We start from the raw sequence: 57671 nt of genomic DNA on the forward strand, positions 1-57671 counted from the left end.
TTAAAGTTTTCATAAAACTCTAGAAAGGAGGTGTTCCAGCCGCACCTTCCGGTACGGCTACCTTGTTACGACTTAGCCCTAGTTACCAGTTTTACCCTAGGCGGCTCCTTGCGGTGGCCGACTTCAGGTACTCCCGGCTTCCATGGCTTGACGGGCGGTGTGTACAAGGCCCGGGAACGTATTCACCGGATCATGGCTGATATCCGATTACTAGCGATTCCAGCTTCACGGAGTCGAGTTGCAGACTCCGATCCGAACTGTGACCGGCTTTATAGATTCGCGCCTACTCGCGTAGTGGCTGCTCGCTGTACCGGCCATTGTAGCACGTGTGTAGCCCAGGACGTAAGGGCCGTGATGATTTGACGTCATCCCCACCTTCCTCTCGGTTTGCACCGGCAGTCTCGTTAGAGTCCCCAACTTTACTTGATGGCAACTAACGACAAGGGTTGCGCTCGTTATAGGACTTAACCTGACACCTCACGGCACGAGCTGACGACAACCATGCAGCACCTTGTGATATGCCCGAAGGAAGATTTATCTCTAAACCGGTCATATCACATTTAAGCCCTGGTAAGGTTCCTCGCGTATCATCGAATTAAACCACATGCTCCACCGCTTGTGCGGGCCCCCGTCAATTCCTTTGAGTTTCAATCTTGCGACCGTACTCCCCAGGTGGGACACTTATCACTTTCGCTTAGTCACTGAATAACTCCAACAACTAGTGTCCATCGTTTACGGCGTGGACTACCAGGGTATCTAATCCTGTTCGCTACCCACGCTTTCGTCCATCAGCGTCAGTATATACCTAGTAGATTGCCTTCGCAATCGGTATTCTATGTAATATCTATGCATTTCACCGCTACACTACATATTCTATCTACTTCGATATAACTCAAGTCAATCAGTATCAAAGGCAGTTCCATAGTTAAGCTATGGGATTTCACCTCTGACTTAATTGACCGCCTGCGGACCCTTTAAACCCAATGATTCCGGATAACGCTTGCACCCTCCGTATTACCGCGGCTGCTGGCACGGAGTTAGCCGGTGCTTATTCTTACGGTACCGTCAACTATCTACGCGTAGATAGGTTTCTTCCCGTATAAAAGCAGTTTACAACCCATAAGGCTGTCTTCCTGCACGCGGCATGGCTGGATCAGGCTCGCGCCCATTGTCCAATATTCCTCACTGCTGCCTCCCGTAGGAGTCTGGTCCGTGTCTCAGTACCAGTGTGGGGGATCCCCCTCTCAGGGCCCCTACCTATCGTAGCCATGGTAAGCCGTTACCTTACCATCCAGCTAATAGGACACATAGCCATCTTTTACCAATAAATCTTTAATTATCAATCGATGCCAATCAATAATACTATGGGGTATTAATCTTCATTTCTAAAGCCTATCCCCCTGTAAAAGGTAGGTTCTATACGCGTTACGCACCCGTGCGCCGGTCGCCATCTATCTGCAAGCAGATAATGATGCCCCTCGACTTGCATGTGTTAAGCCTGCCGCTAGCGTTCATCCTGAGCCAGGATCAAACTCTTCATCGTAGTGCTTTAATACTATCATTATGAAAAATTCTCTAAAGAAATTGAACTATATAAAAGGAGAAAACCTATTATATAATAACAATCAATATCTTACTCTTTATACGCTGTCAATCTCAATACTGTCAATGAACTCTTACTAATTTGAAAATTAACCAATCTACCAATTAACCAATCTACCAATCTACCAATTAATTCTCAAATCATAATCCTAGCCGAAAAACGGGAATCGAACCCGATAATTTTAACTAACTCAATAACTACTAGCCAGCCAAAAACCCTTCCAAAGTCTCACCTCTAACACTTTCCTACTTTCTAAGCGGTTGCAAATGTATAAACTATTTTCTTCCTAACAATAAAAATTCTAATATTTTTACCTGTTTATTTTTAACTTGTTTAAAAGCAATGAAATATACTCTAAAAACGATAAAAATAAAAAATGTTCTTTTAAAAAAAGAAGTCTTTTATAGTTATTTTTTAGATTTTTTCTTCTTTTTCATCTCAGCAAACATTTTCTTATATTCTTCAACATCTACCTTTCCTTTATTTTGTGCAGCAATCTTAGGAAAATCAAAGTCCAGCTTACTTTTTTGTGCCTCTAATGTTTCGTTTTGAAAGGCCCTGTATAATACATCTTCTATTAAATAATCTTCATTTACGGATTCCGGGTGGTATTCGGCTTTTAAAGATAGTTTAAATATGTTTGCCGTAACATTATACCAAAAGGCTTTCCACCCACTTCTCAGTTCTTTTATATTTTTAAATGCAGTTTTGCCTGTTTGCCTGTGAATCAGTTTGATTAAAATTCGGCCTTCTGTCCTTGTCATTTTTTTTAGCTGATCCGTAAACTCTCCTTCCAAATATTTTTGCGCCCTTTTTACATATTTTCTTCTTTTTCTTTTGGATGTTATTCTTTTTAACCGGCTATTTAAGCTATCTAATCTTTGTGAAGCCAGTTTTGCATACGGGTATGCCTTATGCACTTTACTTCTAAACCAATAATAATACCCGGCATCTTCGGGAGATTGGAACTTATGCTTAGGTAGTATTGAAAATTCATCTAAATTAATAGTTAATGTATCTCCTCTTTTAATGAGTATGTAGTCTTCTATATTTAATGGGATGGTATCTCTTTTTTGTGAATACACAAAAACAGAAAATAGTACCGTGAATATAAAAAGTATTCTTTTCAAAATCGTAGCTATAGGTCTGTAAATATACTTATTTTGAATATTGAAATACATCCAAACCAATAGCTAATTTTTCTACAGAATAAAAATTGATAGTATCACAGCTTCCTTCTATTATCTCCGGATTGTGTATCTATTAGCTTGTTATATGGATCTATACCTACTTCCGTTGGTTTTTTATCTACGATTATAGAAACCTTATTATTGATCTTTGTAATATGAATCTTTTTAAAATATAACGCTACCTCTTTCTTTTTGCCTTCTGTATCTTCTTCCGTAAATATACCCAAATCTATATAATCATTTAATTTTACGGACAGTATCGGTTTTTTCATCTTATCTGTTTTATAAGAAATAGTGTCTCCAACTTGTTCTACGTAATATCTTTTTCCTCTGTCATCATTTCTGTATTTACTTACATTGAACTCTATATCTACCTGGTATTTTCCGTTTTCAAGTTGTTTGTAAGAGGCTTCTGTTATTCTATTTTTATATAGCGTAATTGTTTCAAACATATCTTTGATTATATATTGTAAAGAATCCGGAGTCGCTTCTTTTATATAATTTACCATATCTATGGAGGTTGTATAAGGAGGTTCTTGAAACTGAACTTTTTCTACGTATTTTTTCAGAGCTTTATTCAAGTTTTCTTCTCCTATATAATCACTTAAGGCATAAAATACTAATGAGCCTTTTTGATAACGGATATATCCCTGTCCGTCATTATACATCAATGGTTTTTCTCTTTTGCGTTCGAATGTTCTTTGTTGCAGGTATCCGTCCAGTGCTTTTTTTAAAAATGTTCGCATTTTATTTTTTCCGTGTTCGTGCTCCAAGACTTTTAAAGATACATATTCCGACAGGCTTTCGGAAAGCATAGTAGCTCCCAAGACATCTGCTCCTATTACCTGATGCGCCCACCATTGATGTGCTACTTCATGTACTGTAATTGCAAACGGATAATCTACTCCATCTTCGTTTGTGTCATCTACGTCGGCAATAAAACCTACCCCTTCGGAAAATGGTATGGTATTTGGAAAAGATTGTGCAAAGCTTCCTGTAGTTCTCGGAAACTCAATAATCCTTGCTTGCCTGTGCTGATATGGACTAAAATTAGCGGCATTATATTCCAGTGAAGCTTTCATCCCTTTTATCATTCTGTCCAGATTGTATTCATGCCCTTTGTGATAATAAATCTCCAGACTAATCCCATTCCACAATTCTTTTTTTACTTCATACCTAGCTGAATTGAATGCGTAAAAGTTTAGTATTTTGCTATCCATTTTGTAATGAAAATATCTCCTTTTACTTTCTTTCCATTCCTTTATCAAATATCCGGGTGCTATGGCAATTTGATCTTCGGAAGTGCTAACAGTAGCTTCAAAATCTATCCAATCCGCATCTTTGGAAATGTAAGTATTGCCTAATGCTGTTGAGTCTGACGGGTGAGGCTGTAAATCATTTTTAGGCAATCCGTATTTTTCTCTAGTTTTATCATCTGTTAATTCTCTTCCGGGAGCATAACCAAGAGAAGGGAATAATTGAAAGTTATTGATAAAAGTTCCATTATTAATCACCGGGGAATTGTTGTTGAGTAATGTATTAGGATTGTTTTTTACTGTAAAGTTTAGCAACAGCGTATCTCCGGGCTTCAAACTTAATTCTAATTTATAAATGTCAAAATCATAAATCGTGTCTTCTGAAACCAAGGCCGCTTTCTGGTCGAATTGAAAAGTAGACGGGTAATCATTATGATTTACAAAAAGACTATCTATTTCAACAGCTGTTTTATTAACCATTGTATAACTCCCTCGGGCATCAAAATCTCTTTTTTCGGGAAAAATATCCATTTCAACATTTACCGATACGATTCTTGGTTGCTTATATTTTTCGTATTTTTTATACTTTTTCTCCCATTCCACCCGTAGTTTTTCCTGCTTTTTAGATGAGATGTTTTCTCCGTCCGAATCTTCTTCTTTTTGGATGGTTATCCCAAGTGATATAAAACCGATAAAGAAAAGTAAGGACCCAACTATTGTTATTCCGTGAAATCTCGACTTTGCTATTTTAATTCTTTCTTTAAAAGAATTTGGGATGCCTCTTACCCGGAATAATCCCGCCATAACGAGTAATATAAATCCACAGAACAGCCAATATGTTTTATATGCCATATATGGGTTAAATGATGTTCCATAACCATTCATGTCCGAGTACTCAAAGCCGGGGCCTTCATTATACTTATACAAATCATTTTCTATTCCTGCAAAATCCAAGAATCCAACCCCTATTGAAATTACTAACAATACAAATAATCCAAGATACGGGTTCCTGAATAGTGTTTGAACCCAAAGTGCTAACAAAGCCCAAATTACATAATTGATAAACCCGAGCCCATAAATTTCGTAAAAGTAATGACCTGTTTCAAAATCATAATATCCTTTATATGTTTGAAACAGGATGCCGGATACTATAATTACAAGTAATAGTACCATTTGCATTTTCAACAAGGCCAATAACTTAGACAACAACAGCACCCAATTGGGAATGGGAGTAACATCTATCAGGTGATTGACTCTAGCTATATTGGCTCTGTGTACTAACATTCCTGCATACAAGAAAGTGCATAGGTTAATGGATAATTTGAAAAAATTCCCTCCTAATAACATTTGCCATGTAACCGGTAATGTAGGAGTTCCAAAAAGATTCCCAACGGTAAATAAAACCGTTATTGTCAAGAGCAGTCCAACCAATACAATACATATAAAAGGTAAACTTTTAAAAATATATTTGAAATCAATTACCGATAATTTCCATATTGCTTTTAGGTTTTGAATAAAAGAATAATGGTGCCTGACCTTAGGCAGGTTAATTGTTACAATGCCTCCAAAGTTTCTTTTTGTACTTCTTTCCGCTTTGCTTTTTTTGAAATGGAAGCTAAAGGCATTTTGACTAAATGAAAAATACTTAAATACAAATCCAAAAACCAGTACAGATATGGTTAGCCATAGTAATAGATTGTAAATAATTACTTCTTTTACCGGCAATAGCATTTCGTTTTGTTCGGAAACAGTCCAGTATCTTGTATAATAATTAGCTGCTGATGCTCCAAAAGGATCTAGCAGTGCTGCCAGGTATCTTGTATCTTCTTCATTCAAAAGGCCTTCTGTTAATGCCTGAATAAAAAGCAATATGATTACGGTAATAAAACCTGCCGCTATATTTCTGGAAAAAGTAACTACCACAAAAACAATGGTTCCAAATAAAATGATATTTGGCAAAATATATACTAAATAAGAATGCACATATGCTTTGATATTGAATGCCCCGACAATATCCGGGTTGGTTCCCGGAAACCGAAACCCGATAAACATAAAAACCCCGATGGTTAATACAACACAGGAAACTACGAATATTGAACTTGAAAATTTAGCAAATAAATAATTGGCTTTGGTAAAAGGATAGGAATACAAGATGGTGTGCATTTCACTTTTAAAATCCCTGTATATGGAAACCCCGACAATAGACGGAAACAGGAAAAATATAAAGATAGACAGGGCATTAAACAAATTATTTACAGCCAAAGGAGAATTTACTATTCTCGACGAGCCCGTTGTAACAGTTAAGGAATCAAAAATTCCGGCAGCCGAAGCCGACAGAAGAATCGAAAGCAACGCAAAAATGCCTAGATAAACATAAAAAGCTGGTTTCTTAAACCAATACTTTATTTCTTGTCTGAATATAGTTAAAAACATACGTATATTTTTTAAGCCGGAATAGCTTTCATTGATTCATCTTTCTTCAATGCTATAAAATAGACATCATCTAACTGCGGATTAGCACTTTTAAAATGCTCTCCCGATTTATCCGTACTATGTACTCTAACATTCAATGAATTATCTTGGTTATAATTAGATGACAATACATTATATGCCAATTCTACTGCTTCCAGTTCTTCTCTTTGAATTGTTTTTGTCCATATTTGTCCTTTAATTTCTGCTGTCGCTTCCTGAGGAGTTGTATGTTGTAATATCCTGCCTCCGTTTAAAATAGCCATTTCGTTGCACAGCTCTTTTACATCATCTACAATATGTGTAGAAAAAATAACCGTAGAATTTGTACCTACTTCCCGTAAAACGTTTAAAAAACGATGGCGTTCGGAAGGGTCTAAGCCGGCAGTGGGTTCATCTACAATAATAAGCTTGGGATTATTTAATAATAATTGCGCGATGCCAAAACGTTGTTTCATCCCACCTGAATATCCTGCCACATTTTTTCTTCTCACATTGTATAAATTGGTAATTTCCAGAACTTCTTTTATTAATGCCTGTCTTTCGGATTTGATACTTACTCCTTTTAATGTGGCAAAGTAATCTAATAGTGCTTCCGCAGACATTTTAGGATATACACCAAAAGACTGTGGCAGGTAGCCCAATACTTTTCTTAAGGACATCTTATCTTTTAATACGTCGATGTCACCAAAAGTAACAGACCCCGAATCCGGACTTTGTAGTGTGGCGATGGTTCTCATTAATGATGATTTACCCGCTCCGTTCGGCCCTAAGAGGCCAAGCATCCCTGTTCCGATTTCAATACTCAGATCATCAATTGCCTTTACACCGTTTTTATATGTTTTTGTTAAATTCCGAATGACTAATTTCATTGTCGTACTGTTTTATCTTAATTTAATTATATGAGCCCTTTTTAACTTTGAGGCCTTCAAACTTTCAAACGTTGAGCCAAATATATCAAAATATACTATTTTAAATTAGCCATGAGTATCAAAGTAACCCTATTTGTTATAAATTTTAAATTTATTTGAACAAGTATTCTAAAAATCGTTTTATTTTTACGAAAATAAGTGTACAGTACTTCCGTATCATGAACAAAGTTTGGTGCACTAGACCTAACGATTAAATTTTTTTACTTTATATACTTAAAAAATGGCCAAAAAATCAATACTGAATAAAAAGTCGATACATTTTCTAGAAAACTATTTGAACAATGCCGCTCCTACAGGATACGAATGGAAAGGGCAGAAAATATGGATGGAATACCTGAAACCTTATGTAGATGAGTTTATTACTGATACTTACGGTAGCGCCGTTGGGGTAATCAATCCAAAAGCGGACTATAAAGTAGTAATTGAAGGACATGCTGATGAAATTTCCTGGTATGTAAACTATATTTCTGACAACGGACTAATTTATGTTATCCGCAATGGAGGCAGCGATCATCAGATTGCACCTAGCAAAGTGGTACATATCCATACTAAAAAAGGCATTGTTAAAGGGGTGTTTGGCTGGCCGGCAATTCACACAAGAAACAGGGCTAAAGAAGAAGCTCCCAAGGTCGAAAATATTTTTATTGACTGTGGTTGTACTACCAGGAAAGAAGTTGAAAAGTTAGGTGTTCACACAGGCTGTGTTATTACGTATCCCGATGCGTTTCATATTTTAAACAAAAAAAACTTTGTATGCAGGGCACTGGACAATAGAATGGGTGGTTTTATGATTGCGGAAGTAGCCAGGCTTTTACACGAAAATAAAAAAGAGCTTCCTTTCGGGTTGTATATTACTAATTCCGTACAGGAAGAAATAGGATTGCGAGGTGCCGAGATGATTACACAAACCATTAAGCCTCATGTAGCAATTGTAACGGACGTTACTCATGATACGACCACGCCTATGATCGATCAAAAGAAAGAAGGAGCTGTTGTAAACGGAAAAGGCCCCGTCATTGCATATGCTCCGGCAGTACAACAAAAATTAAGAGACTTGATTACAGAGACTGCTTTGGAAAAGAAAATTCCTTTTCAACGTGCTGCTTTATCCAGAGCAACAGGAACGGATACCGATGCTTTTGCATATAGTAATGGCGGTGTGGCTTCCGCATTGATATCGTTACCATTAAGATATATGCATACTACCGTAGAGATGGTACATAGAGATGATGTAGAGCATGTCATTCAATTAATTTACGAAACCTTATTAAAAATCGAAAACAGAGCATCGTTCTCTTATTTTAACTAATGAACCTAAGTACATGACAAAAATTTAGTCAAGTTCATATTGTTTTGATTTACAGGGTTTAATAGCACAGAAGCGATATAATCTAATCCATATTTGAATATGCTTTTAGCCATTCTTCCATGCTTTTTTATTTTGATAGGCTTAATCTGATGTAAATATATACCAACTTTGTAACACCATACGAAAGCCATCATTACAAGCAGTACTAATTTTTCAATACGCTTAATATCTTGCAGGTGTGTGTTTTCAATATCAAAGCCACTGGCTTTCATTGCTTTAAAACACATCTCTATCTGCCATCGTTCTTTGTATTGTTCAAAGGCCTTATCAGGAGCGTTGAACGATACAATGATTAAGAAATCAGGCTTTCCATTTTTTGGGTACAACTTGCATCCGGAAAGGAAACAAAGCTGACCATTAACACGTACAATTTTAGGATAATACACAAACTCATTGATCTTATGTGGATTAAACTGTCTCGTCCTAAAATAGGGCTACAGTTAATTATTAAAATTTATGCTACATTTTTGTGCACGTAATTAGGTGTTTTATAATCTAAAGATAAATGTAATCTTTTATTATTATATAATTTGATTGCATTTTTTGTTGCTTTTTTGGCGTGATTGATATTTGTAAATGTTTGGTCGAGGAAGAATTCATCTTTTAAAATTCCGTTAACTCTTTCGGCCATTGCGTTTTCGTAGCAATGATTTTCTTGGGTCATACTGATTTGTATCTTTTTTCTTTTCAAAATTTGAGTATAAACATTGCTACAATATTGTATTCCTCTATCAGAATGATGTATGATTTCTTCGGTATTTTTAGTTTGATAAATAGCTTTATTTAAAGCTCTAACACAGCCTTTAAGTTCTAAACTATCACTAATATCATAGCCTACTATTTTTCTTGAATACATATCAGTAATAAGTGCTAAATAACAAAATCCATTTATAGTTCTTATATAGGTAATATCCGAAGCCCAAACTTGGTTAGGTCTATTAATGATCAGGTCTTTTATGATATTTTTATATTTATAAAAACGATGGTAAGAGTTGGTTGTTTTAGAAGAATATTTTTTCCTTCTAATTAACAAATTATTTTCTTTTAAGATTCTAAATAACTGGTCTCTACCTATATTTATATTCTGTTTCCTAAAATCATTATGTAAGGATTTCATTAGCTTTCTAGTACCTTCTCTGGGTAATGTTTTCCTGCTTTTTTTAACAAGCATTATTACATTTTGTTCTATTTGTTTTTTAAGAACAAACCTTTTTTGATATTTGTAATAAGCATCTCTTTTTAACTCGAAAGCATTACAAATAGTAGCGATGGCGTACCTTCTTTTTTTTCTATTAATCGGTGCTATTTTCATTAAGGCTTTATGTTTAAGTTTTTTTTTAATTCTTCAACATTTTTATAGCCAAGATTTTCAGCAGCTACTTCAAGATAACTATCATTCACAAGTTTATCTAGATCCTTTTTAATAAGAAGATCTTTGAGTTGTTTTAGCTCTTTTTGAAGGGCTTTAATACGGGATAATTCGTCGTCTGTTTGCACGGTTACACGGGTGTTCATTAAATCTTTACGGTCATATTTTTTAATCCATACGTTTATCGTACTAGATTGTATGCCGTAAGTTAAGGCAATTTGTCTTTTGGAATGGTTTCCTTTGGTAAGTTCTGCTAATACTTTGAGTTTAAAACTCTCACTATAACGTCTTACATATCCATCATTTTTATACATATACTTGTTGTTTTTTGTATACATATTTCAGGACGGGTCAAACAAGTGAAATACTTTGATGGTTTTGTTCTTATCAGGAAGCTCTACCTTAAAGTTGTTTCGAATGCGGATATAATATTTGATTCCATTTGTATTCAAGAAATCCAACCAATGATTACCTACAAACTCTCTATCGGCTACAATGGATTTAATAACATCTTTGCCAAAAAGTCTTATGAAACGATTCACAAGATCAATACGCTCCTGACTGTTAGAGTTCCCTGGCTTATCTAACATAGTAAATAACAATGGGAAGGCAACACCTTTATAGACAACTCCCAACACGGCACCGTCAATTAATAAGCGTGTAATAAATGGGAAGGCAACACCTTTATAGACAACTCCCAACATAAAAATGTTGATGTTGGTCTGACCAAACTTCCAATTGGTCCTATCAATACTCAAGATCAATCCCTCTTGCTTAGGAAGGAGACTAAATATAAGACGAGCGATCAAATCTCCATCCAACGAATAATCAGCAATAAATCTTTGAATACGTCTGAGTGATGACTTCGAATCTACTGAGGTCTCAAAAGCGTTGGCTACCTTTTCAAAGGTAACTGTCTGTACCTTACAGAGGGCGATAATGAAATGTGATATGAGTTTGATTCTTGCCAAATTGATCTTACCTTGGAAATGAGAACTTAAAACTGAATTTAATTCACTACTTTTAGTGGAAGCATTGGTTTTTTTCATTAGAAAAATGAGTGATGTTATTCTTCTAATATACTGAAAATCAATGCTTTATTTTAATTATTTAACATTTAATTTACTGATAATCAATTAATTATATTTTTTGTCATGTACTAAACTAATGAACTCATTTAAACTTTTTCAATTTGCTAAAAAATTACTGTTTTCCGCTCTGTTTTTGTCTTTTTTTCCTTCCGTAGCGCTGTTATGCAACTCAAAAAATCCTTCAACAGCCCTAAAAACTTCTAATTTTCGCTTAAATCCAAAAAGTTTAAATGAGTTCAATGTCATTAACACAGCAAACAGCATTATTTGATATTCCGGAAGATATTAATTATTTAAATATTGCCAGTCTTTCCCCTTCTTTTAAACCTATAGAAGAAGCCGGCATAAAGACTGTTTTGGAAAAAAGCAGGCCCTATACAATTTCTACCTCGGCTTTTTTTGACCCGGTTATCAGGCTCAAAAAACTATTTGCGCAACTTATAAAAGCAGATGATTTCCGTCGTGTCTTAACCATTCCTTCCGTTTCTTATGGCATGGCTACTATTGCCAACAATATTCAGGTTTTGGAAACCTGTGAGGTTTAACCGTTTTAAAATGGTATAAGCGCCTCTCTTAAAATAGTAACAGGGTGTTTGGAAATGCGTTTGGTGCCGTCAAAAATTTGATGCCGGCAACTCGTCCCTGCCGCAGCAATCTCTGTATTTTCAGGGATACTACGTATCTTTGGGAATAAGGTATCTTCTCCAACCTGCATGCTTATCTTATAATGTTCTTTCTCGTATCCAAAAGAACCAGCCATTCCGCAACAACCCGTATTTAAAATAGCAGGTTCATAATTTTCCGGAATGTTTAACATCGTAAAAGTAGCATGTATACCGGACAATGCTTTTTGGTGGCAGTGCCCGTGAATTTTAAGAATCATAGAGCGCTTGGTAAACAGGTTTGCCTGAATGCGGTTATCATTATATTCGCTACTTAAAAATTCTTCAATTGTAAATGTATTTTCGGAAATAACCTTTGCCGAATCCAAATCATCGGCCAGTCGGAGGTACTCATCTCTGAAAGTTAAAATAGCCGAAGGCTCTATTCCTATTAAAGGAGTCTCCGGTGAAACCCATTTTTTAAAAACGGCTATGTTTTTATTTGCAATTTTCTTTGCTTCTTTCAAAAAGCCTTTGGAGATAAAGCTACGTCCGCTTTCTTCATGATGTATAATTTGAGGGTTATACCCCAATCTTTTTAATAAAATTACAGCGTCTTTTCCTGTTTCAACATCATAGAAATTGGTAAATTCATCACAAAAAAGATATACGGTTTTTGTACTATCGGAAGAAGGTTGTTTTTGATACCAGTTCCATAAGGTTTCAGGTGCCAGTTTTGGGATGCTTCGCGCTATTGCCACGCCCATTATTTTTTTGGCAAAACGGGTATTCAGAACTGTATTTGTAATTCGGGAAGCAATGCTTCCCAGTTTAGTATATGTTACATTATTAGCAAATAATTTACTGCGAAAGGAGTATCCGTTCACCTCTTGGTATTGGTAGAGAAATTCACTTTTCAAAGCAGCAACATCTACATTACTGGGACATTCGGAAGCACATGCTTTACAGCTTAAACAGAGATCGAAAACTTCTTTTAATTCTTTATGATTGAACGTGTTTTTCTTTTTTGAATGGGTTAAAAATTCCCGTAGCGCATTTGCTCTTGCCCGTGTAGTGTCTTTTTCGTTTTTGGTTGCACGATAACTGGGGCACATGGTTCCGCCGGCCGATGCCGGTTTTCTACAATCTCCGGAACCGTTACATTTTTCGGCTAATCGTAGAATACCTTCATTATCCGAAAAATCCTGGATGGTAGTGATTTCAGGTTCCTTTCTGTCCGTTTCATAGCGTAAATCCTGATCCATAGGAAAAGCATCTGTAATTTTTCCTTTATTGAACACATGGTTGGGATCAAACGCTTTCTTAATGTTACGTAAAATTTGATAATTGTCTTCACCTATCATCATCGGAATAAACTCGGCACGGACAATACCATCACCATGTTCACCGCTAAAAGAGCCTCTGTATTTCTTTACCAATTGAGCTGTTTCGGTTGTAATTTTTCGAAACAAATCAACATCTTCGGATTTTTTCAGGTTTAATATCGGGCGTAAGTGTAGTTCACCTGCCCCTGCATGGGCATAGTATACTGCTTTCTGCCGATATGTATCCATGATGTGTGTAAAAGCATCAATATATTCCGGCAAATCCTGTAAATCAACTGCCGTATCTTCTATACAAGCCACTGCTTTCTTATCGCCAATAATATTTCCTAATAAGCCCAACCCTGCTTTTCGTAAATCAAAAACACGTTTGATATCATTTCCGAAAACCGTTGTATAATGATAGCCAAAATGACTGCCTTTTAAATCCTGAACTAATGCACCCGCAAGTTCTTGAGCTTTCTGAAGGGTTGCTGCCTGTACTTCTAAAATGAGTACTGCTTCCGGATCCCCTTCCAAAAAAAACCTGTTTTTTGCCTGTTCCTTATTATTTTTAGTACAGTCCAGAATCACTTTATCCATCAACTCACAAGTGGCTAAATTGTGTTTCATGGCTACAACCGTAGCTTTTAAGCTTTCATTGATATTTGTAAAGTGAGGCAGCACCACAATACTAGCCGGAGGATTTACATCGTCTAATTGTAACGTAACAGCCGTAGTAAAAGCCAGTGTGCCTTCGCTTCCCGTTACTAATTTTGCCAGGTTAATATTCGGATGGGTACCTCCGAACAGTTCCGAATCTAACAATGCATCAATGGCGTATCCTGTATTTCTTCTGTGAATAGAGGGTTTCGGAAACTGTTCTTTGATTTCTTTTTGAACGGCTTCCGGCTCAAGCGCTGTCAGTAATGTTTTATAAATAGTGCCTTCTAAAGTTCTTTCTCTGCTTTTTTTTCTGAAACTATCGGAGGATATTTCTTCAAATACGGCGATTGATCCGTCACTCAGAACTGTTTCAATTCGCAATACTTTGTCTCTGGTAACGCCATTTTTGATAGAAGTGCTTCCGGAGGAGTTGTTACCTACCATTCCACCAATCATACATCTGTCGGAAGTTGAAGTATTGGGCCCGAAGAACAGGCCGTATGGTTTTAAAAACAAGTTTAATTCATCTCTGACAACACCGGGCTGTACCGTAATGGTTTTACTTGCTTCATCAAAAGCAAGAATTGAAGTAAAATGCTTGGAAACATCTACTATAATTCCGTCACCGACACATTGGCCTGCTAAAGAAGTTCCTGCTGTTCTCGGAATCAATGTAATCTTATTTTCAACCGCAAATGCAATAAGTGTCTGAATATCTTTTTTATCTTTCGGGTACGCTACTGCCAACGGAATTTTTCTGTATACGGAAGCATCGGTAGCATAGAGGGTTTTATGTAAATCATCAAAAAAAAATTCTCCCGAAAGAGAAGTATCAAGTAGTGTAAGTTTGCGTTTGCTGATCATTCCTTCTTATGATATGCATTTGAGCATTTGAAACCAAATGCTAAAAATAACACAAATTCGTTTGTTTTTGAAGTACTGTAAAGAAAGATATGATATTCATATATTTGTCTATACTTAAACGATATTTTTATAATGAAAAAGCTGTTATTTTTTACGATTCTATTATTTACCATAAGTATTACAAATGCTCAAAAAATAGATATAAGCTATTATATTCCGGGCGATGAAAGTTATAATGCAACGATTCCCACACCCAAAAGTATCATAGGACATGAAGTAGGGGAGTGGCACATTACACATGATAAGTTGGTAACTTATATGAAGGCTTTAGCGAAAACTTCTGACAGGATTTCCATAGAAACCAGAGGTCATACATATGAAGGACGTCCTCTGCTACTGCTGACCATTACTGCTCCCGAAAATCACCGGCGTTTGGAAGCAATTCGTAAGCACCATATAGCCGGTACAAATGACACCTCTATAGATGTTTCCAACGATCCTATAATTGTTTACCAGGGTTTTTCTATTCATGGAAATGAACCCAGCGGGTCAAACGCTTCATTAGCAGTTGCATATTATCTGGCAGCTTCTGATTCACCCGAAACAGTAGATTTGCTAAAAAATACGGTTATCTTATTTGACCCTAGTTTTAACCCGGACGGATTGCAGCGTTTTGCTTATTGGGCAAATACAAATAAAAGTAGGAATATAAATCCGGACCCAAATGATCGGGAATACAGAGAGGTATGGCCAAGAGGGAGGACGAATCATTATTGGTTTGATATGAATCGAGATTGGTTGCCTGTTCAGTTACCGGAATCGGGAGCCAGAATAGAAACTTTCCATAAATGGCTGCCAAACATTTTGACAGACCATCATGAAATGGGTTCTAATGCCACCTTCTTTTTTCAGCCGGGAATTCAGAGCAGAACCCATCCGCTAACACCAAAAATGAACCAGGAGCTCACTCGCGAAATTGCTCGTTTTCATGCAAAAGCACTGGACAAAATAGGCTCTCAATATTATTCCGAAGAGAGTTTCGATGATTTCTATTATGGTAAAGGATCTACTTTTCCTGATATTAATGGAAGTATTGGTATTTTGTTTGAACAAGGAAGTTCTCGCGGGCATGCTCAGGAAACTGATAATGGACTACTGACATTTCCTTTTACTATCAGGAATCAATATACGACTGCAATGTCTACTCTAAATGCTGCAAAAAATATGCGTATAAAAATCTTGAAATACCAGCAAGATTTTTATGCCAAAGCAAAATCCGAATCTTCAAAAACGAAGGCAATTGTTTTTGGAAATGAAAAGGATGGAGCAAAAACATATCATCTGGCAGAAATTTTAAAAAGACATCACATAAAATTTCATCATATAAAAGCTGATTTTTCTGCCAATGGAAAGCGTTTCAAGAAAGGCTATAGTTATATTGTGCCAATGAATCAAAAAAATCAACGCTTGGTAAAAGCTATGTTTGATGTACGAACTCAATTTCAGGATAGTCTGTTTTATGATGTATCCGCATGGAGTTTTCATCATGCTTTTGGGGTTGATTTTGCAGAAAATATTTCTCTTCATAAAGCCGGAGATGAGGTAAAAGATTTGAAATTTCATAACGGCAGCATTAACAAAAGCAATTACGGTTATTTAATGCCCTGGAATGAATACTATACACCTAAGGTTTTAAATGCTATCTTAAAAAAAGGAATCCGGGCAAAAGTAGCCATGAAAAGTTTTAAAAATGGTAATACTTCTTATGATTACGGGACTATTTTTATCCCTGTTCAAAATCAAAAATTAGATGCTGACCGTCTGTTCCATTTTTTAGAGAAAGTAGCTCAAGAGGGGCATCTGAAAATAGATGGTGTTACTACAGGTTGGAATGAGGGTATTGATTTAGGTAGCAATAATTTTAAAAACATAAAGCTGCCTAAAGTAGCCATATTGGTCGGCAATGGTATTTTTGGGAACGATGCCGGTGAGGTTTGGCATTTATTAGATCAGCGATATGATATGCATCTCACCAAATTAGATATGAGCTATTTCAACAAAATAGATATTAGCAAATACACTGCAATTGTAGTTCCGAATAGTAGTACTATTGATGCCAGCAGTATTAAAAAATTGAAAGCATGGGTTCGCAACGGCGGAATCTTAATTGGGTATAGGAATGCTGTAAGATGGTTGCATAAACAAAAGTTTATCAAACTGACATTGGACAAAGCAAAAACGGATACCGTGAAAAATGTTTCTTTTGAAAACAAATCCAAACAGACAGGGGCGCAGGTTATTGGCGGAGCTATTTTTGAAGCAGCTATCGATCGTTCTCACCCTGTTAATTTCGGATATAAAAACAATCGGATTGCTTTATTCAGAAATACAACCGTATTTATAAAAGCAGCTAAAAAGAGTTATAACAACCCCATTCAGTATACACAAAATCCGCTGTTAAGCGGTTATATTTCCAAAGAGAATGCCAAAGTCATTAAAAATACGGTTCCTTTTAAAGTGCAGCGAATGGGTAAAGGACGTGTCATTGTATTTACGGACAATACCAATTTTAGAGCTTTTTGGTATGGAACCAATAAATTATTAATGAATGCTATTTTCTTTGGAGATAAGATGTAAATACAGTTGAAAAGTTCCAAGTTTAAAATATCTAAGATCGCTTTCATACTTTTCAACTATATTAGGTATTCAATACATCTTAAAAAATCAGATAAGTACTTAGTACCAGCAAGGCAATAATAATACCGGCTACCAGTGTATGCTTCCATGGAGTAATATCTACGTTTTTCGTAATCTTTGGTTCATACGGGGTTGTCTTGGGTCTTATTTTACCCATCACTAACATAAATACCATGTTTACTAAAAACAAGATGCCCATGACATGCAAATAATGAGGGTAGGCTTCTGCTTTGATAATGCTCAGTTCTTTTGCATCAGCAATACCATTTGCCATGGCAGCTTCAACGGTAGTTCCTCTAAAATATGGTTCCAGAATGATTAGGCTTATTATATATAATATGACCCCGGCAATCATCACAATTTTAGCTCCTATAGCCGGAACTTTTTTGGTAAACATCCCCACCAAAACGACTGCCAAAATAGGAACACTCAGGCTGCCTAATGATTGCTGTATATAGCTAAATAAACCATCAGGTGCATGCATGATAAACGGCGCAATAGTCATAGAAACAATTCCAAGTACCAGTCCAAATCTCTTTCCTGCTTTTACCGTTTGAAACTCGGTAGCATCTTTTTTGAAAAATTGCCTGAAAAGGTCAACACCAAAAAGTGTTGCGCTACTGTTGAGAAGGCTATTGAAAGAACTTAAAACCGATCCGAAAAGCACTGCTGCAAAAAAACCTGTAAAGGCTCCGGGCAACACTTCTTTTACCAAAGCAGGGTAAGCCTGATCAGGATTTGTAAGATTTCCATCAAAATAGTGCCAGGCAATGATTCCCGGTAAAACGACAATCACCGGAATCAGAAATTTTATCAAAGCAGCAAGTAGCATCCCTTTCTGACCTTCTTTTAAACTTTTGGCAGCAAATACTCTCTGTAAAATCGATTGGTTGGTTCCCCAGTAATAGATTTGAGCAATCATCATTCCGGTAAAAACCGTACCAAAAGGAATGGAAGAATCTATGGCTCCTTGCATTTCAAACTTATCAGGATTTTTGCTGAATAGCTCACTAAGACCATTTCCAATACTGTCATCTCCTATCAAAAGCAATCCGAAAATTGGAATGAGCAATCCACCTACCAAAAGCCCAATGGCGTTGATTAGATCTGAAACTGCTACGGCTTTCAACCCTCCGAAAATCGCATAAATAATTCCGATAATTCCAATTGCCCAAACACAAATCCAAATAACTGCTTGGTCCGATATACCTAAAACCGCAGGCAAATCAAACATGGTACTAAAGGCTAAAGAACCGGAATATAGAATGGTCGGTAACAAAACAATTCCGTAAGCTAACAAGAATAGTATGGAAAGTATAGACTTTGTGTTTGCATCAAAACGGGTTTCTATAAATTCCGGAATGGTTGTAATACCGGATCGCATATATTTTGGAAGTAAAAACAAAGCTCCAAAAATAATGGCAATTGCAGCCAGTGTTTCCCAGGCCATCACCATAATGCCTTCTTTAAAAGCACTGGCATTGAGCCCTACAATCTGTTCTGCTGATAAATTGGTTAGTAGTAGCGATCCTGCAATAGTGATTGCGCCGAGGCTTCTACCCCCTAAAAAATACCCATCTGCCGATTTTTCATTTGTTTTTCTCGTTGCATACCAGGCAATGAATGCTACTAATAGGGTGAATCCTAAAAAAGAAAGAGTTGTTATCATTATATTAATTAAGTGTTTTTATTGGTTTTTTTAGTGTATTACCTAAATGTATCTTCTTGAAAAAAATTATCGAATCAGATATTAACACTTTCAGGCAACTCATTTAAACTTGTCAAATTATACAATTATTTATGTAAAATGAAATTAATATTAAAAAAAATGATTTTTTATTTTTTGGCCAAACAGCAAAAAATACTCATTTTTATTCTTAATTAGGTCATTGAGAATTAAATGAGTTCGATTTAAAAATTAAATGATTTTAGGAATTATCTAATTACTTTTCTCAGGTATCTATACAGGTATTTAAAAAAAGAACAAACTCTAAAAATTAAAACCTTAGCATTTCATTAAAAATAATTGTATACATTTACCTGTAAGTAAGAAACAAATTGATAACCCGACGAGGCTTAATACGACTAAAAGTTTGACATTGTGATATTCAATAAATTAAAAGATTAAAGGGTTTTCACAATGTTTTAATAACTCTTTTTTTGGTATTTAAACGGATACTTAAGAAAGTAAATGTAAAAAACACAAAATATAAAAATGAGTTTAGCTAAAAAAATAAGTTACGTTATCATCTTTTCCCTTTTTCTGGTTGCTTGCGGGAAAAGCTCAAAGAAAGAACAAAAAAGCAATACACCCTACAAAAAACAGGAGCAAAAAAAATCGGAAAAGAAACCAGCTAAAAAGTCAACAGTTCTTATAGACATGGATAATAAAGGTATTGGTCCTGTAAAATCCTTGAAATTTAAGTCGCTTGACAGCGAAATGGCCGATAAAGGAAAGACCATATTCAAACAAAAGTGTGTAGCTTGTCACAGAGAAAATAAACGACTCATTGGCCCTGCTATGAAAGGGATTTATGACCGAAGAGCACCGGAATGGGTTATGAATATGATGTTAAATCCAACAGAGATGCTGAAAAAAGACCCTATTGCTATTGCACAGCTTAAAGAATATAACAACGTAATTATGATTGACCAAAATCTTTCCGAAGAAGATGCCAGAGCTTTGGCGGAATATTTTAGAACCCTTTAAGTTCAGTTTCGGATTGATAAATTAATTAGTACATTAATCAAACAAAATCATCTACCTCTTTATAGGCATCTATTACTTTTTGTTCTCCTGCTTTACCTTCGGCAGCGTTTCCGTGTTCCATACCTAAGATACCTTTGAACCCTTTGTCATAGATATACCTAAAAATGTTTTTGTAATTGATTTCTCCGGTAGTTGGCTCATTTCTACCCGGATTATCTCCAATCTGGAAATAGGCGATCTCATCCCAGCACGACTCAATATTAGGCAAGAGATTTCCCTCTTGGATCTGCTGATGATATATATCAAAAAGGATTTTACATGAAGGACTGTTCACTATTTTACAAATTTGGTAAGCTTGTGGAGATTCTGTTAAAAACATTCCGGGATGATCTCTGAAATTCAACGGTTCCAGTACCATTATCAACCCATGAGGTTCTAAAATTTCACTTGCTTGCTTCAGCGTTTCTACTACATTCGCCGTTTGATAGCCCCTCTTTTTTCTGAAATCTGTATATCCCGGGACTACTGTCATCCACTTGGCATTGACTCTTTTTGCAATCGCCACTGAACTTCTTATATCCTGTAAAAATTCACGGCGAAATTCTTTGTCCCCACTTGCAAGATTAGGTTTTTTCCAATAGATTTTATGAGCTACAAAAACACCCATTTCCATGTTGAGATGACTCATGGTTTTTGCTATTTCTACTTGTTCAAATATAGGGCGATTACGCATTTCGTTATCTTCAAAAACAGAAAACCCCTGTTCATGCATAAATGTTAGCTGATCAATAATAGCGTTGCCCGCATGTGCTTTAAACATACCATCATGCGGAGCATATTTCAGATGAAACCGATGCTTTGATCCAGTTGATTCCGAAGAAGAATTTTGAGCAAACAAATTTCCATGTAAAGCAAGAAAGGAACCTGTTAAGACCCCCTTTTGTATAAAAGTTCTTCGATTCATCATATTATTTATAGAGACATAATTCTCCCGTTACCGTATTCTTCAGGAGAGACACAACCTAAATATTGCCCTGGTATAGGGTCATACCAAAGTACCTTTTCACCTATTTCCTCATTTATAGTCCAACCCCAAATAGCAGCACCCCGAATTCCTGCCAGCAATGTGAAAATTGCAGCATCTCTGTCTGGTTTTACGGAAGCATCTTTTTGAACAGTTTGCATAAAATCTCCTATCTTTTTAGCATATGCTTTTTGCTGCTCTTTTGATGTTTTCAAATATTTTGCTAATAGCTGATCGTATTCTTTGGTAGTTCCCTGAGATAGTTCTTTATTAAACATACCTTTGAACTCCTCAGCCAGCAATACAAAACCTAATTTGACATAAGACTGTTCTTCCTCAGGGAGTACTTTTCCCCAAAAAGCATCTATAAAACTGTGAATTGAAAGTGCTCTTGCTCCCGGAATCTGCTTATCAGAGGGTAGTATCAATCCAACCATTTCTCTTAGTGCATGTCCTTCTCCCTCACTTACAAATACAGGATGAAACTCAGGTTCACTTTCACAACTTTGTAATAAACTTAATATGGATGGGGTAGCTACTAAAAACCCCACTCCCATACCTAAACTTTTAACGGCTTCTCTTCTATTCATGACCTTTATAATTATAAGTTCTTCTTTTTTAATTGTTCAACGGCATAATTTGCTGCTCTGGCAGTCAACGCCATATAGGTTAACGAAGGGTTCTGACAACCGGAGGAAGTCATAGCGGCCCCATCCGTTACAAATACATTGGGGACGGCATGTACCTGATTATATGCGTTTAAAACAGATGTTTTGGGATATCTTCCCATACGCGCGGTTCCCATTTCATGGATTCCCAAACCGGGCGCACCGGGGTCATCCCATTCTTTAATTTCCTTAAAACCTCCTTTTTCCAACATTTCCATCGCTTGTGCTACCATATCTTTTCGCATCTCCCATTCGTTTTCTTTCCATTCTGCATCAAAAGTAACAGTAGGTAATCCCCACTGATCTTCCTTATCGTAATCCAGTGTCATCTTATTATCGTGATAAGGCAAACATTCTCCAAAGCCCATCAACCCAACAGACCAATTGGCAGGTTTCATAATCGATTGTTTTAACTCTTCTCCGTATCCTAGTTCGGCAATAGTATCTTGCCAGTTATCTCTGCTAGCCCCTCCCTGGTACCCGTAACCACGAAGGAAATTCTTTTGATCGGTTGCTCCTCCGAGGTTTCTAAATCTGGGAATATAAATACCATTAGGTCGGCGTCCTTTGTAATAGGTATCCTGAAAACCATCATAAGCAGCAAATGCACCGGCTTTAAAATGATGATCCATTAAATTATGACCTAGTTCTCCGGAATCATTTCCCATACCGTTTGGAAAACGATCGGATTTCGATTGTAGTAAAATAGATGTTGAAGCAATAGCAGAAGCACATAAGAAAATCACTTTAGCTTTAAAATCATACGTTTGTTTGGTTTCCGTATCTATCACACTGACCCCGGTTGCTCTCTTTGTATCTTTGTCATACTTAATATTGTAGACAATTGAATTCGGTCTTAAGGTCATATTGCCTGTAGCTTCTGCTGTAGGTAATGTTGATGAGTTACTGCTAAAATAAGCTCCAAACGGGCAGCCTCGCATACAACGGTTTCTGTATTGACAGTTTATCCTTCCTTTTCCAGGTTTGGTTCCTTCCGTAATATGAGCCGTCCTGCCAATAGTAAGCAATCGATCCTTGTAGTTCTGACTTATGGAATCTTTCAAATGCGTTTCCACACAATTTAGTTCCATGGGTTTTAAAAACTGGCCGTCAGGTAATTGAGGTAGTTCCAGTTTTTCTCCGCTAACCCCGATAAAACGCTCTACATGATCATACCAGGGAGCTATATCTTTATAGCGTATGGGCCAATCTACGGCTACTCCTTCCTTTATATTGGCTTCAAAATCAAAATCACTTAACCGGTAGCTTTGCCTTCCCCACATCAAAGACCTGCCTCCTACGTGATACCCCCGTATCCAGTCAAAACGCTTCGTTTCGTTATAAGGATGCTCCAAATCATTTACAAAATGATGGCTGTGCATTTTGTTTGTCGTGTACCCTGTTCTGTTCTGTTTTTCTTGTTTTTTAATATCTTCCGTTGTCGGTTGGCCTCCAAAAGGAACATCCCAGGGATCTAAATTAGCAGTAGTGTAACCTTCCGGATGGTTAATCATTCTTCCGCGTTCCAGAACTAAGGTTTTTAATCCTTTTTCACATAGTTCTTTAGCTGCCCAGCCTCCGGAAATACCTGTTCCTATGACTATGGCGTCAAATTCTGTTTGATGTATCATTTTTTTGATTTTAAATAATCTATATCACTATGAGTTTTGAACGAAAATACATGTCTATTTAAATATTTGTTCTATTCAGATTTTATCCTACCTATAGTGTTTATAAAACTTTATTATTGTGAACTCGTCTACACTTTTTCGCTATGAAAATACTGTTTTTTTTGAAAATTATCCTTATTATTATCCCCTGTTCTTAAATATTCACTAACTAAAACGATTTCGTATGAGGTATTTAATTTTTTGCATTACACTATTCTTCTTTTTATTTGCTTGTAAGAAAAAACCATCAAAAACAGAAAAAAGTACGCAGGAAAACAATTTGAAATATTCGTTTTCTTTAGCACAATGGTCGCTACATAAAGATATTTTTACTCAAAAAAAAGATCCGATGAATTTTGCCAAAGATGCCAAAGATCTGGGTTTTGAAGGTTTGGAGTATGTTAGCCAGCTTTATGTGAGCAAAGATGTAAACTACCCGATGAAAGACCTGGGGCTGGATACGATTTTAAAAGTGCTAAAAAAAAGAAGTGATAGTCTGGGTATAAAAAACTTGCTGATTATGATTGATGGCGAAGGAGATTTGTCTTTTTCTGGCGAACAGAAAACAAATGAAGCTATTGAAAATCATAAAAAATGGATTGATGCCGCAGCATATTTAGGTTGTCATTCTATCCGTGTCAATCTGTTTGGAGAGGAGAATCCGGAAATGTGGGTTAAGAACTCTGTCCGATCATTAAAAGCTCTTGCTGAGTATGGAGCTACAAAAAACGTTAGTATTTTAGTTGAAAATCACGGAGGGTTATCAAGCAATGGAGCATTACTAGCCAGAGTTATGAAAGAAGTGGATATGGAAAACTGTGGTACACTACCGGATTTCGGAAACTTCTGTTTAAAAAGAGAGAACAATGCCAGATGGGGCACTCCTTGCGTTGAAGAATACGATAAGTATCAAGGTATTAGAGAAATTATGCCCTTTGCTAAAGGCGTTTCTGCAAAATCTTATGCTTTTGACGAAGCAGGAAATGAAACAAAAATTGATTATGTTAAAATGATTGAAATTGTAAACGAATCCGGTTTTGAAGGTTTTATCGGGGTTGAATACGAAGGTGGAGATCCCATTCCCGGTATTAAGGCCACTAAAACTCTTCTTGAAAAGATCATCAACCAAACTAAATAGAAAACAATGAATAAAACAATTTACACCAAACTTTCCTTTATGATGTTCCTTGAATTTTTTATTTGGGGAGGGTGGTTTGTAACTATGGGTACTTTTTTAGGTAGTAACTTGTCTGCTACAGGGGCAGAAACCGGAATGGCTTATTCTACACAATCATGGGGAGCCATCATTGCTCCGTTTATCATAGGCTTAATTGCTGATCGTTTTTTTAATGCGGAAAAAATATTAGCTATTTTACATCTGTTAGGTGCCGTATTGATGTATCAGATGTCTCAAACAACAGAATTTGCAGTTTTTTACCCTTATGTTCTTGGGTACATGATCGCATATATGCCTACGTTAGCTTTAGTAAATTCCGTCTCTTTTAATCAATTGAGTGATCCCACAAAGCAGTTCCCCCTTATAAGGGTTTGGGGTACAGCCGGATGGATAGTCGCCGGTTGGTTAATTAGTCTAGTATTTAAATGGGATGCTATGGAAAGTATTTCTCAAGGAGCATTGGCTAATACATTTTTAATGACAGCTATTGCTTCGGCGATTTTAGGAATCTTTAGTTTTACGCTCCCTAAAACTCCACCTAAGATAGCTAAAGGAGAAAAGGTGAATATCTCTGATATTTTAGGGTTGGGTGCATTAAAACTTTTAAAAGACAGGAATTTTTTAGTATTTTTTATTTCTTCTGTACTCATTTGTATTCCTCTGGCATTCTACTATCAAAATATAAGCCCTTTCTTAACGGAAAGTAGTGTTGAAAAGTCGACAGCCTGGGCATCTTCCGGTCAAATATCAGAAGTTTTGTTCATGCTTCTTCTTCCTTTTTTCTTTAAAAAATACGGTTTTAAAAGAACCATTATAGTAGGTATGTTAGCATGGGTTCTCAGATATGTATTGTTTGCTTATGGAAATGCCGGTGAATTATTTTTTATGATTATTGTTGGTATTCTATTACACGGTATTTGTTATGATTTTTTCTTTGTTTCCGGTCAGATTTATACGGATAATAAGGCAGGAGAAAAAATAAAAAGCGCAGCACAAGGTCTCATTACTTTGGCTACTTATGGCTTGGGAATGTTGATAGGTTTTTATATAGCCGGCAAAATTGTTGATGCCAACGTTTTAGAAGAAGGTACGCATTTATGGAAATCCATATGGACTTTCCCTGCAATCTTTGCTGTAGTTGTTACGGTGTTCTTTGCCTTATTATTTAAAAACGAAAAAATAGCTTATAAACAATAAATATATGAGTAAAAAAATAAAATGGGGCGTTCTTGGCGGCGGCGGCGATTCTTTAATTGGTGTTTTACACAGGGTTGCTGCCAGTATGTTTGATGCTTACGAACTTTGTGGCGGGGTTTTTAATATAGATTATGACATCAGTATTGCATTTGCTGAAGAGATTGGAATCCCGACAGATCGGATTTATCCGGATTTTGAAACGATGATAACCAAAGAACAGGCACTCCCCGAAACTGAACGAATACAAGTGGTCTCGGTTTTAACGCCTAACTTTTTGCATTTTCCTATGGCAAAAAAGCTATTGGAATCAGGATTTCATGTCATTTGTGAAAAGCCGATGACGATGACATATGCCGAAGCATTGGAACTGCAACAAGTACAACAACAAACCTGTACTGTTTTTGGATTGACACATACCTACACCGGGTATCCGATGGTACGGCAAATGAAGAAAATGATTGAAGAAGGTGTGATTGGAGAAATTCAAAAAGTAGATGCGCAATACTATCAGGGGTGGATTAATCCGATTATTCATGACCCCGAAAAAAGAAAAACCATCTGGAGATTAAACCCCAAACAGTCAGGGATCAGTTGCTGTATGGGCGATATTGGTGTACATGCTTTTCAGATGCTGGAATATATAACCGGAAAGGAAATCAAACATATTTTGGCAGATTTGAATCATTTATATGAAGATAACCAAATGGATATTGACGGAACTGTACTTTTACGTTTAGACAATCAAACTAAAGGGGTGCTGAGGGCCAGCCAGATTGCCACCGGAGAAGAAAACAATTTTACCGTTGCTATTTACGGTAATAAAGCGAGTTTTAAGTGGGAACAGGAAAACCCTAACTATTTATATTTATTAGAAGACGGATTGCCCTTGCGAACATTAAAACCCGGCCATTCTTACAATAGTGCTCTTTCATTGGACGGGGCAAAGATGCCTCCGGGACATCCCGAGGGTATTTTTGATGCGATGGGAAATATTTACCGAGGAGTTGCTAAAGCCGTTCGCAGAGCTTCTTACGATAAAGCGGAATTTCCATCTATCGTGGATGGTGTCAGAGGTATGAATTTTATAGAGCAGAGCGTTGCTTCGCATAAAAAAGGAAATATTTGGGTAGATTTGGTGAAATAGTGAAACAGTGATTGGTGAAATGGTGGATTGGTAAAATGGTGAATTGGTATATTGGTAAAATGGTGAATTGGTGGATTGGTAAAGTTTTATACGGTTTAATTCAATATGTATTCGTTAGAAGATTTAGAAGTTTATAGAATTGCTGTTGAAATTAGAAAAGATTTTTCTAAATTTTCAAAAGTATTGCCCGTTGAAGAAAAATTTAAACTAAAAGATCAAATTGTAAGAGCATCCAGATCTGTTACTGCAAATATTGCTGAAGGTTATGGGCGGTACCATTTTCAAGAACAAATCCAATATTGCCGTCAGGCAAGAGGTTCTTTGTATGAATTGAAAGATCATTTAAGCGTTTCACTTGAAGAACATTACCTTACAGATGAATCATACAAAACAAAAATTGAGCATATTCAAAATGCATTAAAAAGATGAATGGGTATATAAAATATTTACAACATCGGAAAAGCAATTATCAAACTAAAAAATAATTTACATGACTATTTTACCAATTCACCAATATACCAATAACTTTTTTCACAAATTAAAATTTTCATGAAAACAATAAAAGGCCCGGCTGTTTTTTTAGCGCAGTTTATGGATGACAAACCACCTTTCAACTTTCTGGATAGTTTGTGCAAATGGGCTTCGGACTTAGGGTATAAAGGAATTCAAATCCCTACCTGGGAGAACAGGTTAATAGATCTGTCGCTGGCAGGAGAAAGCAAAACCTATTGTGACGAACTCAAAGGAAAAGTCAATGATTACGGATTGGAAATTACGGAATTATCTACTCATCTTCAGGGGCAGTTAGTAGCCGTACATCCTGCTTATGATCTGATGTTTGACAATTTTGCGCCTGATGATTGTAAAGGCAATCCTAAAAAACGAACCGAATGGGCCAGAAAACAACTCATAAGTGCTGCCAGAGCCAGTAATTATTTAGGTTTAAAGACAAATGTCACATTTAGTGGCGCTCTCTTGTGGCATACCTGGCATCCATGGCCGCAACGACCCGAAGGACTGGTAGAAATGGGTTTTGAAGAATTGGCAAAAAGATGGTTGCCATTACTCAATGAGTTTCAAGATAACGGCGTAGCTGTTTGCTATGAAATTCATCCCGGAGAAGATTTACATGACGGTATTACTTTTGAGCGCTTCTTAAAAGCAACGAACCATCACAAAGCTGTAAATATTTTATACGACCCGAGCCATTTTGTGCTTCAACAATTAAATTATATTGAGTACATCGATCATTATCATGAGTTCATTAAAGCGTTCCACGTAAAAGATTCCGAGTTTAACCCAACCGGAAAAAAAGGTGTTTTCGGAGGGTATGAAGATTGGAGAGATCGTGCCGGAAGATACCGATCATTAGGTGATGGGCAAATAGATTTTAAAACTATTTTTACCAAACTGACTGAATACGGATGTGATGTTTGGGCAGTAATGGAATGGGAATGCTGCATTAAAAGTCCCGAACAAGGTGCAAGAGAAGGTGCTCCTTTTATTGCAAATCATATTATAGAGGCTACGGAAAAGGCTTTTGATGATTTTGCCGGAGCTGATATCGATAAACAAAAACTAAAAAAAATATTAGGAATTTAAACCATATACCTATGCAAGCAAGAAATTTCATACTTATTCTACTATTTTTTGATCTATCCATTATTTCATGTAAATCACCACAGAGAGAAAATAAAAAAGATGCTGAAGCAACAAGTGCTGTCAAGCAAGAACCTACAGATCCAAAAGATACGGAAGTTTGGGAGCCAATCCCTCCTAAGGTAAATCCAACCGGACAAAATGGGGCTCCCGACGATGCTATTGTCCTCTTTGACGGTTCAAATTTTAATGAATGGGAATCGTCCGCAGATAAAGGACCGGTACAATGGATATTGAATGATGATGGTAGTATGACGGTTAAAGACAAAACAGGAGATATTCAGACGAAACGTTCTTTTGGAAGTATTCAATTACATTTGGAATGGCGAAGCAACCCTGAGAATAAAGCCAAAGGTCAGGCAAGAAGTAACAGCGGGGTTTTTTTACAGGACAAATATGAAGTTCAGGTTTTGGATAATAATGATAATCCTACGTATGTAAATGGGCAGGTAACTTCTATTTACAAACAGTCCATACCACTGGTAACGGCTTCTGTTCCTACAGGAGAATGGAACTCGTATGATATTATTTTTCATGCCCCGGAGTTTGACGACGAAGGCAACAAAACGAAGTCCGCTACCATAACGGTACTTCACAATGGGGTATTAGTTCAGGATCATTTTCAGATTTTGGGGACAACGGAATATATCGGATGGCCTAAAAACAAAGTGCATGGTGCCGGCCCTATTAAGCTACAGGATCACCGTGATCAGAGTGGTGTGAGTTATCGTAATATTTGGGTACGGGAATTAAAATAATGAAACCTTTGCAAAATCAATTCTGCAAAGGTCTCATAATCGTTCTTCAATCCACTTTTTAAAGCTGTAAAAGTTCTGTGGCGCCACACCGTGGCCTACCGGATACTCGGAATACACATTTTTTAATCCTAAGGAGTTTAATAAAGGTGCGGCTTTTCTCGCCCATTCCACAGGTAATACTTGGTCTGCACTTCCATGAGAGATATAATAATCGGTATGCATATCCGCCTCTATCTTTTCAGGAAGTAACTCCTCGTTGATATAACCGCTTAATGCTATGATATGTTGTACTTTATTGGGGTAAGTAAAGCTTAATGCATAGCTCAAAATAGCACCCTGGCTAAAGCCCAACAAGAAAGTATTCTTTGTATGGGTATTGTAAAATTCTTTGGCTTCGTCTATAAATTCGGCAACTTTACTTAAAGATATCCTGGCCTGATGTAAATCAGAGAATTTGTTGTCGGTAGTATCCAGATTGATAACATACCAGGCATAATCGCCATATCCCATCTCATACGGAGCACGCAAACTTATAATTAATAATTCATCGGGCAACTCTTCTGCAAAAGAAAACAGATATGATTCATTACTCCCATATCCATGCAATAAAATTAATAAGGGCGGTTGTTCGGAAATCTTTTTAGGTTGTCTGACAACATGGTGTAATTCTGATTTCATGAATTTAATATAAGTTGGTTTTTAGCATAGATACCATAAACACTGCCTTTTAACTGTTTCCCTAAAAAAACACTGTTTTTTGATGTGGATAGTATATTGTCTTCGGAGAAAGCCGTTTCTCCGTTCGGGTTGAACAGTGTAAGATTTGCTTTGGTGTTTTCTTTGATCTCCGGAATGGCTATTCCAAAAACAGCTCTGGGGCCCGTAGTTATTTTTTCAATAGCAGTTTCCAAGTCGAGTACTGAATTTACAGTACCAAACAGGCTTTCTAATCCAATGGTTCCGTCCAGTGCCAGGCTAAATTCACATTTTTTATTTTCTATATCAACAGGATTGTGATCCGAAGCAATCATATCAATGGTACCATCTTGCAAGCCTTTGACGAGTGCTTTTGTATCGGCTTCCGTACGGAGCGGAGGACTTACTTTTGCATTGCTGTCAAATCCTTCCAGCATGGCATCGGTTAGACAGAGATGGTGGGGGGTTACACTACAGCTTATCTGTAATCCTTTTTTCCTGGCTTCTCTTATTAACGCTACCGATTTTGCCGTAGAAATCGTAGGAATATGCAATTTTCCGTCTGTATACTCCAATAAATACAAATCTCTTGCTATTTGAAGGTGCTCCGACAGTGAAGGAATTCCTTTTATACCCAGTCTTGTACTATTGATTCCTTCATTTGCAATCCCTTCTCCTGCAATGGAATTATTTTTTGGAAAACTGATCACTAATCCGTCAAAATTCCGGGCATATAACAGGGATATTTTTAATAAATTGTCACTAGCAATACCTTTACTATAATCTCCGAAAGCAATAGCTCCGGATTGTTGCATGTCATATAATTCGGCCATTTCATCTCCTTTGCTGCCTTTTGTAAGGGCTCCTATGGGAAATACTTCTACGTTACCGGCGGTGCTATTGCTAATTAAAAATTCAACGGCAGATTTATGATCTGTAACAGGAAAAGTATTTGCATTAACGGCTACTGCGGTAAAGCCGCTTTTGGCAGCTACTTGTAAGCCGTTTTTTATCGTTTCTCTTTCTTCAAAACCGGGTTCACCAAAAGATACGCTTGTATCAAACCAACCGCAGGAAACGTGTAAATTAGGTTTCTCAACCAGAATATATTCTTTTTTTGAGGGGATTGTATTTGTTATTTTTTTTATAAAACCATCTGCAATTAAAATATCTTTCTGCTGCTTGTGATAAGGGCTTAAAGCATCTATAATGATAGCCGACTTTAAGAGCGTAGTCATATTTTAAAGAATTTAAGAATTAAAATTTCCGACAGCAAAGATACAATTGCCAATACTAAAAACAACTTCCATAGCCACTGAACTTTGCTTTTTTGTTTTAACTCATTAAAATATTCGTCGATGGTTTCATAAGAATCTATATGGGTATTTTTATTCGATATGGCATTTGTATCCAGATAATGCAAAGAACTTTCGGCAACCGGATTATTATAAGAAATGGTCTTTAAGGTGTCTTTACAAACCAAATAATAAAAACCTCTTTTGACCGGTTTATCTGTGGTGATTACCGTTATTTTATTTTGAGCGTTTTGCTGAATCGGAATAAAGGATGTATGCTCATTTTTGATAGTAACGATATCATCTTTGCCAATAGAAGCATTTATATCTATGGTGTTTGTTTCTTGCAGTATATAATAGGGCTTTGCTACACGCAAACTATTTTGACCAATATTATAGAGTGTTGGAACAATTAAAGGAGAGTTTGTAAAGTTTGAATTTTTGTTATTGATAGGGGCAGAAAACCAGTATAACCGACCTTTTTTATATGTTGATGTTGCCAAAAACGCAGTGGCATCTTCATAACTCACTATGGGGATCATCTTTGATGTGGTAGTAAAACTCTTTATAACGGACGGGTATTGAAAATTTTGAATTTTTTTAGTAAATACATTTTTAAAAACAGGATGATTATAATGAATTGTGGTAATCTTAAGTGAATCGCGTTGTTTTTTTGAAATGCTTCCCAAACTTATTCTCCTAAAAAATAAATTATAAGAATTGATAATGCTTGTTTCACTGGGAACGATGATCAGCGATCCTCCTTTTTCAACAAATTCGGTTAACGCATTTGACAGGGGAGCAGGAATATTTTCAACCTCATTTAAAATAATAAGTTGTTGTTTTGAGATGAGATTATAGTTCATTTTTGTCTCCGGTACATGCGTAAAAAAAAATTCATCCCAGGTAAAAATATTTGGGTAATAAGCACTCGTTTTACCAATGCTTAACACGTTTATTTTATCATTAAAATTAGCTGTAAAAAAGAAACGATTATCAAACAAAAAAACATCTTTATACGATATGCTGATTTCTCCTAAAAATTGAGGCTTGCTTTGAATTTCAAAATCGATGATTTTTTCCGAGTTTTTTTCAATAGAGAAAGATTTTTTACTGAGCAATTCGCCGGCATTAAAAATTGAAATCGGTATATTTTTTTTTGCCTCTCCCTGATTTTTAACAACAACATTTACCGTAAAATTCGCTTGGTTTTTATTGGTGATAAAAATACTGTCTATAGAAATATTATTTTGTAGTACAGGATTGAGTTTTATTAAAGAAACAGGCGTAGTTATATTTGTAAATCTATAATCATTTTCTTTTTTTATATTTTGAAAATCAGATATTAATACTATTTTATTTAAATTTTTATTTTCAACATTTATTTTTAACAAAATGCTCTCTATGCTTAATTTTTTTACTGTAAAACTGACTTTTTTTAATATAGTTTTTAATTCCGACACATTTAAATTAGGGTAAAAATTTGAGTTTGTTAACAGAGAATATGCACTTTCATCAGAAATAGTCTCTATAATATCTTTTGCAGCTATGGGTAATAATTTTCCTCTTTTTCCAATAGCATTCATACTGATTGAATTGTCTAAATATATGTAGTGATGCAGTCTTTGTTGCACGTTTTTTTCACTACTAAAATACGGTTGTGCAAAAGCGAAGATAACAGCTGAAAACAGCAACATCCTTAGCAATAAGATCAACCATTTTTTTAATCTGGAGCTTTTACGGGTTTTTGCTTCAATCTTTTTTAAAAAAGCAACATTTGTAAATACTACTTTTTTAAATTTTTGAAGCTGAAAAAGATGCACTAATAAGGGAATTATTAATGCAAAAAGGAAGTATAAAATTTCAGGATTTTTAAACTGCATATTACTATTTAATATTTAGCTGCTTTTCCTTTTGACGCGCTAGCTTTTATAAAACTCCTCAAATCATCATTTGCTTTTTTAAGATCTTCATTACGCAAATACATCATATGTCCGCTGCGATATCCTTTAAAATAGAAACGATCCTTCATTTTTCCACTTGGGTCAATTTGCCACATGGTATATTTTGCATTGAAATAAGTAGTGGCGCCGTCGTAATAACCCGATTGAATCAATACTTTTAAATAGGGATTTTGAGCCATTGCTTTTCTCAAATTTTCTCTAACGTTATTGTTTCTTCGATCCCAGGGATTGACAGTACCGAAAACATTATACTTTACGTCGGTCTTAAAATGTAAGTGTTCTCTTATATAATAGTTAATTGCCGGCGTAAATGAATGGAGCCATGAAGTGAGTTCCGAATTATAATCCGGCTTATCACCTGCCTCCTTTTTATCTAAGCCTTTGTACCGAGAATCCAGGCGACCTATCGTATATCCGCTTTTATCACGCAAAAGCTCTTTCCAGAAATAGTTTTTTGGAAGGTCTAAATTGTGTTTCAGAATCACTTTTTTGGATATTCCGGAGAAATAGGATATTTTTTCCGCAACATTGTCTTTTTCTTCTTTCGAAATAAATCCGCCCTTGGAGATTGCAGGAAGTAGTGTATTAATGGCATACGCTTCAGCCATGGGCAAAACTTCTAATAAATCTTTTTGTTGCAGATCATCGGATAACATGTTGTGATACCAAGCTGCTGCGGTAAAATAAGGTAAATTAATGGCAGATTCCAAAGGGCTTCCTGTCCTTAAGATTTTATAATCCGCAGGAGATACCATAATCACACCATTTAAATACATCCAATGTTTATTTTGCAATGCTGCTGCCAATCCCATAACCCTGGTACCTCCATAGCTTTCGCCAATGATATATTTTGGAGATTCCCACCGGTTATTTCGGGTGATAAATGTATTCAGCCAACCTGCCAAATATGCAATATCTGCATTGATACCAAAAAAAGTTGACGTATTGAGCTTTTTCCCTTTTTTCACTACCGGTTTTGAATACCCCGTATTTACCGGGTTTACAAAAACGATATCCGCTACATCTAATATTGAGTAAGGATTATCCTTAATCCCGTATGGTTGTATGGGGTTTCCTTCATCATCAATTTTTAAAACTTTTGGGCCGGTATATGCAATATGCATCCATAAGGAAGCCGATCCGGGCCCTCCGTTAAATGACATAATAATAGGTCGGTTTTTTTTGTCTTTATCATTGGTTCTTTGATAATATGTAAAATACAAAGAGGCAATAATTTCTCCATGATCATCCCATACCGGTTGCATGCCTGTTGTTGCTTTATAGGTAACTTTTGATCCGTTGATAATGACCTCTCCATTTGTATTTACAATGGTATCCAGCGGTATTCTTACATCTTGCGAATACACTAAAAAAGTGAAAGTGCCGAAAAAAAGAAAAAATATGTTTTTCATAATCTTGTTTAAAATATGTATACTTAAAAGTGTCATAAAGAAATTAAAATTTTTCAAAAACGCCTAATCCAAATAATGCAAAATCGTATTTAACAGGGTCATTACTATCAAAAGTTCTTAAAGACATATCCAGCTCGGATACGGCTTTCCAGTCGTTTTGCTTTCTATGCAGTATGGTGAGTTTTCTTGCCACATTTCCCGAATGTACATCTAAAGGACAGGATAACTGAGAAGAGCTATGTGTTTTCCAGAGGCCAAGATCAACTCCCATTGAAGCATCCCGAACCATCCAGCGTAAAAACATATTTATTCGTTTTGCAGCTGAATTTTTCTCCGGATCAGAAATATGTTTTTGAGTTCGCTTGGGGTGTGGTAATTCAAAAAACAGTCGTTTAAACTTAGAAATACTTGTTTTATAATCAGTAGTATTGTCTTTTATCGAAAAGGCGTTCTCTAAGCCTTGATATTTTTTATAAACATTGCGCAAAGATTTTATAAAATACTGTAAATCAGTAGTATTAAATGTTCTATGAACAAAACTTTCTAAATGAGTTATATCTTTTTCCGAATGGTTTATAACAAAATCATAGGGCGTATTATCTAATAATCTCATTATTTTAGAAGCGCTTTTAATGATCATCTTGCGGTTTCCCCAGGAAATAATTGCTGTTAAAAATCCGGCAATTTCGATATCTTCTTTTTTTGAAAATAAATGTGGAATTTGAATAGGATCCGAATCGATAAAAGTAGGGTTGTGATATAATGCAACTTTTTCGTCCAAAAACGCTTTCAATTCGGAAGTATTCATATTAAAAACTTTCGATGATAATACCATCTTTCATCGTTAGTTTTCTATCTGTCATATTGGCTAATTCCTCATTATGCGTAACCAATACAAAGGTTTGCTGAAACTCATCTCTTAGTTTAAAGAATAATTCATGTAGGTTCCCGGCTGCAACAGAGTCTAAATTACCACTTGGTTCATCCGCAAAAATTACTGAAGGGCTATTTATCAGAGCTCTTGCTACGGCAACACGTTGTTGTTCTCCTCCGGAGAGTTCGTTTGGTTTATGGTATATTCTATCTGAAAGCCCTAAAAAGCTAAAAAGTTTTTTTGCTCTTGATGTGGTTTCCCGCTTACTTTTTTTAGCAATAAATGCAGGAATACACACATTTTCCATGGCAGTAAATTCCGGTAATAGCTGATGAAATTGAAAAATAAACCCAATGTGTTTATTGCGAAAAACGGAGAGTTCTTTATCATTCATTGATTGCAGAGAAACATTGTTGACTTTTAATTCGGAGTTTTCTTTTTTGAGCGGTTTGTCCAAAGTTCCTAATATTTGTAGTAGCGTGGTTTTACCGGCTCCGGAAGGACCTACAATAGCTACAATTTCTCCTTTTTCTATACGAAGATTTACCCCTTTTAGTACTTCCAGTTCTCCGAAATATTTGTAAATATTTTTAGCAACAATCATAGGTGTCTTATCAGTAGGGCGAAAGTATTAAAAACCACCCGAATTCTAATGGATTTAGAAAATATTTTTAATATTATTATAATCTATAAAGTAAACAACACGGAGCGAAAATATATGCTGTTTTGGTTCGCTAAACAGATTATTAAGATTTGTAAAAAAGCCTTGACCGGTATTTTCATTTACACTAAAAATACTGTTTCTGTAAAATGCAATTAACTGGCTTCCGGGGGCGAATTGCCAGATATAGTTTAAATCTAAATTCCAGCTATTAAAGTTAATATCACTATTTTCTGAAAAAGTATTGGGGATTAAATACCCGTCGATTCCCAGGTCATAAAATTGAGATTCATATTGCACGTCGGACCAATTATGCCTAAATGTTAAAGATAATGAAGACTGAATACTAAAACTATATTTTGCTGAAATAGTATTTTCAAGTTCTTTGATATCTCTTTGTCCGAAAATGGGTAAATTGTTCGTATCCATTGTTACATAACCCTCCTGACTACTGTTTTTATTATAACTAAGACCATAGGATAGGGAAAACAGGTTGCTAAATCTAAATCTTGGTGAAAAATTAAACCCAAAAGCATCACGAGGGTTATTTAAATAAAAAGATCTATAGAAGTTTGCATCAAGAGCAAATTTCTTTCTATAATCCGTAGAAACCCAACTGTTTATCGTGATTCTTGTAGGCCTTATAAAAAATCTCAATTGAGAAATATCTAATCTTGGCTCGAAATAGTCAAATTGACGACCGATATTTCCATTTACATTTCCTCCAAAACTAAGGCGTTCCTTAGTTGCTGCCCAACTTCCGATTCCTACATTATTTCCGGTATATGTTCCCGGGCTATGCAGATAATTTAGGTTCCACCAGGTGTTCACTCTCCACTGATTGAAATTGCCTTTGGGGTTTAAAATCCTATAAGAGAGATTGCCGTAAATTCGTTGCCTGTTATTTCTAAATTGCTGGCCTAAGTCATTGATATCATAGTTTTTATCATCAAAAGTATATCCCACTTCATATCTCCAGTTTCCGGCAGCTTTTGCTATACTTGTATCAAAATTATGCCCGGTAGTTGTTACCCCATTTTCAAAAACAGTACTCATATTATAGGAACCGTCTATAAAATATTTGCTGTTTTTAGTTCTGACATGATAGGTAACACCGGTTACATTCCCATCTCTAAAACTACCATCTCTGGTTACATTCGTATTTGTTAAGGTCACGGAAGAGTTTTTATTAAATACCTGGTCCAGTACCATAACATTGTAGTTTGCAAAGGGTTCTGTAGTTACTTTATAGGTATTTCCTGTAACTGTATTTCTAATGGTTGCTTCTGTTTTTTCAGTAATTGCATTAAAAACCCCAATACCTAAACCTTTTTTGGTTCTTCCCGAGACTTTAATTGCATTTAGAGTCTTTACCATGTCGGGATTATCAACAATTTCTTCATCTGAGGTCAAATTGCTTGCAACGGTATCACTGTTGGTAGGAGTATTTCCTATTCTTCTCGAAAAAAATAAACCAGCTTTGTTAAACAGCTCCGTTCCTTCGGTAAAGAATTGGCGTTGTTCACTAAATACTTGCTCAAACGGGCCCAGATTTAAGCTTACATTGTCAAAAGCTGTTTGTCCAAAATCAGGAATCAATGTAGCATCTAAGGTAAAATTCTCTGTAATTCCGTATTTAACATCCATTCCAACACTATAACTGTTCTCTGTAGTTCCATTACCCATAGAATTGCTGGTGGCCGAGGCATATGGATAAAAAGTTAACCGTGTTGGAGGTTTGATATTTCTAAAATCTTCGATTAATCCGTCATATTGAGTCCATATTCCTTTAGTGTTATCAATATGATTCCAGGTATATTGTGCATTCAGATTTTGTATTCTCCTATGAAAATTAAAACCCCACGATTGTACTTCTTGATTTGAAAATCGCAATGCCCTGTACGGGATTTTCATTTCCACAACCCAGCCTTTATCCGTAACTTTTACATCACTATCCCATACCGCGTTCCATGCAAAATCTTCATTTCCTTCAGATACTCTGGCCTCAGCTTGGGAGCCTGTACTCAGCACTACAAACTCAAAAGGATTTTGTCCGTCATCATTTGGATTGATGGTTACCAAAAAGAAATCTGCCTGCCCAAAATTGTCTCTGTTCGTAAATTCCATGGGGATTTTCATCGGGTCGGGATCATACATATAAGCACCAATATAGATCGCATTGTCATCATAAATAACCTTTACTTCTGTCTTATGGGCTTCTGATTCTTTTTTACCATTATCCGGTCTCAACACGATAAAATCTTTTGCTATCTCCGTATCTTTCCATGCTTCATCGTCTAATATGCCATTTATCGTAGGCGCTTTTGTAACTCTAGTAGTTTTTATTTTTTTCCGCTCCTGATCTGATTGTGCCTGGGTTTGATTCGAATAAAAAATAAAAATCAGTAGTATAAATAGAATTTTATTCATTTATTGAGTTGGTACAGTTTGTGTTTACTAATGTATTATCATTTTATAACAAGAATCATAAATTCATGTTAATTACTTCTAAAGACACTGTTAATAAAGATATGTTACATAGTTTGCTATTTATGAGTATCCTCACAGGAAGCGCAGTACCTGAGATTGCTATAAAAATAACGAAGCATATTTGGGAGTATCTGTAGATATTTTCTGCCGGGTAGGAGGCAGGGGAAGGTACTTTTGATATATAAAATAATAAGTACATCATTTTAATCAACTTCTTTTATCAAAACTATATTTGAATTTGTATTTTTGCGAGTAGCATAAACCATTATATATAATGAATCTACACGAATATCAGGGAAAAGAAATACTAAACAGTTTTGGTGTTAGAATCCAACGCGGAATTGTAGCAGGTAACCATAAAGAAGCTGTGGACGCAGCAAGGCAATTAACTGCGGAAACCGGAACAAGTTGGCATGTAGTGAAAGCTCAAATTCATGCCGGAGGCCGTGGAAAAGGGGGAGGAGTTAAACTGGCAAAGAATTTACAGGAAGTAGAAAGCATTTCTAATGATATTATTGGAATGATGCTAAAAACACCTCAAACTCCTGCCGAAGGTAAAAAGGTACATCAGGTATTAATTGCTGAAGATGTGTATTACCCCGGTGATTCTGAACCGGAAGAATATTATATATCTGTTTTGCTAAATAGAAAAACCGGTAGAAATATGATCATGTATTCTACGGAAGGAGGTATGGATATTGAACAAGTAGCAGAAAAAACACCGCATTTGATTTTTACTGAAGAGATTGATCCCGCTATAGGGTTGCTACCTTTTCAAGCTAGAAAAATTGCATTTAATTTAGGGTTAAGTGGTATGGCATTTAAAGAAATGACCGCATTTGTTAGTTCTTTATATACAGCTTATGTAAAATCCGATTCGTCTTTATTTGAAATTAATCCGGTATTAAAAACATCCGACAATAAGATTTTGGCAGTAGATGCAAAGGTATCTTTAGATGATAATGCATTATTTCGCCATAAAGAGTATGTACAATTAAGAGATCTGCGCGAAGAAAACCCTATCGAAGTTGAAGCGAAAGCCGCCGGTTTGAATTATGTCGATTTAGACGGAAATGTTGGTTGTATGGTTAATGGAGCCGGATTGGCCATGGCAACAATGGACTTAATTAAGCAAGCCGGAGGTGATCCGGCAAATTTTCTGGATGTTGGAGGTACCGCAGATGCAAAACGTGTAGAAACGGCCTTTAGAATTATTTTAAAAGATTCGAATGTAAAAGCAATTTTAGTGAATATTTTTGGAGGAATTGTCCGTTGCGACCGTGTTGCCCAAGGTATTGTAGATGCATATACAAATATGGGCGATGCCATTAAAATACCTATCATTGTCCGTTTACAGGGCACGAATGCTAAAGAAGCTAAAGAATTAATAGATACGAGCGGAATGGCAATTATTTCTGCTATTGAGTTTCAGGAAGCAGCAGATAAAGTACAAGAAGTATTGATTGAATAAATTGAAAGATTCAAAGATTGAAAACTTTATTCTCCGATTTATTCATTGTAAATTAATCAACTAGTCCTAATCCTGCCTACGGCTTCATGCCATTTATTTATACTGTGAATAGCTTCACCTTTAGAGATTTCCGGAATGAATTTTTTATCCATTTTCCATTGGAGTTTTAATTCATCAAGATTCCAATACCCGATAGCCAATCCGGCTAGATAAGCTGCACCTAAAGCAGTTGTTTCAGTAATTTGTGGTCTTATGACATTGAGTTGAAAAATGTCCGATTGAAACTGCAACAACAAATTGTTAACGGCAGCTCCGCCGTCAACTCGTATTTCTTTGCTTATATATTTTGTGTCTTCTTCCATAGCTTTTACAATATCGTATATCTGATAAGCAATTCCTTCTAAAGTAGCTCTGGCAATGTGGGCTTTATTTGTGGCTCTGGTGATTCCAAAAATAGCACCTCTGGCATACGGATCCCAATAAGGGGCCCCCAAACCTGTGAGTGCAGGCACAAATACAATGCCTTGACTGTCTGAAACAGCATCGGAAAGCGCTTCAATATCTTTCGCATCCTGAAACATCTCCAAACCATCCCGTAACCATTGAACAGCAGCTCCGCCAATAAAGACACTTCCTTCCAAAGCATAGGTTGTTTTTCCATTGATTTTCCAAGCGATGGTTGTGAGTAAATTATTATGAGAAGGAATGGGACTTTCTCCGGTGTTCATTAACAGAAAGCAACCGGTTCCATAGGTGTTTTTCACCATTCCTTTTTCCGTACAAAGCTGACCAAGAAGTGCAGCCTGCTGATCTCCGGCAATTCCGGCAATCGGAATGGCTTCACCTAGAAGAGAAGCGTCTGTAGTTCCGTAAACTTCACTACTTTCCCTGACTTCCGGGAGCATGGTTTTGGGAATGTTGAAAAGTTCCAGAAGTTCGTCATCCCATCGCAACGTATGAATATTAAATAACAAGGTTCTGCTTGCGTTGCTAACATCCGTGATAAAAACTTCTCCTTTTGTCAGTTGCCAGACAAGCCAGGTATCTATGGTTCCAAAGCATAAATCTCCTTGATCTGCAAGTTCTCTTGCACCTTCTACATTGTCCAGAATCCATTTTACTTTGGTAGCTGAAAAATAAGCATCCAAAACAAGTCCGGTTTTCTTCCGGATGAGATTAGCATAGCCCTTCTTTTTTAATTCTTCACAATAGCCTGCTGTTCTTCTGTCTTGCCACACAATCGCGTTGCATAAAGGTTCACCGATATTTCTATTCCATACAACTGCAGTTTCCCGCTGGTTGGTAATACCTATTCCTGCGATATCCCGGATAGTGATCTTTGCTTTTTCCAACACTTTTTTAATTGTCGTCAATTGAGATGACCAGATTTCCAGTGCATCATGTTCCACCCAGGCATCCTCAGGAAAAATCTGTTCAAAATCCTGTTGCGCTATAGAAACAATATTTCCTTGATGGTCAAAGATAATTGATCTTGACGAGGTAGTACCTTGATCCAGAGAAAGAATGAATTTTTCAGACATGATTTTTGGATTAATTCAATAGGTAATTTTTAGCCAAAGCAATAAACTCTTCGGTTTGGGTATTAGCCCAGTGAGTATCTTTGTCCAATTCTTTTGCCAAAATTTCAGATATTTTTGGAGCTGATTCTACAGCTGCTTTTGCATCTAAAAAGAGCAACCGTATTCTGCGAGCCAGAATATCTTCAACAGTTCTTGCCATTTCATTTTGAATGAACCAAACAATTTCACCCACTGTATAATCATATTGAGGATGAATTTTCTGTGCATAAACTTCTTTGGTTTGGATGAATCTTTGGAGGTTTTCAGCATCACTTCCGTAAACATCCCAGTGCGAATCTTCCGGGCGTAACTGATTGTCAATACTGCCATGAATTGAAAACGTTTCTGTAACTGAAAACTTGTTCAATAAACCATGAACTTCAATTGCTTTATCCATGACCTCTTCTGCCATTTTCCTGTAAGTGGTCCATTTGCCGCCTAGAATGGAAATCAATCCGGTTTCAGAAACGATGATTTTATGCCCTCTTGATATTTCTTTAGTATTTTTCTTATCACCTTCGGGAGCAACTAAAGGTCGCAATCCCGCAAATACAGAAAGTACATCTTTTCTCCCGGGAACTTTTACCAGATAGGCAGCGGCAGTTTGTAAAATGAAATCGATTTCTTCATCAAAAGCTTTGGGTTCATAACTTGGTTTGGTAATGGGTGTATCTGTTGTTCCAACAATGAGTTTTCCATGCCAGGGAACTATAAAAAGTACTCTGCCGTCAGAAGTTTTTGGAATCATTAAAGCATGTTTGCTGTTTAAAAAAGAAGTATCTAAAACAAGATGTATCCCTTGACTGGGAACTACTTTTAACTCTCTTTTTTTGCGACCGTTCAATTTAAAGATCTTGTTGGCAAAAACACCGGTAGCATTGACAACGACTTTGCCTTTTACCGTATAGACTTCGCAAGTTTCTTTATCCTCTACAAGAACACCTTGAATAGTGCCTGTATGATTTTTTATCAAATTAATTACTTTGGTATAATTTAATACGGTTGCTCCATGTTGTACGGATGTTTGTGCCAGGTTTACGGCGAGGCGAGCATCATCAAACAGACCGTCATGGTAAACAACACCTCCGGAGAGTTTTGATCGTTTTAAGGTAGAGAACCTTTTTGTCATTTCTTTTTTACGGATCCATGTCGATTTTCCCAGGCTTAGCTTTTTGGCCAGAAAATCATATATTTTTAAACCTATGGTGTAATAGAAATTTTCCCACCATTGATAACAAGGGATGATGAAAGTTTGATTTTTAAAAAGGTGTTTGGCATTTTTTGAGAGAATTCCTCGCTCCTTTAATGCTTCTTTTACCAAACTGATGTTTCCTTGCGCAAGATATCTGACACCACCATGCACTAACTTGGTACTTCTGCCGGAAGTCCCCTTGCCGAAATCTACATGCTCAAAAAGTACTGTCGAAAAACCTCTGGTAACAGCATCCAAAGCGATGCCCAAGCCACTGGCACCACCACCAATGACAATGATGTCCCATTCAGTTACTTCCTTTAATTTTTTAAGTTGTTTTTCTCTTGAGATCAATAGGTATTGCTGTTTGATAACCTCACAGATACTTAAAACCTGTGGATTATATATTGGTATAAAGGTTTAAAAAACATGATCAGGATGTTCCAATTTGTCCAACAAAGAGCGGTACTCTTTTTGTAACAAAGATAATCCATATTGATAAGAAGCATTCATCCATCCGAATCCTTCCCGGGTTATGTACGAAAAATCTGTTCCTACATTTCCGTATTCTGCAAAGACTTTATGAGTAGCTGCTACAACATCGTATTTTTCAGGAATGGTTCCGTTGTAATCTACTGCATTTCGGGTGATCATATACAACCACCTGTAGATCAGCTCTTGGGCAAGATTTTCATATTCGTAATTTAACAAGCCTTTCCAGATCATCATTTGGTGTGGAGCCCAACCATTCGGATAATCCCATTGTCTCTGTGGTCTTTTTTCTGAAATTTCACCAATACTTTTTTGGGTACTCCCGGCAATGCCTCCTTGTTGTAATAATTGTGGTATCGCATTTTTTACGAGTTGTGTTGCTTGTTCTTTGGATGCCAGTTTACACCATAAAGGAAGTAGCGTAGTGGCAGCGATGAAATCAGATCGTTTTTGAAGTTTTGTATCATAGTCAAAATACATTCCTTTGATCGCGTTCCACAAATATTGATCGACCAGTTCTCTTCGTATTTTTGCCTTTTTCATCCAATAATTACCGGTGAGCGTTTGATCTCCCATAGCAAACAGGTCGTCAAACTCGTTTTGTATGAGTTCCGCAAAATCAGTTTCGTATTTGTAGAGCATACAGTTGAGGTCTACAAGGTTAAGATCGGCACAATTTCCATCAAGCCTATACGATGTATCGTGTCCGGATTCTCTTACCGATCTGTCATGCAAAAAATAAAGGTCTAATAATGGGTTTTGGATACTCCCATTATCATAAGCCTCAATATATTCGGTAATTGTCAATCCTTTTTTATTAGCAAAAGGTTCAATAATTGCATCAAAATGCCCTTCTTCGGTTTCCGGAGGAATTCCTATTCCTTCTGCCAGATAACGATTTAACCCATTTTCAGTTTTCCTTTTACCATCTACCATCCAGATGGTCTCGTAGGCTTTGATAGCTGTTTCCAAATGGCTTTTCAACCAATTTTTATTTTTGGTTACTTCATAAACTTCTCTGATGAGGCTAGAATAAAAAGGCGGTTGTGTCCTGGTCAGGTAGTAAGAACGATTGGCATTTAAGATTTTTCCGTAATGTTCTATCTGATATTGAAAATGATCTGCCATACTTTTGGCTAAGGTTACTTTTCCATCCACCATCAGTCCCACAGCTTCAAAATAACTGTCCCAGCCATACATTTCATTAAATCGTCCTCCGGGAACAACAAAAGGTATTCCAACAACTTCCTTTTCTTTTTGTTCTAATCTTAAACTCAAAATTCCGGGAGATTTGTTGATGGATTTTACGTATTCCGGAGTAATGTTTTCCGGTAACCGTATGGTTTTGATGGGGAGCGTTTTCTCTAAATCAGTATAGTATTTATAGGCTATATCATCTTTGAAAGGGACATAAACAGGCAGTACGTCAGAGGTTAATGATTTGTTTTTGGTATCGCTAGTGAGTCTTTTGATCCCGGATTTGTCCATAGTTCTGGTAAGTCCGTTCCAATAGTATTCTTTGATCATTCGGGAAATTCTATCGGTAGGGAGTTCTTCAATTTTTTTAAGAGGAATCTTTGCAATTGCTTTTCCTTCCAGTTTTTGAATGACCAGTTCTTGCAGAAGGTTGGAAAGATGGTACGTTCCTTTTATTTTATAAGATTTTTCGTTGTAAAAAACAGTAAAAGATTTGGGGCCTTTGTCTTCTACCGTAATTTTTTTATCACCGTCGGTGTCCTCTTGTTCTAAAAGCCGCTCTAAAGTTTGTTCAATATCAAATTCAAAAATCATAGATTATGGGTTACTAACTTGTTTAGTCTGAAGATAGCAAAAAGGATAATAGCCATGGGAACGAGTGAAAGATAAAAAACATTATTTCCTCCTAACAGATCGAATAAACTTCCAATGATAAATGACCCGATGGTTCCGCCTGCAGCAGAGAAAAATGTTAAGATTCCAGCTAATGAGCTATGTTGAGATTTATCGGTATTGGAAAGTACCGTAGAGCTTATCAAGGGGTACAAAGGAGCTAAGAACAGCCCAATCATAGGGAATAAAAATGATACTAAAGGCAAATCACTTAATTTCCCCGCAGTTTGATTGGGAACATTACTTGCCATAGGAAGTATCAAAAGCACTAAAACAACAGCTAAAAGCAACCCTGTAGTGGCGATGTAAACCCATTTAATTTTTTTAATTAGCAACCCGGTAATAAACCTCCCAAAAGCAAATGAAGCCATTAATATAACTGCCATCTGCGATGCTAATTTTGCTTTGATGTTTAGAGTTTCTTTATTAAATGTAGGTAACCAGGTCATGATACCCTGTTCAGTCATTACATAAAAAAAAGCAAAAACAGCAAACAACCATATGACGGGCGTTTTAAATAGTTGAAGCATATTGCTAAAATCCTGACGTAATGTTGTTGTTGTTTCTTCTATATGGAGGTTGAATTTTGATAGCAGGATAATGAAAAAAGAGATCCCGATAATGGCCGCCATGAGTACATATCCTCTTAACCATCCATTGGGATCTGTATCACTATAGAATAAAGGAAAAACAGTATACATAAAAATGATGCCCACCATGAAGGTAGTTTCTATATAACTCATCAGTTGGCTGTGATCTTTTTTTGTATTTGTTGCATATCCTATTAAAGCATACACAGATACTTTTACAATAGCAAATGACATTCCTGTTACGGCAAATAGTATTTTAACTACCCAAAAAGCATTGCCATAATACATTCCCAAACAACCTAAAAATACAAAAGCCAATGCAAAAAGCATTCCTTTTTTATAACCTATTTTGGGTAAAAAAGAACCTATGATAAAGGAAATAATAGCAATGGGTATGTCTTTAAATAACTCAAGAAGAGCAGCACTATCTTTGGAAACTCCATATACCTCTTGAGAACGTTCAATTAAAATTCCTACACTATTTAAGAGTGCTGCAAAAACAAAATAGATGAGAAAGAGCGATATTTTAATTCCTATATTTTTCATTGAGCTTCGGTTTTACGGATATTTAAACGGATGGCTAATAAAGAAGCAATGATAAAGAACACTCCGGCAAATAAAATAGCGTTGATAGCATTTCCTCCCAAAAGATACTTATAAATAGGCCCAAATGTGAGGGTTTGAATGCCCATTGGAATGACAATCATCATATTTAAGATACCCATGTATACACCTCGTCTGTCTTGCGGAACAACTTTAGATACCATGGTGTACGGTATTCCCATCATAGCGGCCCAACCAATTCCAAATAGTATCATTGGAATCAAAACCAGATTTGGATCGCTGATAGATGGGATACAAAACAAGGCTATTGCCGTGCTCACCAAACTTAAGCCATAAATCTTTTTACCACCAAAACGAGTGGTTAAGGGTACTAGTGCCATGGCAATCAACATAGTAGCAGTATTGTAAGTAAGGCTCATTTTTGCAGCTTGAGAAGCCGCTTCGGAAGTAGAATAACCCAACGTTAATTTAAAGAGCGGCGTAATAAACTGCCAATAAATAAAGAGTGCGTACCATTGAAATAAATAAACAGCTCCTATTTTCCACATAAATTTTGGCATATCTTTAATTGCGTCAACTATTTCTATAAAAGGCTTTATGACACGTTGACTTAAAGGTAACATCTTCATTTTATTTACTTCTTTCATTTCTTCTTCTGTAGGAGGAATTTCCGGAGTTTTAAGTACAGACCATAAAATAGTTGTTAATGATAGAATACCCCCAATATAGAACGAATAATACAACCATTGCGGAATAGTACCTGCTTCTTCAACAGATTCTCCCCCAAATAAATATTGAAATAAAACAATGGAACCATTAGCTAATAAAATTCCTGCCCCTACAAATAAACTTTGCATTTGGTAACCTAAGTTCAATTGTTTTTCAGGTAATTTATCACCTACAAAAGCTCTGTAGGGTTCCATAGCCATATTATTCCCAACATCTAAAATCCATAATAATCCTACAGCAAACCAAAGGACAGGGCTATGAGGAAATGCAAACAAACACAGGCTACCCAGTAATGCTCCTATCAAAAAATAAGGCTTGCGTCTCCCCCAACGAGGAGACCAAGTTTTATCTGACATGGCACCAATGATTGGCTGAACGATAAGGCCGGTTACAGGCCCGGCAATATTTAAAATAGGTAGCATCTCTTCCGATGCGCCCAAATATAGGAATATGGGATTTATTGCAGTTTGTTGTAGCCCAAAACTGTACTGGATTCCCAGAAATCCAACATTCATATTTAATATTTGCCAAAAAGATAACTGTGGTTTTTTAATCATCATATTGTATTTAAGTTCATTATTGCTGTTTTAAAGGGAAGAACACATCTGTTTTCCAGGTCAATTCACTGGTTCCCGAATGAGGGTCATTGTAATAAAACTCTACGGGGTAGAGCTCTATAGCTATCCGGTTTCTAGCTGTATATGCTATCATACTGAACCAGGCCCTGTCTGAAAGCATATAATTGCCGTTAAAGACTATTTTAAGCGCTTCTCTTTCGGGAATCGTTTTTAATACGATATCTTTTAGCAATTTATATTCCTTTTTTTTAGGAATAGGAAAGCAAAAATCAAAATCGATCGTTTCCTTTTTTTGATGCCATTGGGTAACCTGTAATAGAGGATATTCCGTAATGGGAATTTCATTTAATCTTAAAAAATCCAACAAAATCGGGTTTTTTTCTATCATCTGGCTTGCTTTTGAAAGTAATTTCCCGGAAGAAGATACACAGGCACAGTACTTTTCAGGGATAGTTGCTTTTTCGGGAGTACTGACCTTGTATTTTAACTCATGGGATTTTAATTCGTTTCGTATCTTTTTTGCGATTCGAATACTTTTTCTTACAAAATCGGTCTTACCAAAAAGCAATTTGAATTTTTGATAAATACTGTGATTTTTATCTTTAAAACAGGCATATACTTTTGTAATGGAATCTGATATGCTGTAAAATTGCCAATCTATAAGCATGATAGAATCGTTTTCTTTTATTTGTAAGGCTACTTTTGAAAATGCCTGTTTACTTAAAATTTGAGTTTTTTTGGCTTTTGAACCGGGCCATATATTCCAATTGGATAATTTATGGTAAACTACGCCCGGAGCATTACTCGTTTCAAAGGTTACCCGGTAGTCGTACTTTTTTATAAAGAAATACCAGATTGCAGCAGCTACCAGTACACCCGAAATAGCATATATGAGTTGTTTTTTTTTCACGAAGTTGTGCTATTTTTAACTACTGTTTTTCAGGATTTGTTATCAGTTTTTCAACAACATATTTCCCTATATCTCGTCCTTGTTTTACACCTATATCTATTGCGGCTTTATAGTGAATCCCTCCATAGAGCCTGCTTATGGCTGCTTCATTTGCTGCTTGCTCAAAAGAAGAAAACGAACGAACGGGTAATCCGTACGGAATTTCCGTGTCATCATCGAAGTTGAAATTTTCACCGAAAATAGAGGTAAGTACCACCGAAGCGGCTCCTGATATCACAGAATGCCCACTGGTATATTCGGGAAAAGGAGGAGTTTGCAAAATGGGTTGCCAACTGTCATCTATGTATTCATTGATTAACGTTTCCGGTCGTACCAGATTGCTTCGATATTTTTCATCCCAGCAACTGATAAATCCTTCAAAAAGCCCTATTGATGTTTTCGTGAATGCATGTACGGCATTTTCAAAATCATACTTACTTTTTTTACAGGCTATTTTTGTAATACCAATCCAGTGAGCTCCCGGAGTTATTTTTTTTGTGGCAAACATCAAATGCCCTCTGGTTATGGAAATATAAGGGTTACAATCCCAAAACTGAGCAATTTGAATCTCTTCCGAGCTGTCTCCCTTTTTCGTGATTTCCCGACTAATATCGTATACTTCTATGAGTTCTTTATAAAATGCACTGTTTTTTTCCAGGGAAAACGGCGGGTGTTTGGCAGGTTTGAATTGTGCGGCAGAATCTAATACTAAAGTTCTGATTTTATTCCAATGTGGTTCAATTCCGTTCATATAAGCAGGAGGCGTTGGCTGCCACCGTGAAGGATCGTCAATTTTTACCTGGAACTTTGGCATCGTGGGTATTTGCGCATAATTATCTTTACCCATCCATTCTTTTATATGGTCTATTACCTTTGTAGCATAATTTTTAGAGGTATTAAATTCTTTGCCGTTCTTTTGTTTCCATACACTGAAAAGACTGTCTCTGTAGCTACTGATTTTTTCTTCGGAAAAAATGAGCGTTTTGCTTATTTCGATATGAGCAATTAAGGCTGCCAGATCCAGGTTGATGTTCTCATTTTCAGGTTTTGGAATGGGGTGTAACCCTTTCAATTGACCACTCAAAGGTGTAAAGTTTCCCTTTTGTGAGATAATTTCATAAGCTGCAATGTTCGGATATACATATATTCTGCTGGCAACAGGCGGCGAAAATATGTCGTGAACCATTATTTCTGTTACCTTATCTACACTATGGTAAAAATCGATAGTGTCTATGGTAATGGGTGTTTCTTTTTTACAGGAAACAATAAAAACAGCGATGATAAAACTTCCTGATAAAAATGGTTTTTTACTCATTTTCAATTGCATATATCTGAGGTTTTTGGTTATTAAAAGTAATTAATAAATAAGGCGTATTATTGATATTTATAAGATTCAGGTGTCTGGTAGATTTTAAGCTTACATCCAGACCCAGTTCATTTCCTGAAATGATAGTTGTTGGGTTTTTGATAAGTGCTCCGGGAAAAGTATCAAATCTCCCGTGATAAGGAGTAACCCCAAAGAAATTACCGGCAGCCAATACTTCTTCAGCTGTATCGCCATCAAAATCCGATTTCAAAAAAGCTTTGATAGGGGCTATCTGCATCTTATTCCCAAAAGGGATAAAACGGAATTTTCCTGCATTATTTTCCAGGTATCCGGAACTTAATGTATGTACTTTTAGCGTTTTGCCGGCTTTTAAATTTTTCTTTCCAAATATTTCTTCAACGGTTTTCCCTGCAAATGCTCTATATGCGGGATATTTCTTTCGCAAATGGGGCATTTGCCCACTGAGTTCATCGAAAGAGGTAATAGGGTAGTACCCCCCTTGTTTATAATGGGCTATAACGGGCTCGTTTATGCCATTCTTATCAAAGTCATTGTGATAGAGCATCAGAGGCTTTTGAGCGGTAGCCGTTAATTTTGTATTGTGACCCCAATTTCCCAGTAGGTAATCCTGATCGCCATCCTGATCAATATCAAAAGCTATAATTGCCTGCCAAAGTCCGTTTAAAGGTTGGTCAAGGAGTTCTTTTCGGGCAAATTTTCCATTTTCGTTTTTTAAAAATACAGGAGGCATCCATTCTCCCACAGCAATTATATCCTGAATCCCGTCCTGGTCAAAATCCGACCAGATAGCATGGGTTACCATCCCTATCGGGAGCTTTTGAATGCTGTCTTTGGAGAACGCCCCTTTGTGGTTATACAAAACATAGGACATGGGAATTTCTCCGTAATTATTGGTAACTACATGGTTTCCTATAAATACATCCGTATCATTATCTCCGTCTACGTCATTGGCAATGACTACGGAGGCATTTTCATTTAGTTCTTTTATATATTCAATTGCTTGTAGGGAGTCTTTATTCAGTAAAACCCTATCTAGCAGTGCCGGTTGCACTCTTGAGAAATCCGCTCCTCCGGTGGCAATAAAAATATCGTTTTTTTGGTCGTTGTTAAAATCTGAAATGACTGCGGATACGTCTTCCGTAATACTATCTTTTTTAGTATTTGGCAATTGCTGTAATTCAAATCCGTTTGCTGTTTGAATATAGATTTGCGAAGGAGCGTATTTTGAACTTCCGAAAAACAGATCTTCTTTGCCGTCTTCATTCAGATCTCCTACGGCAACAGCGGGTCCCGATTCGGATACTTTAAAGGGAATAAGAGGTTGCCTGTGAAAATCTACATAAGAGTCTTCTTTATGCGTATATGTTATGTTAAAGTTGTGAGATACCCTGGTAAAGAGCACTTTGTTTTGATTCTTGGGCATCTTATAAGAGGGCATCTCTTCTTGATAGGGGATTGTTAAATCTTGATTAACAGGAAGTTCTTTTACTAATTGCGGTGTACCATTTGGCCATATAATCCTTAGCGAATCTATGGTAGTATAATTCCCATAGCCAAAATGAATAATAGGTTGTGAACTGGCTTGAAACCCTCTGGAAGTGAATAGTTCTTTGAATTGCAGCGTACCCTCGTTGTGATATGAGTATACTTTGGTTCCTATTCCCTGAGGGTTCTTTTCCGTGTATGTGAATTTTAATTTTAAGTAGTTTGTTTTTTGGTCTGCCAGGTTTTCTAAGATACCGGCCTGACTATTTAAGTTGTTGATTACGAGGTCTAAATCTCCATCGTTGTCAAAATCGCCAAAAGCAGTTGCTCCTGATACCAGGGCATCTTTTGACATCCAGGCACCTGACTTATCATTGAATTTGAGAGTAGACGTCCCTTCAAAGATATAATTATGTACTTTTCCTGAAGGCATTAGATTCAGCGCCTCTTTGTCTACCAATTTGGTTTGATTTATTTTATTTTTGATCTTTTCACTGGAAACAAACCGAATGAAATCGAGATCATTAGGCCTTTTGGGAATCCCATTGGAAATAAACATATCCTGATGTCCGTCCTGATTGTAATCTTCTATCAAAACACTCCAACTCCAATCGGTTGCAGCTACACCACTCAACAGTGCGGTTTCCATGAATGGCTGCTTTTTTTGATTGATATGAAGCATATTACGAGTATACTGATAATAATATCCAAAACGTTCTGTCCTGAGTTTGAGGGTCTGAAAATTATCATCGCCTTCCGTAGATTTGAGTACAGATTCGTCTTGAGGAAGCATATCTAAGGTCATTAAATCGGGCCATCCGTCACGATTAATGTCTGACACATCATTTCCCATAGAGAATCTGGTAATATGCCCAAAATATGTTCGCAGGGATTCTTTAAAAGTGCCATCTCCCTGATTCAGATAGTAATAGTCATCTTCATGAAAATCATTTCCTACATAGATATCAGGATATCCGTCTTTGTTAAAATCGGAAATGGCAAGCCCCAATCCATAACTGTTAATACCTCCATAAATTCCTGCTTCTTCACTTACGTCTGTAAATGTGTGGCCATCATTTCGCATCAATCTATCTCCGGCCTCATAATTTCTTTGCTCTCTTAGTGATGCTTTGCCAAAAGAGTTTTGTGTATGTACTGCATGATTTAACAGGTACATGTCCAGATCGCCGTCCAGATCATAGTCAAAGAAAGCAGCAGTGGAGCTAAAAGTGTCAAAATCCAATCCGTAAGCTGCTGATTTTTCCGTAAAAGTATTATCTCCATTGTTAATAAAAAGTTGATTGTGCCCTTCAAATCCGTTGATACCTACCACTGCACAAGTATAAATATCTAAAAAACCATCATTATTAACATCTGCCATGACCGTACCGGTATCCCAACTGTTTTTTCCGGCTACTCCTGCCTGATCTGTTATATCTTCAAATTGCCAGTTTCCTTTGTTTAGATACAATGCGTTTTCAGACTGGTTTGCCGTAAAGTAGATGTCGGGAAGCCCATCATTATTAATATCTCCTACCGCAACTCCGCCACCATTATAAAAATACAGATAGTCCAGGATATTCAGTTCATCCGTGGCATTTATTTTATTGTTAAAAACAATACCGGTAGTATCGACCTTTTTGTTTTTAAATAAGGTCTGCTCCCTATTGCATGCACAGATAAAGACAAATCCGAAAATCAATAGTACAATTTTATTCATTAACTGAAAATATTTTTGGAATATCATTATTTATTGCTAAAAATAAAAAGGTTTTTCCCGAACGATCTTTAAATGTTTTGATATGTTTTACTTCATTTTTGATAAAGAAACCGCTTTTATCATAGTCCTGCCACAAAAAGTTATGGTTTCCGTCGTTGAGTAAAACATCTCCGTATCCGGCATCCAGTCTCGAATATTGCGGTTTAAACTCGTAATCGTTACCACCCATTACAAGATCGAGATAACCATCTTTATTTACATCTATACATACGATGTCGCAGATACAGGATAATTGCGTTCTTACCGGTAACTCTTTGGTTGTAAACACTCCGTTTCCCTGGTTAATAGCTACCAAAGATTCGGAAACTTCTACATATTTTACTTCCGAATTGTTTATGATTTCTTTTGAAAAAAGTTCCTGAATGGTTTTTTTCGCGTAATCGGAAGCTTTTAAATTTTCTTTTTTTAAGGATAATAACTGAGCTACCAGTTCTTTTTTCTGATGGAGAGGATAATCTTTACCATCAATTGTCTGAGTCATGATTTGCTCAATGGTTCCGTTATTGTCAAAATCGTTGATCCAGATTTTCATGGGACTGCCTTTTTCAGGGATGTAATGCAGATTTTTACCTTGATTTCCCATGATAAAATCGATATCTCCGTCATTGTCCAAATCGGCTTCTTTTATGGCTTTCCACCATCCGTGCAAGCTGTCTAAAGACGATTTTAATAAAGAAAGCCGTCTGCCTCCTCGGTTGACAAATATTTTAGGTGTTCCCCAGTCGGAAACCGTGATCAGGTCTTTTTTGCGATCCTGATTGATATCCACCCATAACGCATCTGTAATCATACCGGCTTTTTTTACGTGATATGCAATGCGTTCCGTAGCATTTTTAAAGGTTCCATCTCCTTGATTTTCCAGGAATACATGTGTAGGGTTGATACCATAGTGGCTTACCACGCTTCTGGAACCTATAAAAAGATCCATATCGCCGTCTTCATCAAAATCATTTGGAGCAATGACGGAAACATTATCTGCAGAAGAAGGAATATTGACCGACGATTTTGAAAACCCGCCTTTACCATCGTTCAAGTAAAGTCGATTTTTCATTTTGGGTTGATTGCCGACTTCGTTACCCCCCGACCCGACCATAAGGTCCATATCACCGTCCTGATCCGCATCAAAAAAAGCAGCGGCAGTATCTTCAAATTCACGGTCTTCCTCAAAAGCTTTGGGTAGGTAAGGTTGTAATCTCCCTGACCCTTTATGATAATAGATGGTAGCCGGTTGCCCTCTAGACCCACCGATAAAAATATCTTCGTGTCCGTCATTATTAATATCTGCAATACTTAGAGCAGGCCCTTCTTGTGATAATTGATGGCTGATAAGGCCTTCGTAGTTAAAATCATTATAAGCATTTTCTTCATGAGCTATGAGTTTTGTATTCTCCAGTTTTTGTAATTGGGTGTTTTGTGAAGGGTGTTTTTTAGGCACTACATATTTTTGAGTAGCTTCTGACTGGGAAAGTTGCAAAGTTTGGTTTGCCTGTACATTTTGCAAACGAGTAAAAGAGTCATCCGACCAGATAACATGTATGGAATCGATCGTATTGGCTTTGCCTAATCCCACAGTCATAGTATATTCCATAGATGATTGAAAGCCTCTGAACGGAACGAGTTCCTGGTAGGTGATACTGCTCCCGGAAAATAATTTTACTCGGGTACCTACTGCAAACAGGTTTTTCTCTTTTCCTTTGAACTTGAGTTTGATGTAATGATTACCTGTCTTCTCTGAAGTATTATTCCTATAGACAAATGCTTCCATGTTGACATTGTTTACTACGAGGTCTAAATCTCCGTCATTATCCAAATCTCCGTAAGCAGCTCCGTTAGACATACCGGGTGTACCCAAACCCCATTGTTTGGCCATGTTTTTAAAAGTCAAATCTTTGTTGTTTCTATAAGCATAATTGGGTAACGGAACTACGGGCATTTTATTAATGATAGAATCGATGGCTTCTTTTTTTCCGGTAAGGGCCATTTTCTGGATAATCTCATTGGCAAAAAAATCAACAAAATCCAGATCAGTAAGGTCGTGGTTAATACCATTCGTGACATAGATATCGCGATAGCCGTCATTATCCATGTCAAATAAAAGCCCTGCCCAACTCCAGTCGGTGGCAGAAATACCGCTATAATAAGCTATTTCGGAAAAACTCCCGTTTCCATTATTGAGTTGTAAAGTATTTTGAATGTATTGCTGGTAAAAATCTCTGCTCTGTTTTAGTTTGAAAACATCATATCCTTCAAACTCCATGACAGATTTGACTCTTTGATCACCGTCGGGAAGCATGTCCGTAATAAAGATATCTGCCAGACCATCATTATTGATATCTGCCATATCTATACCCATTGCCGACAGGGAAAGATGAGGGGTCCAGTTTTTTATTTCTTCTCTAAAGGTTCCATCCCGGTTGTTAATATATAAATAATCTCTTTCGTAAAAATCGTTGGATACATAAATATCGGGATAACCATCCTGATTAATATCACTGATCATGACTCCTAAACCAAATCCAATCAAACTACCATAGATCCCTGCTTCTTCACTTACATCTGTAAATGTATTGCTGTCATTTCTCAATAGCATATCACCCACTCCTCTGAAGATATCCGGAACATTTTTCCAGTTTTGTGCCCTTTGTTCTCTTTGCTTGGCAAATTTAAGGCTACTCACCGGAATATTGCTGTTATTTAATATATAAGCATCCAGGTCGCCGTCTTTGTCATAATCAAAAAAAGCGGCATGAGTTGAAAATCCGGTATGAGCCAAATTGTATTCTTTGGCTTTTTCAGTAAAAGTAAGGTCGCCGTTGTTGATGTAAAGGTCATTATCATGATTATCTCCTTTTAAATTTCCGGCATTGCTTACATATATATCTAAAAGGCCATCATTGTTTATATCTACCATATTAACACCGGTAGACCATGGTTTGTTTCCTTCTACTCCGGCAGCAGCAGAAATATCTTCAAACGTAAAATCACCTTTGTTTAAATATAATTTATTAGCCTCCATATTTGCTGTCATATATATATCGGCCAGCCCGTCATTATTAATATCACCTATGGCAACACCGCCTCCGTTATAAAAATTTCTGTATTTAAAAATATTGAAGTTTTTTTGGTTTACTACCTTATTTACAAATTGAATACCTGTTTTAGAGGCAGGCAGGGCAGTAAAAAGGATATTCTTTTCAGTTTTTTCATTATTTTCCTTTGCTTTTTCACATGAAGTAAATATCAGTGTCAATACAATGAAAAAGACACGAGTACTATATGTAAATGGTTTGGATATATGATTCATTGGAATTTTTAAAAAGTTTTATTTATCAAACATATTTATTCAATTATATAACTTAAAATACTGTCATTATTTCTGGCAACCAATAAGTACGTTTTATCTTTTATCTTTATTTTTCTATGGGCCTGTACTGTTCCCTGAATTCCAAAATGATAGTACGGAACATAAGAAAAACCTCCTTTTTGATCGTTTATAAGAACTTCCCCGTGCGAGGCGTCTAATTTACTTAATTGTGTGTTTAATTCATAATTATTACCCGCTAACATAATGTCAGGATAAGCATCTTTGTTGAAATCATATACAAAGATGTCATTGATAGCTGAAATTTGACCAAAATAGGGGAAGGGCTGTTTTTTGAATTTCTGTTGCCCTAAATTTTCAAAATAACAGGTAGCCAATTCGTATACCCTTTTTTTCTCAGATTTACGCAGTTTTGAAGTTGTAAGAATATCCTTAAAACTTGCATTGGCAAAGGATTCATGAGTAAGGTATTTTTTATTGATTGATGGAAGTTGTTTCGCTAATTCTTCTTTGGACGAAAAAAGCGTTTCTTCTCCTTTGTAGTAATAGCTGATAACAGGGTCTTTATATCCGTTATCATCAAAATCGTAACTGTATAAGGTTACAGGTAAATCTTCCGAGGCTTGTAATCTGGAATTTAACCCCCAATTACCCACTATGAGATCTACATCTCCATCCCGGTCAAAATCGTTTGCTTTGATCGTATTCCACCATCCGTTTGATTTTTCCAACCCACCGAAATAAGATTTTATAAATTGATTATTTACATTTAAAAAGATAGTAACAGGCATCCAATGGCCTATCACGATAAGATCTTTTTTACGATCTCCGTTAAGATCTTCGAATACTACATCTTTTACATTGCCTATGCGTTGGAAACCCGGAGCTATTGT

The 57671-nt window shown here is 36.4% G+C and carries 38 protein-coding genes, 1 rRNA gene and 3 pseudogenes (1 of these 42 running past the window's edge); 11 read left to right on the top strand and 31 right to left on the bottom strand.

All coding sequences use genetic code 11. The features are described 5' to 3' along the window. Positions 1-21: 21 nt before the first annotated feature. The 4 genes from GKR88_08125 to GKR88_08140 all read right to left on the bottom strand — a co-directional run bounded on the left by GKR88_08125 (position 22) and on the right by GKR88_08140 (position 7390). A 16S ribosomal RNA gene (locus GKR88_08125) occupies positions 22-1544 on the bottom strand. Positions 1545-2010: 466 nt separating this feature from the next. Then, positions 2011-2784, bottom strand: a complete 774-nt coding sequence (locus GKR88_08130) for a DUF4294 domain-containing protein (GenBank protein QMU64257.1) — start codon at positions 2782-2784, stop codon at positions 2011-2013. 44 nt (positions 2785-2828) lie between these two features. Further along, on the bottom strand, positions 2829-6482 hold the full coding sequence (locus GKR88_08135) for a hypothetical protein (GenBank protein QMU64258.1): 3654 nt from the start codon (positions 6480-6482) through the stop codon (positions 2829-2831). Positions 6483-6493: 11 nt separating this feature from the next. Then, positions 6494-7390 carry an ATP-binding cassette domain-containing protein gene (locus GKR88_08140; protein ID QMU64259.1) on the bottom strand — a complete coding sequence of 299 codons (897 nt, stop codon included), beginning with the start codon at positions 7388-7390 and terminating at the stop codon, positions 6494-6496. Positions 7391-7670: 280 nt separating this feature from the next. On the opposite strand from GKR88_08140, the gene GKR88_08145 reads away from it, so the two are divergent. Further along, positions 7671-8759 carry a M42 family peptidase gene (locus GKR88_08145; protein QMU64260.1) on the top strand — a complete coding sequence of 363 codons (1089 nt, stop codon included), beginning with the start codon at positions 7671-7673 and terminating at the stop codon, positions 8757-8759. Between the two features lie 5 nt (positions 8760-8764). On the opposite strand, the pseudogene GKR88_08150 reads toward GKR88_08145, so the two are convergent. The 5 genes and pseudogenes from GKR88_08150 to GKR88_08170 form a co-directional block, all read right to left on the bottom strand. After that, positions 8765-9232: pseudogene (locus GKR88_08150) on the bottom strand (transposase). 41 nt (positions 9233-9273) lie between these two features. Then, a complete protein-coding gene (locus tag GKR88_08155; protein QMU64261.1) occupies positions 9274-10131 on the bottom strand; it encodes an IS3 family transposase in 858 nt (285 codons plus the stop codon). Continuing rightward, positions 10131-10502, bottom strand: coding sequence for a transposase (locus GKR88_08160; GenBank protein ID QMU64262.1), 372 nt, complete (start codon positions 10500-10502; stop codon positions 10131-10133). Before GKR88_08160 ends, GKR88_08155 begins: the two co-directional genes overlap by 1 nt. A 30-nt stretch (positions 10503-10532) precedes the next feature. Continuing rightward, positions 10533-11237: pseudogene (locus GKR88_08165) on the bottom strand (transposase). A gap of 138 nt (positions 11238-11375) precedes the next feature. Beyond that, on the bottom strand, positions 11376-11519 hold the full coding sequence (locus tag GKR88_08170) for a hypothetical protein (GenBank protein ID QMU64263.1): 144 nt from the start codon (positions 11517-11519) through the stop codon (positions 11376-11378). On the opposite strand from GKR88_08170, the gene GKR88_08175 reads away from it, so the two are divergent. Further along, a complete protein-coding gene (locus GKR88_08175; protein QMU64264.1) occupies positions 11519-11824 on the top strand; it encodes a hypothetical protein in 306 nt (101 codons plus the stop codon). The genes GKR88_08170 and GKR88_08175 overlap by 1 nt on opposite strands. Positions 11825-11829: 5 nt before the next feature. Here the strand turns inward: GKR88_08175 and GKR88_08180 are convergent, their stop codons facing one another. After that, positions 11830-14733: an FAD-binding protein gene (locus GKR88_08180; GenBank protein ID QMU64265.1), complete on the bottom strand. Its 2904-nt coding sequence runs from the start codon at positions 14731-14733 to the stop codon at positions 11830-11832. A gap of 132 nt (positions 14734-14865) precedes the next feature. On the opposite strand from GKR88_08180, the gene GKR88_08185 reads away from it, so the two are divergent. Continuing rightward, positions 14866-17370 (top strand): zinc carboxypeptidase, encoded by a 2505-nt coding sequence (locus GKR88_08185; GenBank protein QMU64266.1) that lies wholly within the window; start codon positions 14866-14868, stop codon positions 17368-17370. 79 nt (positions 17371-17449) lie between these two features. On the opposite strand, the gene GKR88_08190 is transcribed toward GKR88_08185, so the two are convergent. Continuing rightward, entirely contained in the window at positions 17450-19099 is a 1650-nt protein-coding gene (locus tag GKR88_08190) for a solute:sodium symporter family transporter (GenBank protein ID QMU64267.1), read from the bottom strand. Between the two features lie 546 nt (positions 19100-19645). Here GKR88_08190 and GKR88_08195 point away from each other — a divergent pair. Next, positions 19646-20140: a c-type cytochrome gene (locus GKR88_08195; protein QMU64268.1), complete on the top strand. Its 495-nt coding sequence runs from the start codon at positions 19646-19648 to the stop codon at positions 20138-20140. Between the two features lie 37 nt (positions 20141-20177). On the opposite strand, the gene GKR88_08200 is transcribed toward GKR88_08195, so the two are convergent. Genes GKR88_08200 through GKR88_08210 form a run of 3 tightly spaced genes read right to left on the bottom strand, consistent with a single transcriptional unit; the run spans position 20178 to position 23463 of the window. Continuing rightward, entirely contained in the window at positions 20178-21104 is a 927-nt protein-coding gene (locus GKR88_08200) for a TIM barrel protein (GenBank protein ID QMU66670.1), read from the bottom strand. Positions 21105-21112: 8 nt separating this feature from the next. Beyond that, entirely contained in the window at positions 21113-21754 is a 642-nt protein-coding gene (locus tag GKR88_08205; protein QMU64269.1) for a gluconate 2-dehydrogenase subunit 3 family protein, read from the bottom strand. An 11-nt stretch (positions 21755-21765) separates the two neighbouring features. Continuing rightward, positions 21766-23463, bottom strand: coding sequence for a GMC family oxidoreductase (locus GKR88_08210; GenBank protein QMU64270.1), 1698 nt, complete (start codon positions 23461-23463; stop codon positions 21766-21768). Between the two features lie 223 nt (positions 23464-23686). Here GKR88_08210 and GKR88_08215 point away from each other — a divergent pair, with 223 nt between their 5' ends. The 6 genes and pseudogenes from GKR88_08215 (at position 23687) to GKR88_08240 (ending at position 29437) form a co-directional block, all read left to right on the top strand. Then, the gene (locus tag GKR88_08215) at positions 23687-24640 is read left to right on the top strand and encodes a TIM barrel protein (GenBank protein QMU64271.1); all 954 of its coding nucleotides are present in this window, start codon (positions 23687-23689) and stop codon (positions 24638-24640) included. Positions 24641-24646: 6 nt separating this feature from the next. Next, the gene (locus tag GKR88_08220) at positions 24647-25876 is read left to right on the top strand and encodes an MFS transporter (GenBank protein ID QMU64272.1); all 1230 of its coding nucleotides are present in this window, start codon (positions 24647-24649) and stop codon (positions 25874-25876) included. Between the two features lie 4 nt (positions 25877-25880). Next, entirely contained in the window at positions 25881-27020 is a 1140-nt protein-coding gene (locus tag GKR88_08225) for a gfo/Idh/MocA family oxidoreductase (GenBank protein QMU64273.1), read from the top strand. Between the two features lie 105 nt (positions 27021-27125). Further along, positions 27126-27505 (top strand): annotated as a pseudogene (locus tag GKR88_08230) (four helix bundle protein). A gap of 64 nt (positions 27506-27569) precedes the next feature. Further along, on the top strand, positions 27570-28622 hold the full coding sequence (locus tag GKR88_08235; GenBank protein ID QMU64274.1) for a TIM barrel protein: 1053 nt from the start codon (positions 27570-27572) through the stop codon (positions 28620-28622). 11 nt (positions 28623-28633) lie between these two features. Continuing rightward, positions 28634-29437 carry a DUF1080 domain-containing protein gene (locus GKR88_08240; GenBank protein QMU64275.1) on the top strand — a complete coding sequence of 268 codons (804 nt, stop codon included), beginning with the start codon at positions 28634-28636 and terminating at the stop codon, positions 29435-29437. Between the two features lie 33 nt (positions 29438-29470). On the opposite strand, the gene GKR88_08245 is transcribed toward GKR88_08240, so the two are convergent. Genes GKR88_08245 through GKR88_08275 form a run of 7 tightly spaced genes read right to left on the bottom strand, consistent with a single transcriptional unit; the run spans position 29471 to position 38769 of the window. After that, the gene (locus tag GKR88_08245; GenBank protein QMU64276.1) at positions 29471-30115 is read right to left on the bottom strand and encodes a phospholipase; all 645 of its coding nucleotides are present in this window, start codon (positions 30113-30115) and stop codon (positions 29471-29473) included. Next, complete coding sequence (locus GKR88_08250; GenBank protein QMU64277.1) at positions 30112-31371, bottom strand: amidohydrolase family protein; 1260 nt, start codon at positions 31369-31371, stop codon at positions 30112-30114. The genes GKR88_08245 and GKR88_08250 overlap by 4 nt, the downstream gene beginning before the upstream one ends. Continuing rightward, positions 31368-33311, bottom strand: a complete 1944-nt coding sequence (locus GKR88_08255; GenBank protein ID QMU64278.1) for a hypothetical protein — start codon at positions 33309-33311, stop codon at positions 31368-31370. Before GKR88_08255 ends, GKR88_08250 begins: the two co-directional genes overlap by 4 nt. An 8-nt stretch (positions 33312-33319) precedes the next feature. Then, on the bottom strand, positions 33320-34804 hold the full coding sequence (locus GKR88_08260) for a carboxypeptidase (GenBank protein QMU64279.1): 1485 nt from the start codon (positions 34802-34804) through the stop codon (positions 33320-33322). Positions 34805-34847: 43 nt separating this feature from the next. After that, the gene (locus GKR88_08265; GenBank protein ID QMU66671.1) at positions 34848-35612 is read right to left on the bottom strand and encodes a TIGR02757 family protein; all 765 of its coding nucleotides are present in this window, start codon (positions 35610-35612) and stop codon (positions 34848-34850) included. Position 35613: 1 nt separating this feature from the next. Beyond that, entirely contained in the window at positions 35614-36282 is a 669-nt protein-coding gene (locus GKR88_08270; GenBank protein ID QMU64280.1) for an ATP-binding cassette domain-containing protein, read from the bottom strand. A gap of 54 nt (positions 36283-36336) precedes the next feature. Further along, positions 36337-38769, bottom strand: coding sequence for a hypothetical protein (locus GKR88_08275; protein ID QMU64281.1), 2433 nt, complete (start codon positions 38767-38769; stop codon positions 36337-36339). Between the two features lie 334 nt (positions 38770-39103). Here GKR88_08275 and sucC point away from each other — a divergent pair, with 334 nt between their 5' ends. Beyond that, positions 39104-40300 (top strand): ADP-forming succinate--CoA ligase subunit beta, encoded by a 1197-nt coding sequence (gene sucC, locus GKR88_08280; GenBank protein ID QMU64282.1) that lies wholly within the window; start codon positions 39104-39106, stop codon positions 40298-40300. Positions 40301-40356: 56 nt separating this feature from the next. Here sucC and glpK read toward each other — a convergent pair whose 3' ends face one another. From glpK to GKR88_08330, 10 genes are all read right to left on the bottom strand, one after another. Further along, positions 40357-41841 carry a glycerol kinase GlpK gene (glpK, locus tag GKR88_08285; GenBank protein QMU64283.1) on the bottom strand — a complete coding sequence of 495 codons (1485 nt, stop codon included), beginning with the start codon at positions 41839-41841 and terminating at the stop codon, positions 40357-40359. Between the two features lie 10 nt (positions 41842-41851). After that, positions 41852-43423, bottom strand: coding sequence for an FAD-dependent oxidoreductase (locus GKR88_08290; protein QMU66672.1), 1572 nt, complete (start codon positions 43421-43423; stop codon positions 41852-41854). Positions 43424-43492: 69 nt separating this feature from the next. Next, positions 43493-45355, bottom strand: a complete 1863-nt coding sequence (locus GKR88_08295; GenBank protein ID QMU64284.1) for a trehalase — start codon at positions 45353-45355, stop codon at positions 43493-43495. Continuing rightward, entirely contained in the window at positions 45352-46569 is a 1218-nt protein-coding gene (locus GKR88_08300) for an MFS transporter (GenBank protein QMU64285.1), read from the bottom strand. The genes GKR88_08295 and GKR88_08300 overlap by 4 nt, the downstream gene beginning before the upstream one ends. Beyond that, on the bottom strand, positions 46566-47876 hold the full coding sequence (locus tag GKR88_08305; protein QMU64286.1) for an MFS transporter: 1311 nt from the start codon (positions 47874-47876) through the stop codon (positions 46566-46568). The genes GKR88_08300 and GKR88_08305 overlap by 4 nt, the downstream gene beginning before the upstream one ends. A 16-nt stretch (positions 47877-47892) precedes the next feature. Then, a complete protein-coding gene (locus tag GKR88_08310; GenBank protein QMU64287.1) occupies positions 47893-48804 on the bottom strand; it encodes a hypothetical protein in 912 nt (303 codons plus the stop codon). 19 nt (positions 48805-48823) lie between these two features. Beyond that, positions 48824-50158 carry a phosphatase PAP2 family protein gene (locus GKR88_08315; protein ID QMU66673.1) on the bottom strand — a complete coding sequence of 445 codons (1335 nt, stop codon included), beginning with the start codon at positions 50156-50158 and terminating at the stop codon, positions 48824-48826. Continuing rightward, a complete protein-coding gene (locus tag GKR88_08320) occupies positions 50151-53396 on the bottom strand; it encodes a hypothetical protein (protein ID QMU64288.1) in 3246 nt (1081 codons plus the stop codon). Before GKR88_08320 ends, GKR88_08315 begins: the two co-directional genes overlap by 8 nt. Beyond that, positions 53389-56760: a CRTAC1 family protein gene (locus GKR88_08325; protein QMU64289.1), complete on the bottom strand. Its 3372-nt coding sequence runs from the start codon at positions 56758-56760 to the stop codon at positions 53389-53391. Before GKR88_08325 ends, GKR88_08320 begins: the two co-directional genes overlap by 8 nt. A gap of 35 nt (positions 56761-56795) precedes the next feature. After that, positions 56796-57671 carry the 3' portion of a hypothetical protein gene (locus tag GKR88_08330; protein ID QMU64290.1) on the bottom strand. It continues 330 nt past the right edge of the window, so 876 of the gene's 1206 nt are visible here — the last part of the coding sequence; the start codon falls outside the window, past its right edge — the gene reads right to left on this strand; its stop codon occupies positions 56796-56798.

Source organism: Flavobacteriaceae bacterium (assembly GCA_014075215.1).
Taxonomy (GTDB): domain Bacteria; phylum Bacteroidota; class Bacteroidia; order Flavobacteriales; family Flavobacteriaceae; genus Polaribacter.

Bases quoted from the DNA above. Each gene is read 5' to 3' on its own strand.
- GKR88_08190 (QMU64267.1), bottom strand. From the start codon at position 19,099: ATGATAACAACTCTTTCTTTTTTAGGATTCACCCTATTAGTAGCATTC.
- GKR88_08140 (QMU64259.1), bottom strand. From the start codon at position 7,390: ATGAAATTAGTCATTCGGAATTTAACAAAAACATATAAAAACGGTGTA.
- GKR88_08250 (QMU64277.1), bottom strand. From the start codon at position 31,371: ATGACTACGCTCTTAAAGTCGGCTATCATTATAGATGCTTTAAGCCCT.
- GKR88_08215 (QMU64271.1), top strand. From the start codon at position 23,687: ATGAGGTATTTAATTTTTTGCATTACACTATTCTTCTTTTTATTTGCT.
- GKR88_08175 (QMU64264.1), top strand. From the start codon at position 11,519: ATGTCATTAACACAGCAAACAGCATTATTTGATATTCCGGAAGATATT.
- GKR88_08315 (QMU66673.1), bottom strand. From the start codon at position 50,158: ATGAGTAAAAAACCATTTTTATCAGGAAGTTTTATCATCGCTGTTTTT.
- GKR88_08270 (QMU64280.1), bottom strand. From the start codon at position 36,282: ATGATTGTTGCTAAAAATATTTACAAATATTTCGGAGAACTGGAAGTA.
- GKR88_08235 (QMU64274.1), top strand. From the start codon at position 27,570: ATGAAAACAATAAAAGGCCCGGCTGTTTTTTTAGCGCAGTTTATGGAT.
- GKR88_08325 (QMU64289.1), bottom strand. From the start codon at position 56,760: ATGAATCATATATCCAAACCATTTACATATAGTACTCGTGTCTTTTTC.
- GKR88_08240 (QMU64275.1), top strand. From the start codon at position 28,634: ATGCAAGCAAGAAATTTCATACTTATTCTACTATTTTTTGATCTATCC.
- GKR88_08135 (QMU64258.1), bottom strand. From the start codon at position 6,482: ATGTTTTTAACTATATTCAGACAAGAAATAAAGTATTGGTTTAAGAAA.
- GKR88_08295 (QMU64284.1), bottom strand. From the start codon at position 45,355: ATGATTTTTGAATTTGATATTGAACAAACTTTAGAGCGGCTTTTAGAA.
- GKR88_08245 (QMU64276.1), bottom strand. From the start codon at position 30,115: ATGAAATCAGAATTACACCATGTTGTCAGACAACCTAAAAAGATTTCC.
- GKR88_08155 (QMU64261.1), bottom strand. From the start codon at position 10,131: ATGAAAATAGCACCGATTAATAGAAAAAAAAGAAGGTACGCCATCGCT.
- GKR88_08180 (QMU64265.1), bottom strand. From the start codon at position 14,733: ATGATCAGCAAACGCAAACTTACACTACTTGATACTTCTCTTTCGGGA.
- GKR88_08225 (QMU64273.1), top strand. From the start codon at position 25,881: ATGAGTAAAAAAATAAAATGGGGCGTTCTTGGCGGCGGCGGCGATTCT.
- GKR88_08260 (QMU64279.1), bottom strand. From the start codon at position 34,804: ATGAAAAACATATTTTTTCTTTTTTTCGGCACTTTCACTTTTTTAGTG.
- GKR88_08160 (QMU64262.1), bottom strand. From the start codon at position 10,502: ATGTATAAAAATGATGGATATGTAAGACGTTATAGTGAGAGTTTTAAA.
- GKR88_08265 (QMU66671.1), bottom strand. From the start codon at position 35,612: ATGAATACTTCCGAATTGAAAGCGTTTTTGGACGAAAAAGTTGCATTA.
- GKR88_08200 (QMU66670.1), bottom strand. From the start codon at position 21,104: ATGAATCGAAGAACTTTTATACAAAAGGGGGTCTTAACAGGTTCCTTT.
- GKR88_08300 (QMU64285.1), bottom strand. From the start codon at position 46,569: ATGAAAAATATAGGAATTAAAATATCGCTCTTTCTCATCTATTTTGTT.
- sucC (QMU64282.1), top strand. From the start codon at position 39,104: ATGAATCTACACGAATATCAGGGAAAAGAAATACTAAACAGTTTTGGT.
- GKR88_08255 (QMU64278.1), bottom strand. From the start codon at position 33,311: ATGCAGTTTAAAAATCCTGAAATTTTATACTTCCTTTTTGCATTAATA.
- GKR88_08305 (QMU64286.1), bottom strand. From the start codon at position 47,876: ATGATGATTAAAAAACCACAGTTATCTTTTTGGCAAATATTAAATATG.
- GKR88_08220 (QMU64272.1), top strand. From the start codon at position 24,647: ATGAATAAAACAATTTACACCAAACTTTCCTTTATGATGTTCCTTGAA.
- GKR88_08210 (QMU64270.1), bottom strand. From the start codon at position 23,463: ATGATACATCAAACAGAATTTGACGCCATAGTCATAGGAACAGGTATT.
- GKR88_08320 (QMU64288.1), bottom strand. From the start codon at position 53,396: ATGAATAAAATTGTACTATTGATTTTCGGATTTGTCTTTATCTGTGCA.
- GKR88_08205 (QMU64269.1), bottom strand. From the start codon at position 21,754: ATGAATAGAAGAGAAGCCGTTAAAAGTTTAGGTATGGGAGTGGGGTTT.
- GKR88_08185 (QMU64266.1), top strand. From the start codon at position 14,866: ATGAAAAAGCTGTTATTTTTTACGATTCTATTATTTACCATAAGTATT.
- GKR88_08130 (QMU64257.1), bottom strand. From the start codon at position 2,784: ATGTATTTCAATATTCAAAATAAGTATATTTACAGACCTATAGCTACG.
- GKR88_08145 (QMU64260.1), top strand. From the start codon at position 7,671: ATGGCCAAAAAATCAATACTGAATAAAAAGTCGATACATTTTCTAGAA.
- glpK (QMU64283.1), bottom strand. From the start codon at position 41,841: ATGTCTGAAAAATTCATTCTTTCTCTGGATCAAGGTACTACCTCGTCA.
- GKR88_08195 (QMU64268.1), top strand. From the start codon at position 19,646: ATGAGTTTAGCTAAAAAAATAAGTTACGTTATCATCTTTTCCCTTTTT.
- GKR88_08275 (QMU64281.1), bottom strand. From the start codon at position 38,769: ATGAATAAAATTCTATTTATACTACTGATTTTTATTTTTTATTCGAAT.